The 57,501-nt window shown below is 62.4% G+C and carries 50 protein-coding genes (2 of these 50 cut by a window edge); 17 read left to right on the top strand and 33 right to left on the bottom strand.

The features are described from left to right. Positions 1–424, top strand: partial view of an apolipoprotein A-IV repeat region-like domain-containing protein gene (locus NKJ72_RS19730; RefSeq protein ID WP_352478995.1) — the 3' portion only. The gene continues 5,963 nt to the left of window position 1, outside the view; 424 of the gene's 6,387 nt are visible here — the last part of the coding sequence; its start codon lies beyond the left edge, outside the window; it ends in the stop codon at positions 422–424. Positions 425–529: 105 nt separating this feature from the next. Here the strand turns inward: NKJ72_RS19730 and NKJ72_RS19735 are convergent, their stop codons facing one another. From NKJ72_RS19735 to NKJ72_RS19750, 4 genes are all read right to left on the bottom strand, one after another. Beyond that, complete coding sequence (locus NKJ72_RS19735) at positions 530–1,096, bottom strand: ABC-type transport auxiliary lipoprotein family protein (RefSeq protein ID WP_352479047.1); 567 nt, start codon at positions 1,094–1,096, stop codon at positions 530–532. 127 nt (positions 1,097–1,223) lie between these two features. Further along, positions 1,224–2,597, bottom strand: a complete 1,374-nt coding sequence (locus NKJ72_RS19740; protein ID WP_254820180.1) for an MlaD family protein — start codon at positions 2,595–2,597, stop codon at positions 1,224–1,226. 13 nt (positions 2,598–2,610) lie between these two features. Continuing rightward, positions 2,611–3,429, bottom strand: coding sequence for an ABC transporter ATP-binding protein (locus NKJ72_RS19745; protein ID WP_254820179.1), 819 nt, complete (start codon positions 3,427–3,429; stop codon positions 2,611–2,613). A 1-nt stretch (position 3,430) separates the two neighbouring features. Further along, positions 3,431–4,615, bottom strand: a complete 1,185-nt coding sequence (locus tag NKJ72_RS19750; RefSeq protein ID WP_352478996.1) for an ABC transporter permease — start codon at positions 4,613–4,615, stop codon at positions 3,431–3,433. A 77-nt stretch (positions 4,616–4,692) separates the two neighbouring features. Here NKJ72_RS19750 and dgcA point away from each other — a divergent pair, with 77 nt between their 5' ends. Then, a complete protein-coding gene (gene dgcA / locus NKJ72_RS19755) occupies positions 4,693–5,676 on the top strand; it encodes an N-acetyl-D-Glu racemase DgcA (protein ID WP_352478997.1) in 984 nt (327 codons plus the stop codon). Here dgcA and NKJ72_RS19760 read toward each other — a convergent pair. Both NKJ72_RS19760 and NKJ72_RS19765 read right to left on the bottom strand, forming a co-directional pair. Continuing rightward, the gene (locus tag NKJ72_RS19760) at positions 5,647–6,864 is read right to left on the bottom strand and encodes an MFS transporter (RefSeq protein ID WP_352478998.1); all 1,218 of its coding nucleotides are present in this window, start codon (positions 6,862–6,864) and stop codon (positions 5,647–5,649) included. The genes dgcA and NKJ72_RS19760 overlap by 30 nt on opposite strands. Before the next feature lie 127 nt (positions 6,865–6,991). After that, positions 6,992–7,813: a UDP-2,3-diacylglucosamine diphosphatase gene (locus NKJ72_RS19765; RefSeq protein ID WP_352478999.1), complete on the bottom strand. Its 822-nt coding sequence runs from the start codon at positions 7,811–7,813 to the stop codon at positions 6,992–6,994. 120 nt (positions 7,814–7,933) lie between these two features. Here NKJ72_RS19765 and NKJ72_RS19770 point away from each other — a divergent pair, with 120 nt between their 5' ends. Continuing rightward, positions 7,934–8,713, top strand: coding sequence for an SDR family oxidoreductase (locus NKJ72_RS19770; protein ID WP_352479000.1), 780 nt, complete (start codon positions 7,934–7,936; stop codon positions 8,711–8,713). Between the two features lie 141 nt (positions 8,714–8,854). Here the strand turns inward: NKJ72_RS19770 and NKJ72_RS19775 are convergent, their stop codons facing one another. Beyond that, positions 8,855–9,520, bottom strand: a complete 666-nt coding sequence (locus tag NKJ72_RS19775) for a hypothetical protein (RefSeq protein ID WP_352479001.1) — start codon at positions 9,518–9,520, stop codon at positions 8,855–8,857. Between the two features lie 24 nt (positions 9,521–9,544). Next, complete coding sequence (locus NKJ72_RS19780; protein WP_352479002.1) at positions 9,545–10,945, bottom strand: selenium-binding protein SBP56-related protein; 1,401 nt, start codon at positions 10,943–10,945, stop codon at positions 9,545–9,547. Between the two features lie 399 nt (positions 10,946–11,344). Between NKJ72_RS19780 and NKJ72_RS19785 the strand changes: the two genes are divergently transcribed. Further along, positions 11,345–13,669: an NADP-dependent malic enzyme gene (locus NKJ72_RS19785; protein WP_352479003.1), complete on the top strand. Its 2,325-nt coding sequence runs from the start codon at positions 11,345–11,347 to the stop codon at positions 13,667–13,669. Between the two features lie 12 nt (positions 13,670–13,681). Here the strand turns inward: NKJ72_RS19785 and NKJ72_RS19790 are convergent, their stop codons facing one another. Continuing rightward, the gene (locus NKJ72_RS19790; protein ID WP_254820170.1) at positions 13,682–14,302 is read right to left on the bottom strand and encodes a DUF1287 domain-containing protein; all 621 of its coding nucleotides are present in this window, start codon (positions 14,300–14,302) and stop codon (positions 13,682–13,684) included. A 259-nt stretch (positions 14,303–14,561) separates the two neighbouring features. Here NKJ72_RS19790 and NKJ72_RS19795 point away from each other — a divergent pair, with 259 nt between their 5' ends. Continuing rightward, complete coding sequence (locus tag NKJ72_RS19795; protein WP_352479004.1) at positions 14,562–15,764, top strand: DUF2865 domain-containing protein; 1,203 nt, start codon at positions 14,562–14,564, stop codon at positions 15,762–15,764. Here the strand turns inward: NKJ72_RS19795 and gltX are convergent. The 5 genes from gltX to NKJ72_RS19820 all read right to left on the bottom strand — a co-directional run bounded on the left by gltX (position 15,682) and on the right by NKJ72_RS19820 (position 22,268). Next, positions 15,682–17,055 (bottom strand): glutamate--tRNA ligase, encoded by a 1,374-nt coding sequence (gltX, locus tag NKJ72_RS19800; RefSeq protein WP_352479005.1) that lies wholly within the window; start codon positions 17,053–17,055, stop codon positions 15,682–15,684. The two genes, NKJ72_RS19795 and gltX, sit on opposite strands and share 83 nt — an antisense overlap. Before the next feature lie 133 nt (positions 17,056–17,188). After that, the gene (locus NKJ72_RS19805; RefSeq protein ID WP_352479006.1) at positions 17,189–18,994 is read right to left on the bottom strand and encodes an ABC transporter ATP-binding protein; all 1,806 of its coding nucleotides are present in this window, start codon (positions 18,992–18,994) and stop codon (positions 17,189–17,191) included. Between the two features lie 372 nt (positions 18,995–19,366). Next, positions 19,367–19,780, bottom strand: a complete 414-nt coding sequence (locus NKJ72_RS19810) for a GNAT family N-acetyltransferase (RefSeq protein ID WP_352479007.1) — start codon at positions 19,778–19,780, stop codon at positions 19,367–19,369. 26 nt (positions 19,781–19,806) lie between these two features. Then, positions 19,807–21,489, bottom strand: coding sequence for an NAD+ synthase (locus tag NKJ72_RS19815; RefSeq protein WP_352479008.1), 1,683 nt, complete (start codon positions 21,487–21,489; stop codon positions 19,807–19,809). 65 nt (positions 21,490–21,554) lie between these two features. Further along, positions 21,555–22,268 carry a DNA-3-methyladenine glycosylase I gene (locus NKJ72_RS19820; protein ID WP_352479009.1) on the bottom strand — a complete coding sequence of 238 codons (714 nt, stop codon included), beginning with the start codon at positions 22,266–22,268 and terminating at the stop codon, positions 21,555–21,557. An 83-nt stretch (positions 22,269–22,351) separates the two neighbouring features. Here NKJ72_RS19820 and NKJ72_RS19825 point away from each other — a divergent pair, with 83 nt between their 5' ends. After that, entirely contained in the window at positions 22,352–22,915 is a 564-nt protein-coding gene (locus NKJ72_RS19825; protein ID WP_352479010.1) for a DUF1003 domain-containing protein, read from the top strand. After that, a complete protein-coding gene (locus NKJ72_RS19830; RefSeq protein ID WP_352479011.1) occupies positions 22,912–23,499 on the top strand; it encodes a DedA family protein in 588 nt (195 codons plus the stop codon). Before NKJ72_RS19825 ends, NKJ72_RS19830 begins: the two co-directional genes overlap by 4 nt. Here the strand turns inward: NKJ72_RS19830 and NKJ72_RS19835 are convergent. From NKJ72_RS19835 to NKJ72_RS19860, 6 genes are all read right to left on the bottom strand, one after another. Further along, on the bottom strand, positions 23,394–24,089 hold the full coding sequence (locus NKJ72_RS19835) for a hemerythrin domain-containing protein (RefSeq protein ID WP_352479012.1): 696 nt from the start codon (positions 24,087–24,089) through the stop codon (positions 23,394–23,396). The genes NKJ72_RS19830 and NKJ72_RS19835 overlap by 106 nt on opposite strands. 101 nt (positions 24,090–24,190) lie before the next feature. Beyond that, on the bottom strand, positions 24,191–24,550 hold the full coding sequence (locus NKJ72_RS19840; RefSeq protein ID WP_254820160.1) for a diacylglycerol kinase: 360 nt from the start codon (positions 24,548–24,550) through the stop codon (positions 24,191–24,193). Positions 24,551–24,627: 77 nt separating this feature from the next. Beyond that, positions 24,628–25,047 (bottom strand): GFA family protein, encoded by a 420-nt coding sequence (locus tag NKJ72_RS19845; RefSeq protein WP_352479013.1) that lies wholly within the window; start codon positions 25,045–25,047, stop codon positions 24,628–24,630. Positions 25,048–25,172: 125 nt separating this feature from the next. Beyond that, positions 25,173–26,546 (bottom strand): class II 3-deoxy-7-phosphoheptulonate synthase, encoded by a 1,374-nt coding sequence (locus NKJ72_RS19850; RefSeq protein ID WP_254820158.1) that lies wholly within the window; start codon positions 26,544–26,546, stop codon positions 25,173–25,175. A gap of 179 nt (positions 26,547–26,725) precedes the next feature. Beyond that, complete coding sequence (mfd, locus tag NKJ72_RS19855) at positions 26,726–30,223, bottom strand: transcription-repair coupling factor (protein WP_352479014.1); 3,498 nt, start codon at positions 30,221–30,223, stop codon at positions 26,726–26,728. Positions 30,224–30,236: 13 nt separating this feature from the next. Beyond that, positions 30,237–30,524: an FAD assembly factor SdhE gene (locus NKJ72_RS19860; protein ID WP_352479015.1), complete on the bottom strand. Its 288-nt coding sequence runs from the start codon at positions 30,522–30,524 to the stop codon at positions 30,237–30,239. 91 nt (positions 30,525–30,615) lie between these two features. Here NKJ72_RS19860 and recG point away from each other — a divergent pair, with 91 nt between their 5' ends. Continuing rightward, on the top strand, positions 30,616–32,724 hold the full coding sequence (gene recG, locus NKJ72_RS19865; RefSeq protein ID WP_352479016.1) for an ATP-dependent DNA helicase RecG: 2,109 nt from the start codon (positions 30,616–30,618) through the stop codon (positions 32,722–32,724). On the opposite strand, the gene NKJ72_RS19870 is transcribed toward recG, so the two are convergent. The 4 genes from NKJ72_RS19870 to NKJ72_RS19885 form a co-directional block, all read right to left on the bottom strand. Then, positions 32,676–33,428, bottom strand: coding sequence for a DUF502 domain-containing protein (locus tag NKJ72_RS19870; protein ID WP_352479017.1), 753 nt, complete (start codon positions 33,426–33,428; stop codon positions 32,676–32,678). The two genes, recG and NKJ72_RS19870, sit on opposite strands and share 49 nt — an antisense overlap. 80 nt (positions 33,429–33,508) lie before the next feature. Continuing rightward, positions 33,509–35,332, bottom strand: coding sequence for a glutamine--fructose-6-phosphate transaminase (isomerizing) (gene glmS, locus NKJ72_RS19875; protein WP_352479018.1), 1,824 nt, complete (start codon positions 35,330–35,332; stop codon positions 33,509–33,511). Between the two features lie 235 nt (positions 35,333–35,567). Continuing rightward, entirely contained in the window at positions 35,568–36,929 is a 1,362-nt protein-coding gene (gene glmU, locus NKJ72_RS19880; RefSeq protein ID WP_352479019.1) for a bifunctional UDP-N-acetylglucosamine diphosphorylase/glucosamine-1-phosphate N-acetyltransferase GlmU, read from the bottom strand. Positions 36,930–37,059: 130 nt separating this feature from the next. Beyond that, complete coding sequence (locus tag NKJ72_RS19885) at positions 37,060–38,007, bottom strand: AraC family transcriptional regulator (RefSeq protein WP_352479020.1); 948 nt, start codon at positions 38,005–38,007, stop codon at positions 37,060–37,062. Positions 38,008–38,136: 129 nt separating this feature from the next. Here NKJ72_RS19885 and NKJ72_RS19890 point away from each other — a divergent pair, with 129 nt between their 5' ends. After that, positions 38,137–39,030 (top strand): SDR family oxidoreductase, encoded by an 894-nt coding sequence (locus NKJ72_RS19890; protein ID WP_352479021.1) that lies wholly within the window; start codon positions 38,137–38,139, stop codon positions 39,028–39,030. Positions 39,031–39,053: 23 nt separating this feature from the next. Here NKJ72_RS19890 and NKJ72_RS19895 read toward each other — a convergent pair whose 3' ends face one another. After that, positions 39,054–39,800, bottom strand: a complete 747-nt coding sequence (locus tag NKJ72_RS19895; RefSeq protein WP_352479022.1) for a cytochrome c biogenesis CcdA family protein — start codon at positions 39,798–39,800, stop codon at positions 39,054–39,056. A gap of 207 nt (positions 39,801–40,007) precedes the next feature. On the opposite strand from NKJ72_RS19895, the gene NKJ72_RS19900 reads away from it, so the two are divergent. From NKJ72_RS19900 to rpmG, 8 genes are all read left to right on the top strand, one after another. Continuing rightward, positions 40,008–40,385, top strand: coding sequence for a COG4315 family predicted lipoprotein (locus NKJ72_RS19900; protein ID WP_352479023.1), 378 nt, complete (start codon positions 40,008–40,010; stop codon positions 40,383–40,385). A gap of 446 nt (positions 40,386–40,831) precedes the next feature. Continuing rightward, positions 40,832–43,447, top strand: a complete 2,616-nt coding sequence (topA, locus tag NKJ72_RS19905) for a type I DNA topoisomerase (RefSeq protein WP_352479024.1) — start codon at positions 40,832–40,834, stop codon at positions 43,445–43,447. 6 nt (positions 43,448–43,453) lie between these two features. After that, positions 43,454–45,760, top strand: a complete 2,307-nt coding sequence (gene rnr / locus NKJ72_RS19910) for a ribonuclease R (RefSeq protein WP_502901875.1) — start codon at positions 43,454–43,456, stop codon at positions 45,758–45,760. Continuing rightward, entirely contained in the window at positions 45,760–46,212 is a 453-nt protein-coding gene (locus tag NKJ72_RS19915; RefSeq protein WP_352479025.1) for a DUF983 domain-containing protein, read from the top strand. Before rnr ends, NKJ72_RS19915 begins: the two co-directional genes overlap by 1 nt. Positions 46,213–46,284: 72 nt before the next feature. Further along, positions 46,285–47,019 carry an NUDIX hydrolase gene (locus tag NKJ72_RS19920; protein ID WP_352479026.1) on the top strand — a complete coding sequence of 245 codons (735 nt, stop codon included), beginning with the start codon at positions 46,285–46,287 and terminating at the stop codon, positions 47,017–47,019. A 16-nt stretch (positions 47,020–47,035) separates the two neighbouring features. Beyond that, positions 47,036–48,211: an MFS transporter gene (locus tag NKJ72_RS19925; RefSeq protein WP_352479027.1), complete on the top strand. Its 1,176-nt coding sequence runs from the start codon at positions 47,036–47,038 to the stop codon at positions 48,209–48,211. Positions 48,212–48,321: 110 nt separating this feature from the next. Continuing rightward, on the top strand, positions 48,322–48,777 hold the full coding sequence (locus tag NKJ72_RS19930) for a YqfO family protein (RefSeq protein ID WP_352479028.1): 456 nt from the start codon (positions 48,322–48,324) through the stop codon (positions 48,775–48,777). A 119-nt stretch (positions 48,778–48,896) separates the two neighbouring features. Further along, entirely contained in the window at positions 48,897–49,064 is a 168-nt protein-coding gene (gene rpmG / locus NKJ72_RS19935) for a 50S ribosomal protein L33 (protein WP_006201775.1), read from the top strand. Between the two features lie 169 nt (positions 49,065–49,233). On the opposite strand, the gene NKJ72_RS19940 is transcribed toward rpmG, so the two are convergent. From NKJ72_RS19940 to NKJ72_RS19975, 8 genes are all read right to left on the bottom strand, one after another. Beyond that, entirely contained in the window at positions 49,234–50,301 is a 1,068-nt protein-coding gene (locus NKJ72_RS19940) for an ABC transporter ATP-binding protein (RefSeq protein WP_352479029.1), read from the bottom strand. A gap of 4 nt (positions 50,302–50,305) precedes the next feature. Continuing rightward, positions 50,306–51,154: a carbohydrate ABC transporter permease gene (locus NKJ72_RS19945; protein WP_352479030.1), complete on the bottom strand. Its 849-nt coding sequence runs from the start codon at positions 51,152–51,154 to the stop codon at positions 50,306–50,308. Further along, a complete protein-coding gene (locus NKJ72_RS19950; protein WP_352479031.1) occupies positions 51,154–52,077 on the bottom strand; it encodes a carbohydrate ABC transporter permease in 924 nt (307 codons plus the stop codon). Before NKJ72_RS19950 ends, NKJ72_RS19945 begins: the two co-directional genes overlap by 1 nt. Before the next feature lie 214 nt (positions 52,078–52,291). After that, a complete protein-coding gene (locus tag NKJ72_RS19955) occupies positions 52,292–53,569 on the bottom strand; it encodes an ABC transporter substrate-binding protein (RefSeq protein WP_254820140.1) in 1,278 nt (425 codons plus the stop codon). Positions 53,570–53,599: 30 nt separating this feature from the next. Further along, positions 53,600–54,787, bottom strand: coding sequence for a PLP-dependent transferase (locus NKJ72_RS19960; RefSeq protein ID WP_254820139.1), 1,188 nt, complete (start codon positions 54,785–54,787; stop codon positions 53,600–53,602). Beyond that, positions 54,784–55,518 (bottom strand): FadR/GntR family transcriptional regulator, encoded by a 735-nt coding sequence (locus NKJ72_RS19965; RefSeq protein WP_352479032.1) that lies wholly within the window; start codon positions 55,516–55,518, stop codon positions 54,784–54,786. Before NKJ72_RS19965 ends, NKJ72_RS19960 begins: the two co-directional genes overlap by 4 nt. Before the next feature lie 463 nt (positions 55,519–55,981). Then, positions 55,982–57,355 carry a PleD family two-component system response regulator gene (locus NKJ72_RS19970; protein WP_352479033.1) on the bottom strand — a complete coding sequence of 458 codons (1,374 nt, stop codon included), beginning with the start codon at positions 57,353–57,355 and terminating at the stop codon, positions 55,982–55,984. A 33-nt stretch (positions 57,356–57,388) separates the two neighbouring features. Then, on the bottom strand, positions 57,389–57,501 hold the final stretch of the coding sequence (locus NKJ72_RS19975) for a response regulator (RefSeq protein WP_352876500.1). 304 nt of this gene lie beyond the right edge of the window; 113 of the gene's 417 nt are visible here — the last part of the coding sequence; its start codon lies off the right edge, out of view — the gene reads right to left on this strand; the stop codon is at positions 57,389–57,391.

Raw genomic sequence — 57,501 nt, forward strand, 5'->3', positions numbered from 1 at the left:
TGCATCGCGCGAAGACGACGCCAAGCCGGCGGTGCCCGCCGAAGCGCCGCGCCCTGCTCCCGCTGCGCGTTCGCCGCTTCATGTCGTGGAATCGCTGAACTCGCTTTCGGTCGATATCGCGCGCGCCATCGATCACGATGCCTCGATCGAGCTCTGGAACCGCTACCGGCGCGGCGAGCGCGACGTCTTCACGCGCCGACTTTACACGCTGAAGGGCCAGCAGACGTTCGACGAGATCCGCCGCAAATATCAGTCGGAGGCGGAGTTCCGAGCTGCTGTCGATCGTTACTGCGACGATTTCGAAAAGCTGCTCAAGGACGTGTCGCGCAACGACCGCGACAACATCATGGCACAGACCTACCTGACCTCGGATACCGGCAAGGTCTACACGATGCTGGCACACGCCAGCGGCCGCCTTCACTAGAGCGGGCGATAGAGAATAAACGAAAAGGCGGGATTTCCCGCCTTTTTCATGCCGTACTGAATTCCATTGGCGCTGTAGAGTGCCGTGCCAGCAGTTCCGGCCGCGTCAGATCACAGTGTCGGTCCAGCGGACGATTTGCCCGGCCGCATCGCCGAACGCGGCATCGAGCGCGCCGACATAGGCCTGGTTGCCATTGCCCGAAACGGGCGCGATGGCGCTAAACGTCTTCGAAGCGCGCACTTCACCGTTGCGGTCGTTCAACAGGCGCACGAACAGCTCGACCTCGGCATGTTCGCCGCCATCGACACGCACCTCGAACGAGCGGATCTCGACGATCACCTGATAGTCGATCGCCAGCCCCTCGCCTGGCTTGCCAACGCCGGTGAAGCTGCCCGAGCGCTGGAACGTCTCTGCCAGCCGCGCCTGTACGATCATCGGCAGCCGGTCGGCCCATTGCGCGCCCTTGAGATACTGGATCGATCGCGGTGATGGCTTGATGACGATGTTCTGGCTATCCAGCGCCTTGAGCGCCGAAGGCTGGGCGATGAGTATCTGGCGCCGGCTGCGGGCACGCGCTTCCAGCGACGGCGCCGAAAGCTCGAACGTATCCAGCGGCGCCGGTCTGCCGCCCGGCAAGGCCGCGCAGCTTGCAAGCGAAAGCGCCAGCAACATCGCCCCGACCTTAGACCCACCCGATGTGATGCTGCCTGAACTGATCGACTTCAAACGCGATCCCCCCCGGATCGTGGAAACAATGCGCATCTGCCAGCTATGTTCTTGCGGTGGTCGGGGATCGAAGTCAACGGCGCACCCTGCCGTCGAACTGCCGGACCTCGCCCTCGCCGCCGGACAAGATCCTTTGTGGGTTGCGGCTGAGATCGGTTACCGCCTCTTCGATGCGATTGATCGAACGGCGGCTGTCCTGGACCAGCGCTTCGACGTTTTGCAGCCCTTGTCCCGAGAACCGCGCCAGATTGTCGGTAATGGTACCGAGACGGGCGTTCAGCGTGTCGGCGACCTGCTTGAACGATTTCAGCGTCGCTCTGGCGTCGGCCATGACGCCGTCGGCCTGGCCGGAGCCGAGCAGTTTGTCGACCTTGGCAAGGATACCGTCGACTCGCACCGAGGCATCGTTGAGGCGTCCTGCGAGTTGGTGCGCGTCTTTGATGGTTTCATCGATGTCGTCGGCTCGGTTGGCGAACTTGTTGGTCACCTTGGCGATGTCGGCGGCAGCCTCGTTGGCGTTTTCGCTGGCCTTCTGGATATTGGCCAGCGCGGTGCGCACCTCAGCCGGATCGATGCCGTCGAGAACGCCGTCGACCTTGGCCAGCGTGCCTTGCGTCTTCTGGGCGAAGTCGTTGATCGAGCCGACCGCCGTGTCGACGTTCTTGATAACCGTGTCGAACTGCTTGCTGGTTTCCTTGAGATTGGCGGTGACCGTGTCGACGTTGGCGACGATGCTCTTGATCTGGTCCTTATCGACGGCATTGAGTAGCCCTTCCGCCGCCTTCAGGGTGCCGTCGAGCTTGCCCGAAACACCTTTTAATTCGTCCGCCAGCGAGCTGACGCTGGCCAGGAACTTGTCGACGCCGTCCGCATTCCTGGCCAGTGCATCGGAGAAGGTCTGGACATTGTTGACGGTCTGCGTCAGCGGCCCGCGAACATCCTTGGTGAAGCCTTCGAGCTCCGAAAGGACCTTGTCGGCCCGGGTGAAGATGTTCTGCGCCGTCTGCAGCAGGTTGGTGACGGCCGACGGGTTGGCAACGATCTCGGCGACGCGGCCTTCCTTTTCCGCCTCGTCGAGGAGTTTTGGCTCCTTGGGGTCGGCGCCCTTGAGCTCGATGTTGGCCTGGCCGGTGAGGCCGGCAAGCCCGATATCGGCCTGCGTCGACTTGGTGATAGGCGTATTCCGGTCTATTTCGGTGTCGGCGATAGCAGCAGTCGGATTGTCGACGTCGATATAGACACGGCGCACGTCGCCGACTTTGACGCCATTGAACAGCACGAAACTGCCACGGCCGAGCCCCGAAGCGGAGCCTGGAATGCGCACGCGCAGCACCGCCGTCTCGCCCCTTTCGCCGATAGCCGCCGTCCAATAGACGAAAGCGAAAGCCGCGAGGATCGCGGCCAGCGTGAAAATGCCGACAATGACGTAGTTGGCCCTGGTTTCCATTGCTCACTTATGGCTATGCGCGCGCCGCAAGATCAAGTTGCCGGGCGCGTTTTCCGCGGAAATAGGATTTTACCCAGGGTTCCTCGCTCCTGAGCATGTCGTCGATCGTGCCCTCGACCAGCACTTTCTTGTTGCCAAGTACCGCCACGCGATCGCACGCGGTAAACAGCGTGTCGAGATCATGCGTGACCATATACACGGTCAAATCCATCGTATCGCGCAGCTTGACGACCAATTCGTCGAATTCAGCCGCACTAATTGGATCGAGGCCGGACGTCGGTTCGTCGAGGAAAACGATGTCCGGATCGAGCGCCAGGGCGCGCGCCAAGGCGGCGCGCTTGATCATGCCGCCGGAGAGCTCGGAGGGGAATTTCTGCGCCGCCTCCGGCGGCAGTCCGACCAACTCCACCTTAAGCATGGCAAGTTCGTCCATCAGCTTCTTCGGCAAATCGAGATATTCACGCATCGGCACCTGAACGTTTTCGAGGACCGTCAGCGCCGAAAAAAGGGCGCCATGCTGGAACAGCACGCCAAGCCGCATGTCGATGCGAAGGCGCTCCCTTTCGGTTGCCTTCTCGACGTCGACGCCGAACAGTTTGATTGTTCCCGATTGCTTGCGCGTCAAGCCAAGGATGGTGCGCAAGAGAACAGATTTGCCCGCACCGGAGGCACCAACAAAGCCGAGAATCTCCCCGCGCCAGATATCGAGTGACAATTTGTCGAGAACGACCTGGTCGGCGAACGATACCGTGATGTCGTGAGCCGACAGCACGATCTCGTCTTCTTTGACCTTCGTCGCCACCTTGGTCGTGTTTGTGCCCGGCAGCGCCATCTCAGAACTCGATCGCTGCATAGAACATGGCGAAAAGCCCGTCGAGGATAATGACCACGAAGATCGACTTCACCACTGAGGCGGTCACATGCTGGCCGAGCGATTCGGCGCTGCCGCCAACCTTCATGCCCTCGACCGAGGCGATTATGCCGATGATCATGGCCATGAACGGCGCCTTGATCAGGCCCGCAAAGATGGTGCTGAGGTCGATTGCGACACGCAGCCGGTCGATGAACGCTGCCGGTGCAATGTCAGAGTAGAGCCACGCAGCCAAAATGCCGCCGCCCAGTGCTGCAAAGTTGGCGATGATCGTCAGGCAAGGCAGCGCGACGACCAGCGCGACCAGCCGCGGAAACACCAGCACGCCGATTGGATTAAGACCGATCACCTTCAGCGCATCGACCTCCTCGCGCATCTTCATCGAGCCGATCTCGGCGGTAATCGCGCTACCGGAGCGGCCGGCGATCATGATCGCCGTCATCAAAACGCCGAGCTCGCGCAGGATCAGCACGCCGACCAGGTCGACGACGAAGATGTCGGCGCCGAAATAACTGAGCTGATAGGCGCCTTGCTGGGCAACGATCGCACCGACGATGGCCGACATCAGCACCACCACCGGTATGGCGCCGACGCCCATGCGATCGATCTGGTTGAAGATCGCCGCCATATTGACGGCATGGCCACGGCCAAGCTTCATCTGAGAGCCGCGTATCGTGGCGCCGAGGATGTTCATTGCGGCCAGGAAATCGTCGCGCATCTCATAGACGCGACGGCCTACCGCCTCGAGCCCCCGAATGATGAAGTTGGGCGGCTTTGCCGGACCGGATCCGGGCTCGCGTCGAACCGCATCGCCGACGGCGCCAAGCAGGATCGAGGCAATCTCGCTTTGCCCCTGCATCTTGATCTCGACGCCCTTCTTTTCGAAGCTGCTGACCAGGCGGTCGATCAGCCAAGCGCCGGCAGTGTCCATCTTCTCGATCTGCGACAGATCGAGCGCCAGCGTCTTGAAGCCGCTGCGCTTCTCGATCTTGCGCATCTCGGCATCGACCAACGCTACGGTGCGTGTCGTCCAGCTTCCCGAGAAAGCGCAGCCGAGAACGCCGCCCTCCTCGCCGATCGCGATGCGCGGCTGGTGGTCGGGCTCCTTGGCAGGGCCGCTTGCGTCGCGTTTGCGGATGGTCAACATGGCGTCCTGTTTAGCCTGACGGGGCCGAGCTGTCGATTTGCCGACATCCTCCTTGTGCACAGCCGGAGCAGAAAAATATGGCGCGTGTCATTTCGGTCGAGGCCGAGCGCTTTCCGATAGCCGGGACCTTTACCATTTCGCGCGGCTCGAAGACCGAAGCGGAGGTGATTTCCTGCGCCATCACCGAAAACGGCCGTACAGGGCGCGGCGAATGCGTTCCTTACAAGCGCTATGGCGAGACCGTTGAGGGTGTGCGTGGCGCGATAGAGGCGATGCGCAGTGAGATCGCGCACGGCATCAGCCGCATCGCCCTGCTCGGTGCCATGCCTGCCGGCGCGGCACGCAACGCCATCGACTGCGCGCTCTGGGACCTGGAAGCGAAGATCAGCGGAACACCGGTGGCGCATACGATACGAACCGTTCCGTTACGACCGCTTGAGACGGCGTACACATTGTCGCTCGCCGAGCCGGAAGCGATGGCGGCGCAGGCCCGCGCCAACGCCCAGCGCCCGCTGCTCAAGGTCAAGATCGGCGGCGACAACGACATCGCCCGCATCCGCGCAGTGACGGCGGCGGCACCCGACAGCCGAATCATTCTTGATGCCAACGAAGGCTGGACGAACGACAACATCGTAGAAAACCTCGCCTTTGCCGCTGCGCAAGGTATCGCCTTGATCGAACAGCCGCTGCCGGCGGGACATGACGGTATTCTTCGCCACATCGCGCATCCGGTGCCGATCTGCGCCGACGAAAGCGTGCACGAGGCGAAGGATATTGGAGCGCTTGTCGGCCTCTACGACGCCATCAACATCAAGCTCGACAAATCCGGCGGCCTGACCGCAGCGCTCGTGCTTCGCGACCGCGCCCGCGAACTGGGTCTTGGCGTTATGGTCGGCTGCATGGTCGGCACATCGCTTGCGATGGCGCCGGCCGTTCTGTTGGCGCAGGATGCCGATTTCGTCGATCTCGACGGTCCGTTGCTGCTAGCCCGCGACCGCGTTCCCGGTCTCGTCTATCGAGGGTCGCTGGTGTCACCGCCCGAGCCGGCGCTGTGGGGCTGAACGCGCCGCAAGCCCGATCAGCGCCAGGCCCGTCAGGGCGATCGGGATCATGGCAAAGAAGCCGCTCGCGCCGAAGCGGTCGTAAAGAGGACCGGAAATCAGCGTCGCCACCGCCATGAAGAAGCCGTTGGAAAAGTAGGCGATGCCTTGCGCCGCCCCGGTGCGTTCTTCCACGACGGTCTCACCGATCATCTTTTGCAGGCCAATCAGCACCAGCGCCACCGAAACCGCGTGCAGCGTCTGGATCGCGAAAAACCCGCCAACGCCAAGCCCAAGCGGCCAGATCAAAGGGAAGGCGATCCAGCGCACGATAGCGCCTGTCCCGGCAATCAGCATGATCGACACGACCGAGAAGGAGGCGAAAGCCCGGGTGAAGACGACGAACATGCATATCTCGGCGACGACGCCCCACCCCCACAGCAGCCCAACAACCGAATCGCTGATGCCGATCGACTTCCAGTAGATCGACACGAAGCCGTAGAGAAACGCGTGGCTGGCGGTGATGACGCCGACCCCGGTCGAAAAATAAAGAAAATACGGGTTGAGGAGTTTTGACGCCGATTGCTGAATGTCGGCAGCCGAAAGCGGCGAGGCGCGGCGCGGGCGGCCGAGGCGCGGCGCAATCAGCCCGGCGGCTAGCGCAGCGCATAACGACACGAAGATGATCACCGGGACAGCCTGAGCACCGCTCGCCGACAAGATGAAACCGCCGGCGAGATTAGCACAGAGATAGGAGATCGAGCCCCATTTGCGCATGCCGGCGTAGTTCGAGCCGAAGCGGCGAACGCCTGAAAGGGCGAGCGAATCGGCAATCGGCGAATGCGGCGTCCAAACGACCGTCAGCGCCAGGGATACGGCAAGTACCATTGCGTAGGTCGGCGGCAGGAGGTAGCCGGCGGACAGGATCAGCGATGCGGCGACCAGCGCAACATAGACATTGGCGCGGTCGCTCGCTTTGTCTGCCAGCGCGGTAAGAAAAGGCGTCGTTGCCACACGCAGGAACATCGGCGCGGCGAGGATCACGGCTATCTGCTCGGCGTGGAACCCCTTGGCCTGCAGCCACAGGGGAAAATACGGCACATGCGTTCCGAGCGGCACGAAGAGCGTGAAGAAGATCAAGCTCATGCGCAGTTCGAAATGGCGTGGCTTGACGAGCTGTTCGGGCGAAAGCGGCGGCAGCGAGGACATTGACAGGCGATCCGTCGGCACGGCATTCAGCCGGGTCGGCCCACCACACCTGCCGCTGCATAACACGGCGAAAAAGTCGATGAAACCGCTGGACTAACCGATTGAAGCGAGGGCGGCCGGGTTTTGGTCAAGCCGCCTGGACTGCCTTGCCCTTGATGTCGATCGGCACGAGCACCTCGCCGCCGACCGGAGTCTCCGGCAGGACATGCGCCCAGTGCAGGATCTCCATCCGGCCGTCAAAATGCTCGACCACCGCCGTGCAGCTCTCCACCCAGTCGCCGGTGTTGATGTACTGCACGTCCTCGTAGCTTTCGATCGCGGCATGGTGGATGTGCCCGCAGATGACGCCGTCGACGTGCGAGCGGCGCGCCTCCTCGGTCAGCACGGTCTGGAACGAGCCGATGAAATTCACCGCCTTCTTGACCTTGACCTTGGCCCAGGACGAGAACGACCAGTAAGGCAGGCCGAGCACCTGGCGCAGGCGCGTGATGACGCGGTTGACCAGCATCGCCGCGTCATAGGCGTAATCGCCGAGATAGGCGAGCCAGCGCGCATTGTGGACGACGGTGTCGAACTGGTCGCCATGAATGACAAGAAGGCGTTTGCCATCGGCGGTCTCGTGGATGGCGCGGTCGGCGACGACAATGCCGCCGAAATGCACGCCCTGGAACTGGCGCGCGAACTCGTCGTGATTGCCGGCGATGTAGGTGATGCTGGCGCCCTTGCGCGCCTTGCGCAGCAATTTCTGGACGACGTCATTGTGGCTCTGCGGCCAATGCCAGCTTCGTCTCAAGCGCCAGCCGTCGACGATGTCGCCGACGAGATAGATGATATCGGCATCGTGATGGCGCAGGAAATCGATCAGGAACTCGGCCTTCGCCGCTTTCGATCCGAGATGGACGTCGGAGATGAACATGCTGCGGAAAGTGCGGGGCTCTGCGCCGGACATCATTTGTCACCGTTGCTTTCGCGTGAGGCTATGCCCCGATTCATGCAACAACCGTATGACGGTTGCGATTGGTCCAGCCATCCGGATAGGTTGCCGCGGCAATCAGAGGAGAAAATCACCATGGATCTCGGCATTCGCGGCAAGAAGGCCATCGTCTGCGCTTCGAGCAAAGGCTTGGGACGCGGCTGCGCCATGGCACTGGCGGAGGCAGGCTGCGATCTGGTAGTCAATGGCCGCAGCGCCGACGTGCTGGCCAAAACCGCCGCTGAACTGCGGGAGAAATTCGGCGTCAAGGTGACCGAGATCGTCGGCGACATATCCAAGCCCGATGTCCAGAAGGCGCTGCTTGCCGCCTGCCCCGATCCCGACATCCTCGTCAACAACAATGGCGGTCCGCCGTTTCGCGATTTCCGCGCGCTCGACCGCGAAAAGATCCTCGAGGGCGTCACCCAGAACATGGTAACCCCTGTCGAACTGGTTCAGGCCGTGATCGACGGCATGGCGGCGCGCGGCTTCGGCCGCATCGTCAACATCACCTCGCTGTCCGTCTATGTGCCTATCCCCGGCCTCGACCTGTCGTCCGGCGCCCGCGCCGGCCTCACCTCGTTCCTCGCCGGCGTCGCGCGGACGGTGATCGACCGCAATGTGACGATCAACAACATGCTGCCGGGAAAACTCGACACCGACCGGCTGCGCGGCCCGCATGAACCCGGCAGTGTCGAGGATCCGGCGGCCGCTGCCGCGCGCAAGGCGCAAGCAGCAGCCAATGTTCCGGCCAAACGGCTCGGCACGCCGGAGGAGTTCGGCCAGATCTGCGCCTTCCTGTGCTCGGTCCATGCCGGCTACCTGACCGGGCAGAACATACCGGTCGACGGCGGCCTCTACGTCAGCGCGTTCTAGTGGTAGTATCCAACGCTTGGTTACCGTCTGGACGGCGGAAGAACGACCCTTTGCGGTTGTTGGGTTGCGAGCGCCGCATGATGCGATCTGACCTTTCCTGACATTCGCAGAAGGGAGAATTCCTTTGCCAATACATGCAACCTAGAGAGCGAATCCGATACCCGCGATCCCAATTCCCCCCACCAGGATCAGGCTCACGGCCCACACATTGTCGAGATTGAACCAGCTTTGTGAGATGAACTTGGGTGCGAGCCATCGATAGACGGCAATGGCGATAACACCGCCGCTTACAATCATCGCGGCCGTATGGACCACGGAGACGGCGGTGGCGGTGATCAGATTACCGGCCATGAGCGTGATAGCCGCCTGGTGTCCAACATCGAGATCGCCTGCCTGGCACAGGCCGAGATAAATCGGCACCAGCATTAGCCCGGCGCCATGCGCGGTGGCGGCCGCGAAAGACCACAAGGCCAATTGCGCCGGCGGGATACGGGCAAGAACACGCGGGTGGCGCCGGTTGATCAGGAGATAGATCCCGGCTGCGATCACAATCAACCCCGCCGCGATGCGAATCTGTCGTTCCCAGACGATGAGCGTCAGCATCGCGCCGAAGGGGAGCAGGATACCGATCATCGCCACGAAGTGGCCTATTGCCAAAAGCCCGAGCGCCCGAAACAATTCGCCGGCACGTCTGTCCAAAAGGCCGGCCGAAACGGCCAACGGCCAGCCCATGCCAGGATTGATGCCGTGATAAATGCCGCTGGCGACGACGGCCAGCCAGAGACCGGCCGTCGTCCACTCGCTCATCGCTTCATTGACCCGGGCAGTCGGTTACACCGACGGATAGCAGAACGAATCCGTCGAGCAATCGCCGCCTTCCAGACGAATCTGGTGCGAGCGATACCCCTCGGGGAACTCGACATAAAAGTCCTTGTCCAGGGTGATCCCACCGTTCTCGCCGACATTGGCCTTGACCATGGCTGCCGGAATACCATCGCGATAGAACTGATCGTCCCAAGTCGAATACAGGGAGTTGGTCCAGTAAACGCGTTTGCCGTCGCGGCTGATCTCGACCATTTGCGGTCCGCCCCTGTAGTCGCCGCCGCCGGGATGCTTGGTCTTGCGCGTGATGCCGCCAATATGGATGGACCCTGCAAGCTTAGGCTTCATCGGATCGGTCACATCGTATTGGCGCATCTCGCCGGTGCCCCAGCAGGATACGTAGAGGAATCGGTCATCGAGCGACAGGTCGATGTCGGTTACTAGCGGCGGCACCGCCTCGAAGCCCTGAAGCAACGGCGGCAGGTCATCCTTGGCGGCTGCCTCGGGCGGGATGGTCGCCGTCTTTTCGCAATGGAATTTGCCGCCCTCGCGCCACCAGGTCCAGATCGATCCCTCGAGGTTTGTCGTGTCGACGACCACTCCAAGGAAACCGTATTCCTTGACCGGGTCATGGGCGGGGCGGACTTCCAGCGCCATCTGGTGGTTGGCGCCCAGATCGATGGTCTGCACGTTCCTACGTTCGCGCAAATTCCAGAAATGCACCCGGTGTCCATATTTGTTCGACAGGAGGTCTTCAGGCACGATGCCCTGCTCGAACTGGGGCGGAAGGGCCCACTCGCTCGACACCATGTAGTCGCGTGGCAGGTTCCACCAGAAATCATACTGCTTGTCCTGCGGCCCGCGATCGATCTCGTAGCGCCCGATGACGTCGAACGTCTGGCAATCCATGACAAAGATGCCGGGAGGTCCGTCGGTGCCGTCAGGGCCCCCGCCCCCAAGCGTCGAGACATAAATACCTTCCGGACCGCAGTGAATCGTATGAGGCCTGGAATAGCCCGTCTTGGCAAACACTTCTTCTGGCTCGATGACCTTGTGGATCTTGGCCTTGGTCGGCCCGCCCTTGGTGTCGATGACGTAAATGCGCGAAGATCGAATACCGGGAATGATCAGAAAGCGGCGCTCGAGAAACGGGTGACCATTCAGCGGCGAAAGGGCCGAAGAGCACGCGTTCCAGCCGAAATGGTGAAACTCGTCGCCCTTGTTCGGCATTATCACGCTATGGACGACCTTGCCGTAGTCCTTCGACTTCGGGTTTACGTCAACTATGGCTAGTCCATCTGGCTGAGAGAAGTCGGGACTCAACATCAAAGTGTAGGCAAAATTTTCGGCTGGCGCCTGCATTGCGAGCTTGGCAGTCGCGTGGAAAGTCGGGTCTGGCCGTACAGTCATTGTCGTCCTCCCTTGGCAGGTTAAGCAGTCCGACCGACAATCAGGGGCACGATCTGTGATGCGTTTGGATGTCCGCCGAAAACGTCGGGGCGCTTTGTTGTTCGCACGCTGTTTCGTGCGACTTTTCGAAGAATCTCACGGATTTTGGAGAACTGCAATCTCGACTTGTTTCGCCGCGAGGCCTCTGTGAGCGACGAGCGCCACAAGACATTCGAACTGGGCGGCGTACCTCGCCGCAGCACCCCGCCTATCGCCCCAACATCTCAATGGCAGACCGCACAGGAGGGCGGGGGTGCAAGCCGCAAGCTCGCCCTTGCGACATATCATCTCTCGAAAAGCCTCGGCTGCATGCTAAGAGACTCAAAACACCAAACGGACTAAACTGAGGAGGCGGCCGTCATGACAGGCGAAAGCAAGAAGGCGGCCCGATCCGACCTCGACGAAGCGGCGCTCTATTTCCATAAGCACCCCCGTCCCGGAAAGCTTGAAATCCAGGCGACGAAGCCGCTGGGCAATCAGCGCGACCTGGCGCTTGCCTATTCGCCGGGCGTCGCCGCCCCCTGCCTTGAAATCCGCGACGACCCGGCAACCGCCGCCGACTATACAGCCCGCGCCAATCTGGTCGGAGTTGTCACCAACGGTTCGGCGGTGCTGGGCCTCGGGAATATCGGTCCGCTCGCCTCCAAGCCGGTGATGGAAGGCAAGGCGGTGCTGTTCAAGAAGTTCGCCGGCATCGATGTCTTCGACATCGAGATCGACGCACCGGGCATCGAGCGCATGGTCGAAACGATCTCGGCGCTGGAACCAACCTTCGGCGGCATCAACCTGGAAGACATCAAAGCGCCCGAATGCTTCGAAGTCGAGGAGCAGTTGAAAGCCCGCATGGGCATACCAGTCTTCCATGACGACCAGCACGGCACCGCCATCATCGTCGCCGCCGCCGTGCTCAACGGGCTGGAATTCGCCGGCAAGTCCATCTCGGACATCAAGATCGTCACGTCGGGCGCTGGTGCTGCGGCGCTTGCCTGCCTCAACCTGCTGGTCTCGCTCGGCGCGCGGGTCGACAACATCTGGGTCACCGACCGGTTCGGCGTCGCCCATAAGGGCCGCGTCGAGGAGATGGACCGCTGGAAAGACCCTTATGTGAAGGACACCGAGGCGCGTACGCTGGCCGACGTTCTGCCCGGCGCCGACGTGTTTCTCGGCCTGTCTGCCGCCGGCGTGCTGAGGCCGGAATTGCTCCACCACATGGCGCCAAAGCCGCTGATCCTGGCGCTGGCCAATCCCAATCCCGAAATCATGCCGGAAGCAGCACGGGCGGCGCGGCCCGACGCGATGATCTGCACCGGCCGCTCCGATTTCCCCAATCAAGTCAATAACGTACTCTGTTTTCCTTACATCTTCCGTGGCGCGCTGGATTGCGGCGCAAGCGCCATCAACGAAGAGATGAAGATGGCTGCTGTGCGAGCGATTGCAGCGCTCGCCCGCGAAGAGCCGTCCGACGTTGCCGCGCGTGCCTATTCCGGCGAGACGCCGATCTTTGGTCCGGAGTTCCTGATCCCCTCGCCTTTCGATCCGCGGCTGATCCTGCGCATTGCCCCTGCTGTCGCCAAGGCAGCTTGCGAGACCGGCGTCGCGACCCGGCCGATCACCGATTTCGCCGCTTATATCGACAAGCTGAACCGCTTCGTCTTCCGCTCCGGCCTGGTCATGAAGCCGGTGTTCTCGATGGCCAAGACGTCGAGCGCCAAACGCGTCATCTATGCCGACGGCGAGGACGAGCGCGTGCTTCGCGCCGCCCAGGTCGTGCTCGAGGAAGGCATTGCCGAACCGATCCTGATCGGCCGCCCGCATGTCATCGAGGTGCGGCTGAAGCGCTACGGGCTGCGCATCAAGCCGGGCGTCGATTTCGGCTTGATCAACCCGGAAGACGATCCGCGTTACCGCCACTATGTCGACCTTTTGATCGAGCTTGCCGGCCGGCGTGGGGTGACGACGGAAGCCGCGCGCACCATGGTGCGCACCGACAATACGGTGATCGCGGCCCTTGCCCTGAAGCGCGGCGACGCCGACGCCATGGTCTGCGGGCTCGAAGGCCGTTTCGAGCGCCATTTGCGCAACGTGACGCTTATCATCGGGCCGCGCCCCGGCATTCGGGATCGCGACCTGTCGACGCTGTCCATGCTGATCTCGCAGCGCGGGATCATTTTCCTCACCGACACCCATGTCTCCGTCGATCCGACCGCCGAAGAAATTGCGGAAATGACCGTTTTGGCGGCCGAGGAAATTCAGCGTTTCGGCATTGAGCCCAAGGCAGCGCTGCTGTCGCATTCTGATTTCGGCTCCCGCGATTCGCCAAGCGCCATGAAGATGCGGCAGGCGGCGGCGATCCTGGCGCGCATCGCGCCAGACCTGCAATGCGACGGCGAGATGCATGCCGACTCGGCACTATCGGAGCAGCTGCGCCAACGCGTCTATCCGCATTCGCGGCTGAAGGGCGAAGCCAATCTGCTGGTGTTTCCCAATCTCGATTCGGCGAACATCACGCTGACCGCGCTGCGCACGATGATGGACGCGCTGCATGTCGGCCCGATCCTGCTCGGCACCGACAGCCCGGCGCACATATTGACACCGTCGGTCACCTCGCGCGGCGTCGTCAACATGACGGCACTGGCAGTGGTCGAAGCCGCGCATAAGGCGCAAGCCATCGTCGATCTGGGCTAGCGATGGGCCTTCTCAGACTGGCTTGAACCGGAAATGCCCTGTCTGCCTGAAGGCAAACAAAGTGTCCTCTTCTCTAGCGCCGCCGCCGATGTTGTGAATAACCAGCCTTCTTGTCGGCACCACAGTGGAGTGATTGGACGACACGATGGCAATATGCGACAGATTGCCGGGCAGCATCTGAGCGACGAGATCCCCAGGCCGATAATCGGCGGGGTCTTGGGTGACGGGCAAGACAGCACCGCGCCGCTCGAAATAGACCGCAAGATTGGGCACACGGCGGTGGTCGATGTTGCGGTCGGGCGCCTTCAAGCCCCAAGCCTTCGGATAGGCGGCAAAATTGGCCCGCATATCCTCATGCACCAATTCTTGCAGGTCGAGATCGAAGGCGCGGCGATAGGCACGGATCACGACATCCGTGCACACACCCCGCTCTGGCTCAACGTCCCCGCCCGGATAGGCCAGGCGTGTATAGGTCGGATCGTAGAGCGTGGTGACGCCGATCTGCTCACGAGCGGCTTCGACCAATCTGGTGCCCCAATCCGGCGTGACAAGCTTTTCCTGCGCCATGGCGACCGGCATCGCCAGGCATAAAAGACCAAATTGCACCGCGGCTCGGCGGGTAATCGAGGTCATCCCAAGCCTCCGGGCATTACTGAATCCAGGCATTCTTCTCGGCGAATACGCCTTTTTCGTGCAACGCCAGGATGTCGCGGTTCTGGCTCTGTCCGAAAAAGGCCGTGGGGGGTGGTCGGCATGACAGCCCTCGTCGTGATCGCGCACAGGCGCAAGCCATCGCCGATTTGAGCCGAAGCCGGAATCGGCGGTATGCTAAACGAACGGTTAACCGCGAGCGCGGTAGTTCTGAATGACAGGCAGGTGGAGGTCCGGAGGGATGACGGGCGCACATTGCAAGCTGACGCGGGCAGCCGCGCTGCTCGGCGTCCTGCTACTGTGCGGCATTGCCGTCACTCAGTCGCAGGCCGCTTCGCGCCTCTGCCGCCAGCTTGAAGCCGATCTTGGCGCCGCTTCTCGTGGTGGCGGCGGCAAGCCGGGCCTGCTCAGGAAATACGACGACGCGATCGCCCGGCAGCGCCAGCAGATTTCAAAAGCCGTCAGCCAGTCCAGCAGCGCCGGCTGCGGCTTCTCACTGTCTCGCCGCAACGCCAACGCATGCGCGGCACTCGACGCCACCATCGATCGCATGGCTGCCAATCTCGACGCCTTGCAGGCCAAGCGCAGTGAGCTTGCCGGCGGTGGTTCGCGACGCGATCGCGCGCGCATATTGGCCTCGCTTGACGCCAATGGCTGCCGCGATGATGCGGCGTCGACGCCCACACCTGTCCGCGAAGCCAGCCGTGAAAACGGCAACCGAAGCCTGCTCGACCAGCTTTTGGGCAGTGAACCTGGTGCGCCCGACCAGCCCGAAGAGCTCGACCAGGCTGAAGAGCTAAGTCAGCCGCGCAACATCCGCAGCATCCTCAACAACGCCGACGAGTTGGGCCAGCCGCGAGGCGAATTCCGCACCATGTGCGTGCGGACCTGCGACGGCTATTTCTTCCCGATGTCGAATGCTGCCTCGCTGGGCGATTTCGAGCGCGACCAGAAGAATTGCGAATCTAGCTGCCCCGGCACCGAGATGCAGGTTTTCTACACGCGCAGCATGAACGACGATTCGGCGTCGATGACGTCTTCAGTGACCGGCAGGCCTTATATCGAGTTGTCGACGGCCTACCTCTACAAGCAATCCGACACGCCCCGGCCGCCGACCTGCGGCTGCAATGCCGTGCAGAATTTCCAGATCATCGCCGGCAACCCGCCAACCCCGGCACAATCCGAGGCGAGCATGGAGACCACCCCGTTCGTTCCGCTGCCGGTTGCCAAGCCTGATCCGGGCGCCGACCCGGAGACCTTGGCCAATTCGCAAGGCGGCCTCGACCGTGAGGCGGCCAGACGGCTTGCCGCCAAACCTCTGCCCTCGCCGACATCGCTGCCGCCGCCGGAGCAGCGCAAGGTCAGGGTCGTCGGGCCAACGTTCCTTCCCGACCCAGCAGCGGCAACAGATCTGCAAGCTCCGGACCGGAAGACTGTCCCGTAAGCGCCAGCCTGAGCGGCATGAACAGGGCCTTGCCCTTGCGGCCGCTCGCCGCTCGGATCTTGCCCGTCCAGTCCTTCCAGACAGTGCCGTTCCAAGGCTCTTCCGGCAGCAGCTCGAATGCCTGGCGAAGAAAGTCGCGGTCCTCGTCGGAAAACTCCGCCGGCTCCTCTGGGCCGTCTCGAAGCGTACGCCACCAGATCGCCGCATCGGCCAGTCTGTCGAGATTGCCGCGCACCGCCAGCCAGAAAGGCTCGGCCTGTTCGCCGGAGATGCCGAGCACGATCAGCCGGTCGCGCGCCTCTGAAAACGGCATGTGGTGCAGCAGCGTGCGGTTGAGCACGAAGAGCTCGTCCGGGTCGAATTTGGCGGCGGATTTCGATGTTGCAGCCGGATCGAAGCGCTCGGCTAGCTCGGCCATCGCTGGCACCGCTACGACGTTTTCCGAGGTACCGACGAGCACCGCCAGCGAAGCCACCGCCATCGGCTCGATGCCGTTCTCACGCAGGCTCTGGATGGACAGCGCGCCGGTGCGCTTCGAAAGTCCCTCGCCTGATGCCGTTGTCAGGAGATTGTGGTGGCCGAACACCGGCGGCTCCGCGCCAAGTGCTCGGAACAGGGCTATCTGAACGCCGGTATTGGTGACGTGGTCGTCGCCGCGAATGACATGGCTGACGCCCATGTCGATGTCGTCGACAACCGAAGGTAATGTATAGAGGTAGGTGCCGTCCTCACGCCGCAGAACCGGGTCTGAAAGCGAGGCGAGGTCGACGGTTTCTTCGCCGCGCACCAGGTCGTTCCAATGGATTTCGGTGCGCTCCGGCTGCAACGGATCGCCGGTGAAGTTGGGCAGCAGAAAGCGCCAGTGCGGCCGCCGCCCATCGGCCTCATATTCCGCCACCTGCTCAGCTGTCAGCGTCAACGCCTCGCGGCCATAGACTGGCGGCAGGCCACGTGTGCGGCGCACCTTGCGCCTCAGGTCGAGCTCTTCGGGCGTCTCATAGCAAGCATAGACGAGGCGCGCCTCCTTCAGCCTCTCCAGTGCGGAATCGTAGATTTCCACGCGCCGCGACTGGTACTCCGTGGCGTCGGGGAAGATGCCCAGCCAATGCAGGTCATACAGGATAGCGTCGGAAAACTCCTGCGTCGAACGGGCAACGTCGGTGTCGTCGAAGCGCTGGATGAAGCGGCCTTTGTTCTTGATGGCGAACAGCCAATTGAACAAAGCGGTGCGCGCATTGCCGATATGGATGCGGCCGGTCGGTGACGGGGCGAAACGGACGGTAACTGTCATGAGCGGGGCGTACCGGATGGTTTTGCTGTTGACAAGACGCGCCCCCGCGCTCGGCGGCAGACATAGAACATGACAAAGGCGAAGAAAAGACTGCAGCGCGGCACGTCTATCAAGACGTGCGGCGCCGTAACCGTCAGATCACCAGGCCTTTGGTCAGTTCAAGCGCCTGGCGTTCGAACAGCCGGCGGTAGATGCCGCCTTGCAGCCGGATCAGCTGGTCATGCGAGCCCTCTTCGACGATGCGGCCGCGATCGAACACCAAAAGCCTGTCCAGCGCCCGCACCGTCGACAACCGGTGGGCAATTACCAGCGTCGTGCGGCCGACCATCAAGCGCTCCATCGCCTGCTGGATCAGCACCTCCGATTCCGAATCGAGGCTCGACGTTGCCTCATCCAGGATGAGAATGCGCGCATCGGCAAGGAAGGCGCGTGCGATTGCAACACGCTGACGCTCGCCGCCCGACAGCTTTACGCCGCGCTCGCCGACCAGCGTGCCATAGCCTTGCGGCAAATTGGCGATGAAGTCATGCGCGCTGGCCAACCGCGCCGCGTGCTCGATCTCGGCCTGCGTGGCGGCCGGCCGGGCATAGGCGATGTTTTCGGCCAGCGATCGGTGAAACAGGATCGGCTCCTGCTGGACGATTGCGATCTGTGCGCGCAGCGACGCCTGCGCCACATTGGCAATATCCTGGCCGTCGATCAGGATATTGCCCGCAGTCACGTCGTAGAGGCGCTGGATCAGCTTGACGAATGTCGTCTTGCCGGAGCCCGAATGGCCAACCAACCCAACCCGTTCGCCCGGCGCGATATCCACCGAAAAGTCGCGATAGAGCGGCAGGCGGTGGCTGCCATAATGGAATGTTACATTGTCGAAGGTGATACGGCCATCGGTGATCCGGATCGGTTTGGCTCCGGACCGATCCTCGATGCCGAGTGGTACGGACTGGAAGTCGACCAGTTCCTCCATGTCGTTGATCGAGCGCTGCAGATTGCGGATATGCGTGCCGATGTCGCGCAGATAGCCTTGCAGCACGAAGAATGAGGTCAGCACGAAGGCGACATCGCCGGCGCTCGCCTGCCCCCACGACCACAAAAGCAGGGAGAAGCCGATGACCGCTCCCCTCAAAAGCAGCAGCATCGTCCCTTGCGTGGTGCCGTTGACGGTGCCGCGCATCCAGGTGCGGCGCGTGCGACCGCGCCATTTGGCGACGACCTCGGCAAGCCGCGTCTCCTCGCGTTCCTCGGCGCCAAAACCCTTGACCACGGCGTTGCAGCTCACCGCATCGGCCAGCGAGCCGCCAAGCCGTGTATCCCACGCATTTGCAAGCCTTGCCGCGGGCGCGACATAGCCAAGCGACAGCATCGTCGTCACCGCGATGAACAGAACCGAACCGATGGCGACGATCGCGCCCATCAGCGGCCAGAACCAGCCAAGCAGCAGCGTCGAGCCGACGAGCATGACGACCGACGGCAGCAGCGCGATCAGGATCGTGTCGTTGAGCAGGTCGAGCGCCCACATGCCGCGCGTTATCTTGCGCACCGTCGATCCGGCGAAGCTGTTGGCGTGCCAGTCGGTGGAGAAGCGCTGTACGCGGTGGAAGGCGTCGGCGGCGATATCCGCCATCATCTTCAAGGTCAGCTCGACAATGGCCATGAAGGCGAGATTGCGCAGCACGACACCGGTGAGCGCCAGGGCAACCAGCATCGAAAAGGCCGCCATCGCCGCGTTCCACGCAACATCATCGGCCGCAGCACTGCTGGCGACGGCATCCACCAGCCGGCCGGAATAGAGCGGCGTCAGCACGTCGGCCAAGGTCGACAGCAGGAACGTGCCCATAATGCCGGCAAGCCGCCACGGCTGACGCCGCCAATGGCTGAACGTGAAGCCAAGAACGCTGCGAAAGGCGCCCGCGCGCAAATCTATTCGAAAACGAGCCATGATGTCATTCGGGCGCAAACGAGCCCGATCCCGGAAAAGGTCGAAAATTGAAAAAACCGCGTCGGGCGAATTAACACCCAAGGAATTGGCGGCTCGCCCGAATACGGGCGGCGACCGGCATCGACGAACGCCTGTTCCCAGCTCGGCTTCGCCGCAAAGGTAAGAACCTTCTGCTTGCCGATTGAGACCTAGGCTTCGCGGCCTCGCATAACGATGTCAAATCCTGGCATTTCGGTCCTCCCCAAGGGGATCGCGGAAAAGCGTTTATAGAGACGCCTCAACGCCGCGCCAAGTCAGTAGATAACCCAAAGCGCATCTGGTCCAAGCAGTGAGACGATTTTGCAACAATCGCGGGTTGTGCGCTGCCTCTGTTCAGGTTGCCGTGATACGGTCGAGGCGCATATAGCGGCCGTCGGTGGAAGGTCTGAAGCCGAGCTTCTCGTAAACCGCATGGGCGTCGTTGGTCGACAGGCTCCAATGCGTGACAGTCTTGCAATCCGGATGATCGATAAGCGCCTGGACAAGCCGGGTTCCGATGCCTTGCCCGCGATACCCGGGCCAGACGATGATGTCGGCGAGATAGGCAAATACCGTACGGTCGGTGATCGCCCGACCAAAGCCGACCTGATTGCCGCCGACATAGGCGCCGACGCACAGTGAGTTGGCAAAGGCGCGGCGGTGCAGTTCATCGCTGCGGCCGCGGCCCCAATAGCTCTCCTTCAAAATGTCGGACGTCGCCCGGAAGTCGATCTGCGACATGTCAAAGCTGATCTCAAAGTTGGCCATGGCTAAACCGTTATGCAGCCAATCGCCTACCCGCCATCCCTGAACCGGTTGGTAATGGGATAGCGGCGGTCGCGGCCAAAATTCTTCCTAGTGATCTTCACGCCGGGCGCCGCCTGCCGGCGCTTGTATTCGGCGACGTAAAGCAGGTGCTCGACGCGCGTCACCGTCGCCCGGTCATGGCCGCGCGCAACGATCTCGTCGACGCCCATCTCGTTCTCGACCAGGCACTCCAATATGTCATCGAGCACCGGATAGGGCGGCAGCGAATCCTGGTCGGTCTGGTTCTCTCGCAGTTCCGCCGAGGGCGCCTTGTCGATGATATTATTCGGGATCACCTCGCCGGACGGACCGAGCGCACCCGGCGGCACATGCGCGTTGCGCCAGCGCGCCAGCGCATAGACCTGCATCTTGTAGAGATCCTTGATCGGATTGAAGCCGCCATTCATGTCGCCATAAAGCGTGGCATAGCCTACCGACATCTCGCTCTTGTTGCCGGTAGTGACCACCATCGAGCCGAACTTGTTGGAAATCGCCATCAGGATGGTGCCGCGGGCACGGCTCTGCAGGTTTTCCTCGGTGATGCCTTCCTTGGTGCCCTCGAAAAGCTGCGTCAGTGTGTGCAGGAAGCCCTCGACCGGCTCGAAGATCGGCACGATATCGTAGCGGCAGCCGAGCGCGCGGGCGCAGTCCTCGGCGTCCTTGAGCGAGTCCTTCGAAGTGTAGCGGTAAGGCATCATCACGGCGCGCAGCCGCTCCTCGCCCAGCGCATCGACGGCAAGTGCCGCGCAGATCGCCGAATCGATGCCGCCGGAAAGGCCAAGCACGACATTCTTGAAGCCGTTCTTGTTGACGTAGTCGCGCAAGCCCAACATGCAGGCGCGATAGTCGGCCTCCTCCTTTTCAGGGATTTTCGACATCGGTCCGTCAGAGCAGACCCAGATGTCATTCTTTCGCTTCCAGGTGGTGACGTTGACCGTCTCCTCGAACTGGCTCATCTGGAAGGCCAGCGTCTTGTCAGAACCGATGGCAAACGATGCGCCGTCGAAGACCAGTTCGTCCTGGCCGCCAAGCTGGTTGGCATAGATGATCGGCAGTCCGCATTCGATGACCTGGCGGATGACGATCTGGTGGCGGACATCGACCTTGCCGCGATAGTAGGGCGAGCCGTTCGGCACCAGCAGGATTTCGGCGCCGCTTTCGGCCAGCGTCTCGCAGACGGCAACTTCGCCCCAGATGTCTTCGCAGATAGGCACTCCCACGCGCACGCCGCGGAAATTGACCGGCCCCTGGATCTCGGGGCCGGCCTGGAAGACGCGCTTCTCGTCGAACTCACCGTAATTCGGCAGATCGAGCTTGTAGCGTTCGGCAAGGATTTTGCCGCCATCAGCAAAGATGATCGAATTGTGCGTGCCGGTCTTGCGCTTCAACGGCGTGCCGATGATGAAGCCTGGGCCGCCGTCGGCGGTATCGCCGGCGAAATCCTCCGCCGCCCGCTCGCACGCCTTCAGGAATGCCGGCTTCAGCACCAGATCCTCAGGCGGATAGCCGGAAAGGAAAAGCTCGGTAAACAGCACGAGGTCGGCGCCTTGGCGGGCGGCATCCGCCCTCGCCTCGCGTGCCTTGGCAAGATTGCCGGCGACGTCGCCGACCGTCGGATTGAGCTGGGCGACGGCGATGCGCAATATGTCTGGAGCGGTCTTGTCTGTCATGCCCGTGGGTTTAGCGCGGCAAAATTCGTCGGGCAATGGCGTTCGTTTGGACCAAACAGTCGATCCTATTCGCCCATATATTCGCGCAAGGCTTCCGGCGGATGGTTCTCGCCGATCGACATTGCCAGAATGCGCGAAATGTGTCGGCGCGGCAGCCCGGTTTCCGCCGCCCAGGCGTTGATCTGCGCCTGGATCCTGCCCAAATCTGTCTTCGACGTCGGGCTCTCCGCAATGTCGAGCCCGGCATCGCGCAGTGCGGCCGCCATATCGGCCGAGACAACAAAAGCGTCCCACTCCAGCCAGCGCAGAAAATACTGGCCGGTATTGCCGCCGAGCCGGCTGCCGTGCTTGCCGAGATAGGCCATCAACCCGACCTGGTCATCCGCCGGCCAATCGGCCAGGAACTTGCCGAAGCTGCCGTGCTCCTTCGACACACGCTCGACGAAGGCCGCGTTGTCGCGTACGGATTTGATCTTCTGCGGATTGCGCACGATGCGCTTGTCGGCGGTGAGATCGTGCCAGAAATCGTCAGGCTGGAACAGCAGCCGCTTCGGCTCGAAGCCAAGAAATGCTTCCTCGAAACCCGGCCATTTCTGCTCGATGACGCGCCAGACAAAGCCGGCGGCAAAGACCCGCTCGGCCATGGTCGATAGGATCCGGTCATCCGCAATCTTTGCCACCGCGGCATTGTCAGGCATTGGACCCAGTAGCGACGTGAGGGCTGCCTCACCGCCTTTGCGTTTCGCTGCACGGGCGCGAATTTTCTGAAAATCCACCATTGTTTCCTGACCCCATCGCGTCAATCTACCACTTCTCGTATGAACCGGCAGCTTCTACCTCATCGCTGACGACGGAGGCGACGATGAACAAAACGATCGAGGACCTGGCAAGCCGCTGGCTGAAGCGAAAGCCGGACGGCCTCAGCGCGCTCGAAAGCCGGGTACTGCAATCTACGCTCGAGCGCACCACGATCTCCAAGGACACCAACAAGGCCGTCGCCTTTCACCAGACGTTTGGAGATCGCCTGGCCGACACCATCGCCCGGATCGGCGGCTCGTGGTCCTTCATCCTGGCATTCATTGGCTTCCTGATCCTGTGGACGGCAGGCAATGTCTGGCTCTTGTCGAGCGCCGCCTTCGATCCCTATCCATTCATCTTCCTCAATCTCGTGCTTTCCATGGTTGCCGCCCTGCAGGCGCCAGTGATCATGATGGCGCAGAACCGCCAGACCGAGCGCGATCGAATCGACGCCGCCCACGACTATGAGGTTAACCTCAAGGCCGAGATCGAGATCATGGCGTTACACGAAAAGCTCGACGAACTGCGCCACAGCCAGATCATCGGCATGCGAGACGAGATCGCCCGGCTGGCCGAGCAGGTGAAGCGCATCGACGGCATTCTGTCGAAGCAGCGAACGTCTTCATGACGGAAGCCATCCATCGTCTCATTGAGCAATATGGGTTGGTCGCGGTTTTCCTGGGCTGCGTGGCCGAGGGCGAAAGCGCCGCCATCCTTGGCGGTTTCTTCGCGCATCAGCATGTTTTCGTCCTGTGGCAGGCTTTCCTCGCGGCAGCGCTCGGCGCTTTCGGTGGCGACACGTTCTTCTTCATCTTGGGGCGGAGCTTCGCCGACCATAAATTCGTGATCAGGCTCCGTGCCCGGCCGGGCTTCAGCCACGCCTATCGTCTCGTCACCTCTCATCCCAACATCTTCGTGCTGTCGAACCGCTACATCTATGGCCTGCGCCTGGTCGGTGGTATCGCGGCGGGGCTGTCCGGCATTGCCGCGTCGCGTTTCGCCATCCTCAACGCCATCTCATCGGTGGTCTGGGCGGCGCTGTTCTGCACGGTCGGTTATGTGTTCGGGCTGGGTGCCGAGCGCATCGTCGGCCAGGCGCTGGCCCGTCACGAGCGGCTGCTGATCGCTCTGGCAATCGGCCTGGTTGTGGCTATCCTCGGCTGGCTGGCGTCGCACTTCCTCGCCAAGAAGGAGCTTCGCAGGGGAAGCTGATCGTCAATCTGTGCCGAGCGCACGGTCGCCCTTTCCAGGATCAGCGGGATGATCAGGTCTTCCTCGTCGGCAAGATGCCTGGTCAGCATGGCGATCAGCCGGCTGTTCTCGTCGGCATAGGTGTCGGCGGCGAAGCGCTGCTTGACCTCGCTCTCCTGAAGCGTGCGGATGAAGGCATTTGCCGCCTCGGCATTGCGCTCCAGTCCCTCATGGATTGTGTGGTGATCGGCATCGAGAATCTCGAAGCCGCGCTTCAGACGGGTCTCGGCCCTGGCGAAGACCGGGAAATAATGATGGTCCTCGACATTGTGATGGCCGTCGAGATTGCCGAGGAAATGGTTGAGGCGCGGCGCGAACCAGCGCGCGAATTCCGGCGCGTTCAGCCTACCTTCTCGATAATCGCCGATACCACTGGTGAGCATGTCGCCAAGCTCGCGGAACATATCGTGCCGCTGCAGCCACATATTGGCCACGCCGTGAATGTTGGCATGCGCCTGCCAGATCTCGCGCGGATATTTTTCGGCCAGCCAGCGCAGATCGTCCGGCAGGCCCTCACGTTCAAGCAGCAGAAATCCGGCGGTATCGGTCATGTCGGTTCCCTCAGACCATGATCCCGAAAAGTGGTACCGGTTTTTCGGAAAAGATCATGGTCAAACGAGAAATGCAGTGACGGCATGTAGTGTCTGAAACGTCAGATCGGTACCCCGAGGATCCGCTCGACGATCGCGACGCCCCAGACGCCTGCAGCGATTACCACCGAAATAAGCACCGCCAGCGAACCGCAATCCTTGGCCAGTTGGATATCGATGTTGAATTCACGGCTGAACGCGTCGCATGCCGCCTCGATGCCGGTGTTCAGCACCTCGATCATGATCATGAGCAGCACCGCGCCGATCAGCAGCGCATAGCCGCGCCACGATTCCGAAAGGAACCAGCCGAGCGGCAAGGCAAGCACAAGCAGCGTCAGCTCGAGCTGGAAGGCCTCCTCGCTGGCGGCCAGTTTGCGAAACGCCCGCACCGAGTTGTAAAAAGCGTCGATCAGCCGCTGCATGCCAAAACCCTTCGGAATCACCGGCAGGGGATTAGCGCAATGGCTGCACCAAGGGAATAAGGCGACCTCTTCAAAAATCAGTCGCCTGCCACCTTGATCGACGGCGTTGACTTCTCGAACTGCGGCAGCCCGTCGTCGACCGCGTAATAGTCGCCCTTGTCGCCGACGAAGATGTGACATTCCCCTTGAAGTCCGGTTGGCGCGTCGAACAGCCCGGCCAGGACTGAAACATAGCCATCATCGGTCGGCTTCCAGAACAGCAGCGAGCCGCATGTCTTGCAGAAGCCACGTCTGGCAAACGAAGATGCCTCGTACCAGGTGATGCTGTCCGCGCCCGTGATTGTGATGTCGGGGTCGGCAACATTGGTTGCAGCATAAAAATGCCCGCTCTGCTTCCGGCACTGCGAGCAATGGCAGTAGATAACACCGCGCAGCGGTCCTCGTGTCTGGAACCGCACTGCCCCGCACAAGCATGATCCGGTGTGACTGTCAGCCATATCGGCCTCCCGATGCAATTGCCGTCGCTTCGCAGGATTCCAGTTTTGCGTGCGTCAGGCACGAGCAAATGCGACACCGGCCGGACGCGTTTCGCTGACCACCTCGATGATCGAATACGTTCTAATCAGCCGTTGACGGCCTGCTTGTGCTGGACCGGATGGCTCTTCTTGAGCAGATCGGACACCAGGAACGCCAACTCGATCGCCTGATCGGCGTTGAGGCGCGGATCGCAATGGGTGTGGTAGCGATCCTGCAATTCTTCGGCGGTGATGGCGCGGGCACCACCGGTGCATTCGGTAACGTTCTTGCCTGTCATCTCGATGTGAATGCCGCCGGGATGCGTGCCTTCGGCGCGGTGCACCTCGAAGAACGTCTGCACCTCCTTCAGGATGCGGTCGAACGGCCGTGTCTTGTAGCCGGCGGCCTCGATCGTATTGCCATGCATCGGGTCGGAAGACCACACCACACTGCGGCCTTCCTTCTGTACCGCTCGCACCAGCTTCGGCAGATGGTCGGCGACCTTATCGGAGCCGAAACGAGCGATCAGCGTCAGCCGGCCGGGCTCGTTCTCCGGATTGAGCAGATCGATGAGCTGCAACAGGCCGTCGGGCGTCAGCGACGGCCCGCATTTCAGCCCCAGCGGGTTCTTGATGCCACGGCAATATTCCACATGCGCATGGTCGGGTTGGCGCGTGCGATCGCCGATCCAGATCATGTGGCCAGAGGTGGCGTACCAGTCGCCCGAGGTCGAATCGACGCGAGTCAGCGCCTCTTCATAACCGAGCAGCAGCGCCTCATGGCTGGTATAGAAATCGGTCTCGCGCAGCGCATAATTGGTCTCCGAGGTGATGCCGACGGCCTTCATGAAGTCCATCGTCTCGGTGATGCGGTTGGCGAGCGATTCGTATTTCTCGCCCTGCGGGCTGTCGGAGACGAACCCGAGCATCCATTGATGCACGTTCTCCAGGCTGGCGTAGCCGCCCTGGGCGAACGCACGCAAAAGGTTGAGCGTCGCCGCCGACTGGCGGTACGCCATCTCCTGTCTTGCAGGATCGGGAATACGCGACTTGGCATCGAACTCGATGCCGTTGATGATGTCGCCGCGATAGCTGGGCAGCGTCACACCGCCCTTGGTCTCATTGTCGGACGAGCGCGGCTTGGCGAACTGGCCGGCGACACGGCCGACCTTCACCACCGGTTGAGCGCCGGCGAAGGTCAGTACCACCGACATCTGCAGGAAGACGCGGAAGAAGTCGCGGATGTTGTCCGCGCCATGTTCGGCGAAGCTCTCGGCGCAATCGCCGCCCTGCAGAAGGAATGCGTCACCGGCAGCGACGGCTGCAAGCTGCTTCTTCAGCTTGCGTGCCTCACCTGCAAAAACCAGCGGCGGAAAGGTGGCGAGCTGGGCTTCCGTGTTCCTCAGCGCGGCAAGGTCCGGATAGGCAGGAACCTGCTGGATCGGCTTAGCTCTCCACGAATTCGGCGACCATTTCGTCATCGAAGCACCTAACGCTCTTTCACGCGGACGCCATCGCCCGCCAATCCGCCCCATATGGGGTCGCGGCTGCATACACGAAGCCGAATTCCTATTCTAGACCGGAATCTCAGCGCTGGCGAATGGCACGGCGGGGCGAAAGTACCAGCGCCGTCATGGTCCAGAGCACCAGCGATACCTTGCTACGCAGCCTTCTCCACCAGCCGTGCCAGCTGCGTCATCACAACCGCTGAGCCTGCCAGCCGCTTTTCGGGCGTCGGCCAGTCGCGGCTGAAGACGACGCTCTGGTCCGGCCGGATCTTGGCCAGCGAACCCTGTTCGCCGATGAGTTTGACCAGCCCGACCGGATTGGGGAATTCGCGCTTGCGGAAATGGATGACGACGCCTTTCGGTCCGGCATCGAGTTTTTCGACATTGGCCTTGCGGCAAAGTGCCTTGATGAAGACGATCTTCAATAAATGCTTCACCTCTTCCGGCAGCGGCCCGAAACGGTCGATAAGCTCGGCGCCAAAAGCGTCGATCTCTTCAGTGTTTTCGAGATCGCCAAGGCGGCGATAGAGCGCCAGCCTGAGCTGCAGATCCGGGACATAGCTTTCCGGGATCATCACCGCCGTGCCGACGGCGATCTGCGGCGACCAGCCGCCGTCCTGCACCTCGCCGGAATCCTTCACTTCGGCAACTGCCTCCTCCAGCATCTGCTGGTAGAGCTCGAAGCCGACCTCCTTGATGTGGCCCGACTGCTCTTCGCCAAGCAGATTGCCGGCGCCGCGAATGTCGAGGTCGTGGCTGGCCAGCTGGAAACCGGCGCCTAGCGTATCGAGCGACTGCAGCACTTTCAGCCGGCGCTCGGCTGTATCGGTGAGCTTGCGGTTGGCGGGCAGCGTGAACAGCGCGTAGGCGCGCACCTTAGAGCGGCCGACGCGCCCGCGCAGCTGATAGAGCTGAGACAGGCCGAACATATCGGCGCGGTGTACGATCAGCGTATTGGCAGTCGGAATATCGAGGCCGGATTCGACGATTGTGGTCGACAAAAGCACATCGTACTGGCCGTCATAGAAGGCGTTCATGATGTCGTCGAGTTCGCCGGGCGGCATCTGACCATGGGCCACGGCAACTTTCAGCTCAGGCACGGATTCGCGCAGGAAATCATGGATTTCCGCGAGATCGCTGATGCGCGGTACGACATAGAAAGAATGGCCGCCACGGTAGCGCTCGCGCAGCAGCGTCTCGCGGATGACCAGCGGATCGAAGGGGGAGATGAAGGTACGCACGGCCATGCGATCGACCGGCGGCGTGGCGATCAGCGACAGCTCACGCACCCCGGTCAAGGCAAGCTGCAGCGTTCGCGGGATCGGCGTCGCAGACAGCGTCAGAACGTGGACGTCGGTCTTGAGATCCTTCAGCCGCTCCTTGTGCTTGACGCCGAAATGCTGCTCCTCGTCGATGATCAGCAGGCCGAGATTCTTGAACGAGATCGAGGAGCCGAGCAGTGCGTGCGTGCCGATGACAATGTCGACTTGGCCTTCGGCGACGCCCTTCTTGGCCTCGGCCAGTTCCTTGGCGCCGACCAGCCGCGAGGCCTGGGCGACGCGGATCGGCAGGCCGGAGAAGCGCTGCGAGAAGGTCTTGAAATGCTGGCGCGACAACAATGTCGTCGGCACCACCACCGCGACCTGAAAGCCTTCCATCGCCGCGATGAAGGCAGCACGAAGCGCGACTTCGGTCTTCCCGAAGCCGACATCGCCGCAGATCAGCCGGTCCATCGGCTTTCCTGCGCCCAGATCATCCCTGACCGAATCGATCGCCGTTTGCTGGTCGTCGGTTTCCTCATAGGGGAAACGCGCTGCAAACTCGCCATAGAGGCCTTCCGCCGGCAGCAGCGCCGGTGCGGCCCGCATTTGTCGCTCGGCGGCGATGCGGATCAGCTGCCCGGCCATGTCGAGCAGGCGTTTCTTCAGCCGTGCCTTGCGCGATTGCCAGGCGCCGCCGCCAAGCTTGTCGAGTGTCGCCTCGGCCGAATCCGAGCCATAGCGCGACAGCAACTCGATGTTTTCCACCGGCAAGAACAGCCGATCGTCGCCGGCATAGTGGATTTCGAGGCAATCGTGCGGCGCACCGAGCGCCTCGATGGTGCGCAGCCCGATGAAGCGGCCAATGCCATGGTCGGCATGGACGACGATATCGCCTGAGGACAATGCCGAAGCCTCTGCGATGAAGTCGGACGCGCGCTTCTTGCGCTTCGAGCGCCGGATCAGTCGGTCGCCGAGAATGTCCTGCTCGGCGACGACGATCAGTTTCTCCGTCTCGAAGCCGGATTCGAGCGGCAGCACGGCCAGTCCCGCTTGCCCTGGCTCAAGCTTTTCGGCTTCGGCAAGCGTCGCCACCGGCCTCAGATTGCCAAGATGATGCTCGGCCAGGATTTGGCCGAGCCGGTCGAGCGAACCTTCAGTCCAGCCGGCGACGATGACACGGCGGCCTACAGCGCGCTCGTCGGAAATGTGTTTTACGACGACGTCGAAGACGTTGGCGTTAGGGTCGGCGCGCTCCTCGACGAAGCTGCGACCATGGCGCGCGCCGGCATGGAGCACCTTTTTCGCACCGGCATCGGGCGCATCGAAGGACGTGAAGTCTATCGCTTCGCGCGGGCCAAGCGAAGCAATCAGGTTCTCGGGCGACAGATAAAGCAAATCCGGCGACACCGGCTTGTAGGGCACGGCATCCTTCAAGGCGCCGTCGGCCTGTTTTTTGCGCACCTCATAATGATCGAGGATCAGCGCATGGCGCTCGGCCAGTGCCTCATGCGCCAGATGATCAAACACCACGGGCGCATCCGGCAGGTAATCGAACACGGTTTCCAGCCGCTCATAGAAGAACGGCAGCCAGTGCTCCATGCCGGCAAACCGCCTGCCCTCGCTGACCGCCGCATAGAGCCCATCGTCGCGCGAGGGCGCGCCAAAGGCTTCGATGTAGGCGCGGCGGAAGCGGCTGATCGTCTCTGGCGTCAGCGCCACCTCGCTCATCGCCTGTAGCGCCATCGACTTGCGCTGGCCGGTGGTGCGCTGTGTTGCGGTATCGAAGACGCGGATCGATTCCAGCGTATCGCCGAAGAAATCGAGGCGCAGCGCCTCAGTCCAGCCGGGCGCGAAGAGATCGAGAATGCCGCCGCGCACCGCGAATTCGCCGATACCGCGCACCGTCGGCACTCGCTCGAAGCCGGAATTCTCCAGCCGCGACACCAGCACGTTCATGTCTATCTGGTTGCCCGGTTTGGCGTGGAAGGTCTGCGCCTCGACGAGTTCAGCCGGCGGAATGCGTTGCAACAGCGCATTCGCGGTGGTGAGGACGACGGCGCGGTGCGGCTTCTTCACCAGCGCAATCATTGCAGCCAGTGCATCGAGCCGCCTTGCGGCGGCATCGGCGCCGGGCGAGACACGGTCGTAAGGCAGGCAATCCCAAGCCGGCAGTTCCAGCACCGGCAGGCCCGGCGCGGCAAAGGCAAGCGCCTCGACGATCGCCGGCAGGCGCTGGCCGTCGCGGGCCACGAACAGCACCGGCTTGTCCGGTGCGATCTCGCGCGCAGCCTGCACCAGCGCAAAGGCTTCGTAGCCGTCGGCGACGCCATCGACAATGAACTGGCCGGCGCGGCCTTTCGGCAGACCGATCGTAGGAATAAGGCTCATGGCTACACGTTGTTCAGAAGGTCAGGGGCCGGCGCGAGGCCAGGATTTTTTGCAGGACGGCACAATCGATAGTCGCCGGGATCGGGCGCTCGCCGGTGACGATGGGCAGGAATTCGGTGTCGGGAATGTCGAGGAGCCTCTCATATTGGTCGATTTCGTCGCCGGTCAAGGCGCCGATCTCGGCATCGGCGAAGCTGCCGAGTATAAGGTCCATCTCACGCATGCCGCGGTGCCACGAACGAAACAGAAGCTTGCGGCGGCGGGCATCGAGGCCCTCGCTGGATAGTTTCGTTCCGGTCATCGTGCAACATCCTTGCCCAGGCGGCGCATATAGCGTGGATAGAAGTCGGTGTCAGCCTTGCGCTACGGCCGGCGCAACATAAGCTGACATCATGCGTCCCTCCCTCCTCGACCCTTTGTTTGTCCCGATCACATCGCTTGCCGGCGTCGGGCCGAAGGTTGGTGCGCTGATCGAGAAAGTCGTGACGGCCGACGTCGGCGACCGGACCGCGCGCGCCGGGGACCTCTTGTTCGTGCTGCCGCATACTGTCATCGACCGCCGCAACCGGCCGGGCATCGCTGGTTCGGCCGAGGGCGCCATTGTCACACTCGACGTACGCATCGACCGCCACCAGCCGCCCCCACGCGGCAACAGGTCGGTCCCGTACCGGGTCTACGCCCATGACGACACTGGCGAGATCGCGCTGACTTTCTTCCATGCCCATGCCGCCTATCTCGAAAAAGCAATGCCCGTAGGCGAGCATGTCGTCGTCTCAGGCCGCATGGAATGGTTCAACGGCCGCCCGACCATGGTTCACCCCGACCATATCGCACTTGCCGGCGACGCGGAAAACCTGCCGTTGGTCGAGCCGGTCTATCCGCTGACCGCCGGGCTCTCGGCCAAGGTGCTGCGTCGGGCCATCGGCCAGGCGCTGGGCCGCCTGCCGGTGCTGCCCGAGTGGCAGGACGGCGAGTTCTGGCGCCGCCACGCCTTTCCCGCTTTCGGCGATGCGCTCAACCGCATCCACCATCCTGCCGACCCGATCGACGTCTCTGTCGACGGCGCGGCATGGCGGCGCCTTGCCTATGACGAGTTCCTGGCCAGCCAGGTATCGCTGGCGCTGGTGCGGGCCAAGGTCCGCCGATTATCGGGCCGGCCACTCGTCGGCGACGGCCGCATAGTCGAACAACTGCGCGTGGCACTCCCCTATTCGCTGACCATGTCGCAGGAAATGGCGCTTGCCGAAATCAACGCCGATCTCGGTGACCCCGAACGCATGCTGCGCCTTTTGCAGGGCGATGTCGGCTCCGGCAAGACGGTGGTCGCGCTGCTTGCCATGGCGCGTGCCGTCGAGGCCGGCGGCCAGGCGGCATTGATGGCGCCGACCGAAATCTTGGCGCGCCAGCATCTGGCAACTATTGCGCCGTTGGCGGAACGGGCCGGCCTGCGCGTCGCCATCCTCACCGGCCGCGAAAAGGGCCGCGAGCGCGCCGACACGCTGACCGGGCTGGCCAATGGCGACATCGACATCGTCGTCGGCACCCATGCGCTGTTCCAGGAGACAGTGACGTTCCGTGACCTCGTGTTCGCCGTCGTCGACGAGCAGCACCGTTTCGGCGTCCACCAGCGCCTTGCCATTACCGCCAAGGGCGATGCGCCCGACATGCTCGTAATGACAGCAACGCCGATACCGCGAACGCTGGTGCTGACTGCATTCGGCGACATGGATGTGTCGAAGCTGACGGAAAAGCCGGCCGGCCGCCAGCCGATCCGCACCGTCACCTTGCCGCTTGAACGGCTCGACGAACTGATCGGACGCATGCTCGACGCTGTCGCCGATGACCAGAAAATCTACTGGATCTGTCCGTTGGTCGAGGAATCCGAGGAGATCAAGCTGATGTCGGCCGAGGACCGTTTTGCCTCGCTGAAGCCGCTGTTCGGCGACCGCATCGGCCTGGTGCACGGCCGCATGAAAGGCACCGACAAGGACGAGGCGATGCGCGCCTTTAAACAGGGCGACACCCGTATCCTGATCGCCACCACGGTCATCGAGGTAGGCGTCGATGTGCCTGATGCGACGATCATGGTCATCGAGCATGCCGAGCGCTTTGGCCTCGCCCAGTTGCACCAATTGCGCGGCCGGGTCGGGCGTGGCGACAAGCCTTCATCCTGCGTGCTGCTCTACAAGGACCCGCTTGGCGAGACGGCAAAACGCCGTTTGTCGGTGATGCGCGAGACCGAGGACGGTTTCCGTATCGCCGAAGAGGATCTGAAGCTGCGCGGCGAAGGCGAGTTGCTCGGCACCCGCCAGTCCGGCACGCCGGGCTTCCAGGTGGCGCGCATCGAGGTGCATGCCGACCTGCTCGAGGCCGCTCGCGACGATGCGCGGCTGATCCTGTCGCGCGATCCGGAACTGCAGTCCGAACGCGGCACGGCGCTGCGCCTGTTGCTCTATCTGTTCGGCCGCGACGAGGCCGTGCGGCTCCTGCGTGCCGGCTGAGGCATCGTGTCGAGCGGAGGATTGGCAAGCGCGCCGTGGATCTGCTCGCCGTTCACCGTCATCATTTTGACCGCTGGCGCCACCAGGCCGGCCGACACGATCAGCTTGGCTCCGTCCTCGATCGTCATGTCGAGCGATACGATGTCGGATTTCGGCACATACATCAGAAAGCCTGTCGTCGGGTTGGGCGTACACGGCATGAATACGGCAATCAGCGGATCGCCTTCCCGGTCGAGCTTCTGGTTGATCTCGGTTTCCTTCTCGCTGGCGACGAAGACAAGCGACCAGACCCCTTTGCGCGGATATTCGACCAACCCGACCTGGCGGAACATGTCGCCCTTGTTCGACAGCACGGTCTCGAAAATCTGCTTCAGCGAACGGTAGATGCCGCGCACCAGCGGCATGCGACCAAGCAGGCGCTCGCCGAAGTTGACGATGGCGCGGCCAACGATATTGGCGGTCATAAAGCCGATGAAAGTGATGAGGATCAGGGCAACGATCAGCCCAAAGCCCGGCACTGGAAACGGCAGGTAGGTGTCCGGATTGTAGCGTACCGGAATGTAGGGTTTGACCCAGGAATCGACCCAGCCGATAAGCGACCAGGCAATGTAGGCGGTAATCGCGAGCGGCGCGCAAACAACGAAGCCGGTCAGGAAATAGTTTCTCAGCCGGGTCATGCCTGAGGTCTTGAGAGCATCCGACATGGTTCACCGCAGCGTGTGTTTGCAGCGCGACACTACTGAACCCGAAGGCGCTTTGGAATGGCGAAGTTTTTAAACGAGACCTATTCCACCGTTACCGATTTCGCCAGGTTGCGAGGCTGGTCGACGTCCGTACCCATGAACACGGCGGTGAAGTAGGCGAGCATCTGGATCGGCAGCGCGTAGATGATCGGCGAGATGATTTCCGGCACGTCCGGCAAAACGATCGTCTCCATCGTCTTCACCGTAGCGTGCGCCGCGCCCTTGCCGTCAGTGATCAGGATGATCTTGCCGCCGCGCGCCGCCACCTCCTGCATGTTCGACACTGTCTTTTCGAAGATGCGGTCATGCGGGGCGATGACGATGACGGGCATGTTCTCGTCGATCAGCGCAATCGGCCCGTGCTTCAGCTCGCCGGCAGCATATCCTTCGGCATGGATATAGGAAATCTCCTTGAGCTTCAGCGCACCTTCCATGGCCAGCGGAAAATTGGTGTCGCGGCCGAGATAAAGCACGTTCTTGTAGTGCGAGAGGTCGCGCGCGATCTTTTCAATCTGCCCGTCGAGCTTTAGCACCTGGTTGGCATAACGCGGCGCTTCCGACAACTCGCGTATCAGCGTTTTCTCGTGCTCATGCGAAATCGTTCCGCGCGCCACGCCGGCCCGCACCGCCAGCGAGGCCAGCACGGAAAGTTGGCAGGTGAACGCCTTGGTCGAGGCGACGCCGATCTCCGGGCCGGCCAATGTCGGCAGGATGACGTCGGATTCGCGCGCCATGGTCGATTCGCGCACATTGACGACCGCGCCGATCTTCATGCCAGCCTTGCGGCAGTAGCGCAGCGATGCCAGCGTGTCGGCGGTCTCACCCGATTGCGAGATGAAGAAAGCGGCATCGTTCTTCGACAGCGGCATCTCGCGGTAGCGGAACTCCGAAGCGACATCGATGTCGACCGGCAGCCGCGCATAGCGCTCGAACCAGTATTTGCTGATGAGCCCGGCGAGATAGGCGGTGCCACAGGCCGAAATCGCCAGCCGGTCGATCTTGGCGAAATCGAACGGCAGAGCCAGCGGCTTCGAGGCGCAACCGACGAAATCGACATAATGCGCCAGCGTGTGCGAGATCACTTCCGGCTGCTCATGGATTTCCTTTTCCATGAAATGGCGGCGGTTGCCTTTGTCGACCATGAAGCTCGTGCTGAGCGACTGTTGGCGTTTGCGGTCGACCTTGTTGCCGCCCATGTCGAAAATATCGACCTCGTTGCGGCGCACTACCGCCCAGTCGCCGTCTTCCAGATAGGTGATCGAATTGGTGAACGGGGCAAGCGCGATGGCGTCGGAGCCAAGGAACATCTGGCCGTCGCCGTGACCGACGGCGAGCGGCGGGCCATTGCGCGCGCCGACGATCAAATCCTCGTCGCCCTTGAACATGATGGCGAGCGCAAAGGCGCCTTCCAGCCGCTTCAGCGCCTTATGCGCCGCCTCGACCGGCTTCAGCCCCCTGGCCAGTTCGCGCGCCACCAGATGCGCGACGACTTCGGTATCGGTCTGTGAGGCGAAGCTGTAGCCGTCGCGCATCAGCTCGTCGCGCAATTCGGCGAAATTCTCGATGATGCCGTTATGGACGATGGCGACGCCGTCGGAAAAATGCGGATGCGCATTGCTCTCGTTCGGAACGCCATGCGTGGCCCAGCGCGTGTGGCCGATGCCGATCATGCCGTCGAGCGGTTCGTCCTTCAGCCGGCGCTCGAGATTGACCAGCTTGCCCTCGGCGCGGCGGCGGTCAAGCCTGCCGTGCTCGATCGTGGCGACGCCGGCCGAGTCATAGCCGCGATATTCGAGCCTTTTCAACGCATCGACGATAAGCGGCGCGACCGGCGAGTTACCGACAATTCCAACGATACCGCACATCGCGCCTGCCCCCGATTCCGACCTCAAACCCGGCGCCATTTAGAGACTGCCGGGCCGTCGCGAAAAATCACATTCCATTTCGTCCGGTATCAGCCGGACTGTCCTGCACAGATGCACCATGACAGGGCGCACTTGCAATCCGGTTACTGCAATTGCTCAGTTTCTCCGCTTCTGTATCCTATTTCGGCCCAACGGCTCCAGAAATCAGTCAAAGACATGATCCCGCTCGTCGCGCCTACACTTTTTTACGGGCCGCCGCCGCCGAAGCAAACCGTTCGCGCAACTCCTTGCCCTTGCCGGGCAGAGTCCGCTGACGGGCGCGGCCGAAGGCCAGCGCATCGTCGGGTACGCTTTCGGTAATGACGCTGCCCGAGGCGATGTAGCCGCCCTTGCCGATCGACACCGGTGCCACCAGCGAAGAGTTCGAGCCGATGAAGGCACCCTCGCCGATATCGGTGAAGAATTTCGAATAACCGTCATAATTGCACGTGATGGTGCCGGCGCCAATATTGGCGCCTGCGCCGATGCGGGCATCGCCGACATAGGTCAGATGGTTGACCTTCGCGCCCTCCTCGACGATCGCCTGCTTCACCTCGCAGAAATTGCCGACCTTGGCCTTGTTTCTCAGATCGGCCCCGGGCCGCAGCCGCGCGAACGGCCCGACATCGCAATTCGACGCGATGGTGGCGCCTTCGATATGGCTGAAGGCATGGATCTTGGCGCCCGTCGCGATTTTCACGCCTGGGCCGAACCAAACATTGGGCTCGACAATCGTGTCGGCGCCGATCTCGGTGTCGTGCGAGAAGAACACGGTTTCGGGCGCAACCAGTGTCACCCCGGAAAGCATCGCTTCCTGCCGTCGACGCGCCTGCCAGATACCTTCCGCCTGGGCAAGCTCGGCACGGTTGTTGATGCCGAGCGCATTCTCGAAACTGGCTTCGGTGGCTACGACATCAAGTCCCTGCGCAGCGGCGATCTCGACGATGTCGGTGAGATAATACTCACCCTTGGCGTTCTTGCTGCCGACTTGATCGAGCAGCTTCAGCGCGTGCCTGCCGGCGACCGCCATCAGCCCGCCATTGCAGAAGGTGATTTTCTTCTCCTCGTCCGAGCAGTCCTTCTCCTCGCGGATGGCCACGAGCTTGCCGGCCTTTTCGATAAGCCGGCCGTAGCCCGAAGGATTTTCCGTACGGAAGCCGACCACGACGACGGCCGCACCTTCGGCCAGCTTCAGCCGCGCCGCCGCGAGCGCTTCCGGATCGATCAACGGCGTGTCGCCAAACATCACCAGGATGTCGTCATACCCCTTTGATATTGCTGCGCGCGCGGCAAGCACGGCGTGCGCGGTGCCGAGACGTTTCTCCTGGACGAAAGCTTCGGCCTTGGGCGCAAACTTGAGTGCGGCCTTGCGCATGTCATCGGCGCCATGGCCGATCACCAGCGCCAGATCGCCGCTGCCGGCGGCTTCGGCCGCCTTGACGACATGGGCAACCATTGGCAGGCCGGCGATTGTGTGCAGCACTTTCGGCACGGCACTCTTCATGCGCGTGCCTTCGCCGGCAGCGAGGATGATGGACAGGCAGGATCTCTGGCTCATGGGGACAGCAACCGTTGAAAGGGATCTGGAATCGGAGCGTTAGTAGCACCGGCGCCATGCTGCACCAATGCGGTTAAATTCCGGTGAGACGGTGGAACCTCCAGCCCGCGGCACGCTCAGGCCGATCGGCTCAGGCGGCTTCCGCCTCGTTGCGTGATGCGGAGCTGGGGGCTCGGCCACGGCCGTATTGCCGTGGCGAACAGTTCATGACCCGCTTGAAAGCAGTGCTGAAGGCGCTTTCGGATTCGTAGCCGAGCGACAGCGCGATGACTGCGACGGGATCGCTGGAATTCGTCAGCCGATCCCCGGCCAGCAGCATTCGCCAGCGCGTCAAATAGTCCATCGGCGACGCGCCGACCGTCTCCTTGAATCTGAGCGCAAAGGTCGATCGCGACATGCCGGCCCGTTCCGCCAGTTCCTGTAACGTCCAGCCATGCGCCGGATCGTCATGCATGGCGCTGATCGCCGCGCCGATCTGTTTGTCCGCGAGAGCAAAGAGCCAGCCGATGCCGCCTTTCAATCCTTCCGAAAGATGCAGCCGCAGCGCCTGAACCAGCATCATGTGGGCGAGGTGCTGGATCACCAGAAAGCCGCCCGGCTGCGGCTCGCGCAGCTCCTGCATCATCCGCTCCACCGACCAGCGCAGCGCCGACTGGTCCGACTCTTTGCGGATATGCACAATGGCTGGCAGCATCCGCAACAGGATGCCGGCATGATTGCCGCCAAGCGCGAAGCGGCTGCTGACCAGAAAGAAATCACCGCCGCCATTGTGGGTCACGACACCGCCGGCTCGCGCAGGCGGAAAAATCTTGATGGCTTCAACAGGCGACAAACTCATGTCGCTTGCAAGGCGGAAAGGCCGCCCACTCGGCAACAGGAAGCAGTCCCCCGTCTCAAGGCGCACTGCGTCGGCAACGCCCTCTACTGACAGCCAGCACCGGCCGGAGACCACCGCTCCGGTCTTGATGCTTTGCTGCTGGTCGGGGAACTGGATCGACCATTCACCACCTGCATCGAAGCCGGCCGACATATAGTTTCGCGGCTTCAGCAGCGAGAGCACATCTGAAAGAGGATCCACGTGTCATTCCGGACGATTGCGAAGATAATACGGACTTTACCGCATAGATCGTATTTCCTCAAGCGCCTATCACTACGTCACCGGGCCGCGAAAATGGTCGTGGTCAGAAACGAACAAGGACAAGTCGTGATGCGTGTTTTCGTTACCGGAGCGACCGGATTCGTCGGTTCTGCCGTCGTTCAAGAACTCATCGGCGCCGGCCATCAGGTGCTCGGCCTCGCCCGCTCGGAGGCATCGGCCAAGTCGCTCGCCGCCACTGGAGCCGAGATGCATCGAGGCGACCTCGAAGACGTGGAGAGCCTGCGCAGGGGCGCGGCAGCCGCCGATGCGGTTATCCACACCGGCTTCAACCATGACTTCTCGAAGTTCGCGCAAAACTGCGAGATGGACCGGCGTGCCATCGAGGTGATGGGCGGAGCACTCGAAGGCTCCGAGCGCCTCCTGCTCGTCACCTCGGGGACCGCGCTCCAGGCGCGGGGCCGTATCGCGACCGAGGAAGATGCGCCTGTCCCCTCTTCCGCTTCATATCCCCGCGCCTCCGAAGCGACAGCCGCCGCGCTGGCGGCACGCGGGGTGCGCGCATCGGTTGTCCGCCTTCCTCCGTCGGTCCATGGCCAGGGCGACCACGCCTTTGTTCCTATTCTCATCGACCTCGCTCGCAAGAAGGGCGTGTCGGCCTATATCGGCGAAGGGCTCAATCGCTGGCCTGCCGTGCATCGGTTCGATGCCGCCCGCGTCTACCGCCTTGCGCTCGAGCATGGAGCCGGTGGCGCGCGATATCACGCGATCGCCGAAGAAGGCGTGCCGTTCAAGGACATCGCCGGCGTGATCGGCCGGCGCCTGAACGTGCCGGTCCTCGCCAAGTCCGCCGAAGAAGCCGCCGATCATTTTGGCTGGTTCGCGATGTTCGCGGCGATGGATGTCCCGACCTCAAGCGAACGGACCCAGGCGCTGCTGGGGTGGCAGCCGAGCGGACCTGGGCTGATCGCTGATATCGACCAGCCGGGCTATTTCGAAGGCTGAACAGACCACGTCGGGCGGCAAACCTAGCCCAATTGCCCCAGCACCGGAAAATTCTCGAGCAGCCAATATGACATCGTCTGCACGCCGCCGGTCAGGAAAAACACGCCGGCGACCACCAACAGCGCGCCGATGGCTTTTTCGACGCGGCCGAGATGGACGCGGAATTTCGAGAGAAAGCGCATGAAGGCGCCGGAAAACAGCGCAGCGATCAGGAACGGGATACCGAGGCCGAGCGAGTAGGCGGCAAGCAGCAGCGCGCCCTCGCCCACCGTCTCGCGACCGCCGGCGAGCGTCAGGATCGGCCCCAGCACCGGGCCGATACAGGGCGTCCAGCCAAAGGCGAAGGCCAAGCCCATGACGTAAGCGGCGATCAGGCTGGCCGGCTTGCCTTGTGACTGGAAGCGCGCCTCGCGTGAAAGCAAAGGGATACGCAGTACGCCGAGGAAATTCAGCCCCATCAGGATGATCAGCACACCGGCCGCCATTGCCAGCGGCTCCTGCCAGACCCGTAACAAATGGCCGATGGTCGAGGCGCCAGCGCCGAGCGCGACGAAGACGGTCGAGAAGCCGAGCACGAAGGCGATGGAGGAATTAACCAGCGCGCCTCGCGCACCGGCCTTTGCCGTAATGCCGGCCTCGCCGCGGAAATCGTCGACGGACACGCCGGCCATATAGCACAGGTAAGGCGGCACCAGTGGCAGCACGCAGGGGGACAGGAACGAAATTGCTCCCGCCCCGATCGCACTGACATAGCCGACGTCCAACGCCATTTCCGTCTCCAGATGACTGCACAGCCATATAGCCGCGACAACGTCCGTCCGCCAATCACCATCGCGTGGCCCCCATCACATTGGGTAGCAAGTCGACGCCGTCGCCTGGATCAATGGAAAACAGTGCGGGAAGAAAGGGCAGCCGGGCAGCGTTGACCAGAAGAAGCCGCGGTTCCGCGCGCTTTTCGAACATTCAGGGAGAGGTCCATGAAAACAATCGCAATTGGCATGGCGGCGCTTTTGCTCGGCACTGCCGGATCCTTCGCCGCCGAGGCGTGGAAGGAAGCGGAGGTCGGCGGCACCAAGATCTACACCGACGCCAGCGGCATGACGCTCTACACCTACGACAAGGACGAGGCCGGCAAGTCGAACTGTTACGACAAATGCGCCGCCAATTGGCCGCCGCTGAAGGCTGACGCCAACGCCAAGGCCGAGGGCGAATGGACGATCGTCGACCGCACCGACGGCACCAGGATGTGGGCCTACGAAGGCAAGCCGCTCTACACGTTCATCAAGGACAAGAAGGCCGGCGACGTCACCGGCGAGGGTGTCGGCGGCGCCTGGCATATCGCCAAGGCCGACTAAGCCTTGAGCTTCTGATCCGCTGTAACAGGCGGTAACACGGCTGGTCGCTAGGAGCTTGACCCAACCGCCCCGGCGGCCAACTTTTCAGCACGCCAGTTCCTTGCAACTATCCGGGCAAATGCCGGGCTACCGATTGCGCGCTTCACAGCATCTGTTCAAGCGGGGCTGGCGCGTGCTCGATGTTTCTCTTATATCCGCGGGAGAGTTTGTCCCGTTCTCCAGGATCAATTGCCGGGTTTGTCCAGCGATAGGCTGCTCATTTCCCTTGTCCAGGATTGCGGAAATCGCATGGCGCGCCGCTGGGTTGCGCATTCGGTGCAGGGCCGCATTTTGACTGCTTGGCCTTGACCGGATGCAAAAGCGCGGCCATGTGAGCGACACATTGAACGAGATTTCGTCGCGCGCAGCGGAATTCTTCTGCCGCATCACAACTGATATGAGACCGTATGGACGTCGTCGTCGTCGAATCGCCGGCCAAGGCGAAGACAATCAACAAGTACCTCGGCAAGAACTACAAGGTTCTGGCTTCGTTCGGCCATGTCCGCGATCTGCCGGCCAAGGATGGCTCGGTGCGTCCGGATGAGGACTTTGCCATGTCCTGGGCCGTCGACACCGCGTCTGGAAAGCGTCTCGCCGATATCGCCAAGGCGGTCAAGGACGCCGACGGGCTGATCCTCGCCACCGATCCGGACCGCGAGGGCGAAGCGATCTCCTGGCATGTCCTGGAAGTGCTGAAGCAAAAGCGCGCGTTGAAGGACAAGCCGGTCAGCCGCGTCGTCTTCAACGCCATTACCAAGGCGTCGGTGCTGGAGGCGATGGCCAATCCGCGCCAGATCGATGCGCCGCTGGTCGATGCCTATCTCGCCCGCCGTGCGCTCGACTATCTGGTCGGCTTCACGCTGTCGCCCGTGCTGTGGCGCAAGCTGCCCGGCGCCCGGTCCGCCGGCCGTGTCCAGTCGGTGGCGCTGCGTCTGGTCTGCGACCGCGAATCCGAGATCGAGCGCTTCGTCCGCGAGGAATACTGGCAGGTCGCCGCCATTCTCGGCACGCCGCGCAAGGAAAATTTCGAGGCGCGGCTGACCACCTTCGAGCGCAAGAAGCTGCAAAAGCTCGACATTTCCAACAAGGTGCAGGCCGACGACATCAAGGCGATGCTCGAAGGCGCCAGCTTCAAGGCGGCGTCGGTCGAAGCCAAGCCGACCAAGCGCAATCCCGGGCCGCCCTTCACCACTTCGACGCTGCAGCAGGCAGCCTCGTCGGGTCTCGGCTTTTCGGCCAACCGCACCATGCAGGTGGCGCAGCGGCTCTATGAGGGCATGGAGATCGGCGGTGAGACCACCGGCCTGATCACCTATATGCGGACCGACGGCGTGCAGATGGCACCGGAGGCGATCTCTGCCGCACGCGATGCGATCACCAAGGAATTCGGTGCCAAATACCTGCCTGAAAAGGCGCGCTACTATTCCGCCAAGGCCAAGAATGCCCAGGAGGCGCACGAAGCGATCCGTCCGACCGATTTCATGCGCACGCCGGCTTCCGTCAGGCAGTATCTCGACGCCGACCAAGCGCGGCTTTACGAGATGATCTGGAAACGCGCCATCGCCAGCCAGATGCAGCCGGCCGAGATAGAGCGCACCACGGTCGAGATCGAGGCCATCAACGGTTCGCGTACCGCCGAGCTTCGTGCTGTCGGCTCCGTTGTTCGTTTCGACGGCTTCCTTGCTGCCTACATCGAGCAAAAGGAAGAAGATTCGGAAGACGAGGAAAGCCGCCGCCTGCCCGAGATCCGTGCCGGCGAGCAGCTCACACGCGAGGCGATCAACGCCACCCAGCACACCACCGAGCCGCCGCCGCGTTATTCGGAAGCTTCGCTGATCAAGAAGCTGGAAGAGCTGGGCATCGGCCGGCCGTCGACTTATACGGCGATCCTGAAGACGCTCGAGGATCGCGATTACGTCGCCATCGACAGGCGCAAGCTGGTGCCACAGGCCAAGGGCCGGCTATTGTCAGCCTTCCTCGAAAGCTTCTTCGAGCGTTATGTCGAGTACGATTTCACCGCATCGCTCGAGGAGAAACTCGATGAAATCTCCGACGGCAAGCTCGCCTGGAAGGACGTGCTGCGCGACTTCTGGAAGGATTTTTCCGGCGCCGTCGCCGACATCAAGGAGCTGCGGGTCACCGACGTCCTCGATGCGTTGAACGAGGAACTGGCGCCGCTGGTGTTTCCCGCGCGCGAAGACGGTTCGAACCCGCGCATCTGTCCGAAATGCGGCACCGGCAACCTGTCGTTGAAGCTCGGCAAGTTCGGCGCCTTCGTCGGCTGTTCGAACTATCCCGAATGCTCCTTTACCCGCCAGCTTGGCGACGCCGCCAATCCCAATGGCGAGAACGGCGGTGGCGAAGACGGCACCAAATTGCTCGGCAAGGACCCCTATACCGCCGAGGAGATCACGCTGCGCAATGGCCGGTTCGGCCCCTATGTCCAGCGCGGCGACGGTAAGGATGCCAAGCGCTCCAGCCTGCCCAAGGGCTGGACTGCCGATTCGATCGATCATGAAAAGGCGCTCGCCTTGTTGTCGCTGCCGCGCGACGTCGGCAAGCATCCGGAATCCGGCAAGATGATTTCGGCAGGGCTGGGGCGCTACGGGCCGTTCGTGCTGCATGACGGCACCTACGCCAATCTCGACAGCATCGAGGACGTGTTCTCGATCGGCCTCAACCGCGCCGTCTCGGTGATCGCCGAGAAGCAATTGAAGGGCAAAGGCGGCCGCAATGGCGGCACAGCCGCTGCGCTCAAGGAACTTGGCGAGCATCCTGCCGGAGGCGGCAAGATCGTCGTGCGCGACGGCAAATACGGGCCTTATGTGAATTTCGGCAAGGTCAATGCGACGCTGCCGAAGGGCAAGGATCCGCAATCGGTGACGATCGACGATGCCGTGGCGCTCATTGCGGAAAAGGAAGCCAAGGGCGGCAATGGCGCCAGGAAGCCCTTCCGCAAAGCGGCAGCGCCTGCCAAGAAACCGGCTGCAGCCAAAAAACCGGCGGCCAGGAAAAAGGGATAGGACGGGTTGGCGCGCAAAGTCTCCGGAAGAAGCCACGGCGATCTGCGCACCGCCGATACCCGCGCCAAGGTCAGGGACAATTACCGGCCGTCACGCGACGAGATACTGCGTTACATCGCCGAAAATCCGGACCGCGCCGGAAAACGCGACATCGCCAAGGCGTTTGCGCTACGCGGCGAAGACCGTATCTGGCTGAAGGACGTCTTGCGCGACCTGCAGGATGAAGGCCTGCTGACCAAGGAGCGCAATCGGCTCGCCCGTGTCGGCGCCCTGCCCCACGTCGCGGTGCTCGACATCTTCGGCCGTGACGACGATGGTGTGCTGCTGGCGCACCCGACCGAAGCGATCGGCAATGGCGAACCTCCGGTCATAGCGATCCGCGTGTCGCGCGGCGGCAATGGGCCGACGCCTGGTATCGGCGACCGCGTGCTGGCCAAGACCTTTCCGACCGACGATCCGGCAGGCCCCGCCTATACCGGCCGGGTTATGAAGATATTCGAGAAGCGCACCGATGCGGTTCTCGGCGTTTTTCGCGTACTGAAGGACGGCACGTTCCGCATCGAGCCGGTGGAAAGGCGCCAGCCCGAGCTGGTCGTCGACAAGGAATTCCAGAACGGCGCCAAGAACGGCGACCTGGTCGAGGTCGAGCCGGCGCGGGCCTCCCGCTACGGGCTGCCGAGAGCCAAGGTTCTGGCGGTGTTGGGCTCGCTGACCAGCGAAAAGGCGGTCTCGATGATCGCCATTCACGCACACGACATTCCGCATATTTTTCCCGCCGACGTCATCGCCGAGGCGGAGGCGGTCAAGCCTGCCACGCTTGCCGGCCGCGAGGATTGGCGCGAGCTGCCGCTGCTCACCATCGATCCGGCCGACGCCAAGGATCATGATGACGCGGTGTTCGCCATGCCCGACACCGACGAGAAGAACGCCGGCGGCGTGGTTGTCACCGTCGCCATTGCCGATGTCGCTGCATACGTGCGCTATGGCACGGCGCTCGATCGCGAAGCGCTGAAGCGCGGCAATTCTGTCTATTTCCCCGACCGCGTCGTGCCGATGCTGCCGGAGCGCATCTCGAACGACCTCTGTTCACTGCGCGAGGGCCAGGATCGTCCGGCGATAGCGGTGCGTATGACTTTTTCGGCCGACGGCCACAAACTCAGACACTCGTTCCACCGCGTCATGATGAAGTCGGCGGCGAAACTAGCCTATCAGCAGGCGCAAGCGGCAATCGACGGCGCACCGGACGACACGACTGGCCCGATCCTCGATGCGGTGCTGAAGCCGCTATGGGACGCCTACGGGATCCTGAAGCGCGGCCGCGACACGCGCCAGCCGCTTGAACTCGATCTGCCCGAGCGCAAGATCCTGCTCAAGCAGGACGGCACCGTCGACAAGGTCATCGTGCCGGAGCGGCTCGACGCGCACAAGCTGATCGAAGAGTTCATGATCCAGGCCAATGTCGCCGCCGCCGAGACACTCGAGGCGAAGCGGCAGGCGCTGGTCTACCGCATCCACGATGCGCCTTCGCTCGCCAAGCAGGAATCGCTGCGTGAATTCCTGCAGACGCTCGGCCTGTCGCTGGCGCGCGGCGCGCAGATGCGGCCGAACCAGTTCAACGGCATCCTCGCTCGCGTGCGCGGCGCCGACAATGAGGGACTTGTCAACGAAGTGGTGCTGCGCTCGCAGAGCCAGGCCGAATATTCGCCTGCCAATATCGGCCATTTCGGCCTCAACCTGAAGCGCTACGCGCATTTCACCTCGCCGATCCGCAGATATGCCGACCTGATCGTGCATCGTGGGCTGATCGCCGCACTCGGCCTTGGTCCGGGCGGCCTGACGCAGGACGAGGCGGAACGGCTCGAAGAGGTCTCGGCGCTGATCTCGGCGACCGAGCGGCGCGCGATGGCCGCCGAGCGCGACACGGTCGACCGGCTGATCGCCGCCTATCTCGCCGAGCGCATCGACGACCGTTTCGACGCCCGCATCTCGGGCGTCACCAAATCGGGCCTGTTTGTCCAATTGCCGCAGTATGGCGCGGATGGCTTCATTCCGGTTTCAACCCTGGGCGGCGACTACTATATATACGACGAAACTGCTCGATCGCTTTTCGGAGAACGCACCGGCAAGGGCTATCAGCTTGCTGATCGCGTCGAGGTTCGCCTGATCGAGGTGGCGCCGATGGCCGGCGCGATGCGTTTCGAGATGCTGACCGAGCCAAAGCCGCTGCCCGGCTCCAAACGGTCGTTCCACAAGGCCAAAGGCCGCGCCCGCGCGTCGCAATCGCGTCCAGGCTCGCGCGGCAGGAGACGGTAATGCCAACAGAACTGCAGATGGAAGAACGGGTTTTCGGCGGCGAACATCACTCGGGCCGGACCGCCCGGCCGCTATGGACGGCAATGAAGCGCGGGATGCTCGGCCGCTGCCCGCATTGCGGCGAGGGCAAGCTGTTTCGCGCCTTCGTCAAGACCGTCGACAAATGCGATCATTGCGGCGAGGAGCTCCACCACCATCGCGCCGACGACCTGCCGGCCTATCTTGTGGTGGTCATTGTCGGCCACATCGTGCTTGGCGCTTTCATGGGTGTCGAGGCGACTTCGACGCTGTCGACCTGGCAGCACATCGCCATCTGGGTGCCATTGACCATCATTCTCGCCGTCGTCCTGCTGCAGCCAGTCAAGGGCGCTGTCATCGGCTTGCAATGGGCGTTTTATATGCACGGCTTTGGCGGTGACGAAGATCTGATCGAGTCGCATCCCGAGGCTTGAAACCGAGGCTGGCGCAATCGGCATGGCTGGACGCCACTTTCGCATCGGAGAAGATTCCGCTAGGTCGAGCGCATGGACGTTGTGACCAAGGCGGAAGTCGACAAGGTCGAGCGGGTCCCGCTCGACGCCAAGCCTATACGCCCGCGCGACGCCGCGACGCTGATCCTGCTCGACCGCAAGGGCGACGAGTTCCTGGTGCTGATGGGCCGCCGCCACGCCCGTCATGCCTTCATGCCGGGAAAATTCGTATTTCCGGGCGGCCGCACCGATCCGGCCGACAGCCACGTCCCGACAGCCACCGCACTTCATCGCGACGAAGAAGCGAGATTGACCGCTGGTATCGGCCGCACCAGCCCGGCCCGCGCCCGCGCCATTGCCCTGTCGGCAATCCGCGAAACCTATGAGGAGGCCGGCCTGCTGATCGGCCAAAAAGGGGTCTTCGCAACCGCCAAGCGCGACTGGCAGGGTTTTGTCGAGCACGGCGTCATCCCATCACTGCGAGCGCTGCGCTTCGTCGCACGCGCCATCACCCCGCCCAACCGGGTGCGCCGGTTCGATACGCGCTTTCTCGCCGCATGGCGCGACGATGTCGCCGTGGAACTGCCGGATGGCGGTCCGACCAACGAATTGGAGGACGTCGTTTGGCTGCCGCTGGCCAAGGCCAGGGAAGCAGATATCCCAGACATCACGCGCACGGTCCTGGAGGGACTGGAAACCCGCCTCGCCCAGGATCCGCTGCTGAGCCCCGGCGGTCGCGTGCCGTTCTACCGGCTTGTCCGCAATCGCTTCGTCCGCGAAATTCTCTAGAGCAGCCAGGCATTCCATGACAGTCGACATCCAGCCGCAGGGCAAGGAACGCGTACACTGGCTGCCGATGGTCGCGGCGATCTCGTCGATCAGCGTCGTCGGCATTGCCATCGGCCTCGGCATGCCGCTGCTCAGCGTGATTCTTGAAACGCGCGGCCACTCCGCGTCGATGATCGGCCTCAACACCGCGGTCGCCGGCCTCGCCTCGATCGCCGGCGCACCGCTCGCCACTCCGCTTGCCATGCGGTTCGGGGTCGCCTGGACAATGCTTGCCATGATTGCGGCCGGAGCGCTGGCCTTTGTCGGTTTCCATTTCGCGCCAGCTTTCTGGATGTGGTTTCCGCTGCGGGTCCTGCTGCATATCGCGCTGACGGTGCTGTTCATCCTGTCGGAATTCTGGATCAGCACCTCGGCGCCACCACACCGGCGCGGACTGGTCCTCGGCATCTATGCCACCGTGCTGTCTCTCGGCTTTGCCGCCGGGCCTTGGCTGTTCGCCCACCTTGGCAGCAGCGGTTTCCTCCCTTTCGGCGTCACCATCGCGCTGGTTACGCTGGCTGCCGTACCGGTGCTGGCGGCACGCAACGAGAGCCCGACGATCGTCTCGGACGGCGAAACCAGCAATTTCCTGCGTTATATCTGGCTGGTGCCGACGGCGACCGCCGCCGTGCTGGTGTTCGGCGCGGTCGAGACCGGCGGCTTTGCGCTGTTCCCCGTCTATGGTAGCCGCATCGGCTACTCAGAGGCGGACGCAGCCCTTTTGCTCACCATGATCGGCCTCGGCAACGTGCTGTTGCAGATCCCGATCGGCATGATCAGCGACCGCGTCAGCGACCGCCGCTATTTGCTGATGGCTTGTGCCACCGTCGGGCTTGCCGGCACAATCTTCATGCCGTTCTTCGCGCAGAACTGGCATATGATGGCAGCGCTTCTGTTCGTCTGGGGCGGTGTGGTCGCTGCCATGTACACAATCGGCCTGGCGCATCTCGGCTCGCAGCTTTCCGGCCATGAATTGGCCTCCGCCAACGCCGCCTTCGTGCTCTGCTACGGCGTCGGCATGGTGCTTGGCCCGCAGGCAATCGGCATCGGCATGGACGCTTTCGGGCCGTCGGGCTTCGGTTGGGCGCTCGGCCTGTTCTTCGCCTGCTATATCGTGCTGGTCGGCACCAGGCTGCTCCGCAAAATCCTCTGAGTCGGTCCAGCTTCCGACAGCGCTCCCACTGCTGACCAACTACTGACATAACCATGTCAGGAGGGCTCGAGTATATGCTCCCCCAAAGTGCATAAGCAGGGAGACCTCGGATGATCGATAGTGGCTTTGAAACGAAATCGCTGCGGATGGAATTGCTGCTGCTGGTGACCTTTCAGGCACCGGCAGCTGATGTCGATCGCATCATGGAAGCGGTGGTCGCGATCGCGCCGCTCAAAATGGGCAAATATGACAGCAATGCCTTTCAGTCGGCGGACGGCATCGAACGCTACCGGCCGCTTGAAGGTGCCGCCGCCGGCGCCGAGACGGAATTGCGCAGGCGGCCTGGGACTGTCGAGGTGTCGTTCGAACTGCCTGACGACCAGAAACTCGCCGCTCGCGTCGTCGAAGCGATTTACCAAGTTCACAGCTATCAGGAGCCGGTGATCCGCATTCAGCCACTGCTTGCCAGCCGCTCCAAGGGCCTCGACGACCGCGCCAACCCGAACCGCTGGTGGAACACGACGGGCGATTGGAAGAAGGTGTTGCCAGTCACGGAAGACGCATGAGCCTGGACAAGGGTTGACTTTCCGGGCGCGTTCTTTATGTGTCGCGGCAAGTTTCCCGCGTCCGGGTGTTTCCCGTGCTCCAGCGGCCAAAACTCCACGAACATTAACGGACGAACATCATGGCCAAAGCCGCAAACATCAAGATCAAGCTTCTGTCGACCGCCGACACCGGTTTCTTCTACGTGACCAGCAAGAACAGCCGCACCAAGACGGACAAGCTGTCGTTCCGCAAATACGACCCGGTCGCCAAGAAGCACGTCGAATTCAAGGAAACCAAGATCAAGTAATCGGGTTTCTCTCGCAGTACTGAAACGCCGCCTTCCGGGCGGCGTTTTTCGTTTCGGGAATTCAGGACTAGAGCATTTTGCAGCCAAATGGAATCATTTGGCGTCCGCATAAATGCGGCAAAACAGATAGTTAGAGCGAGTTACCGGTTCCAAGAGAACCGGAACCGCTCTAGTCGATGCGATCGCCGCTTGCCGGATCGAACAGATGCAGCGACGCCGGATCAGCCGACAGGCGCACGCCTTCACCCGGTTTCACGCTGGCCCGGCCCATGGCAAACACGCAGACCTGCTGGCCGGCAAGCCTGGTATAGAACTGGGTCGACAAGCCGAGCGGCTCCACCACGCCCACCTCGCCTTTCAGCGCGCCATTGTCGGCGAGCCGGATATGCTCGGGCCGCAAGCCGACGGTGATCGCATCGCCATCCCTGAGCGGCAGGCCGTCGGGCAGCCTCAGCTTCTGGCCGTCGGCCAGGATGGCATCCGGCCCGGCGCCCTTTTCAACCACGGCAGGCAGAAAATTCATGCCGGGCGAGCCGATGAACCCGGCGACGAACATGTTGATCGGCCGGTCGTACAGATCGAGCGGCGCGCCGACCTGCTGGACGAGGCCGTCATGCATAACGACGATACGGTCGGCCATTGTCATCGCTTCGGTCTGGTCATGGGTGACATAGACCGAAGTGGTCTTCAATTGCTGGTGCAGCGCCTTTATCTCGGCACGCATGTGGACGCGCAGCTTGGCGTCGAGGTTCGAAAGCGGCTCGTCGAAGAGAAAGACCTTCGGGTCGCGCACAATGGCCCGTCCCATGGCGACGCGCTGGCGCTGGCCGCCGGACAATTGTCGCGGCAGGCGTTGCAGAAGGGCATCGAGCCCGAGCCGCTTGGCGGCGGCGTCCACCCTTGCTTCGATAGCTCGCTTGCCGGCCTTCCTCAGCATCAGGCTGAAGCCCATGTTCTTCGACACGTCCATATGCGGATAGAGCGCGTATGACTGAAACACCATAGCGATGTCGCGGTCCTTTGGCGCAATGTCGTTAACCAGGCGCTCGCCAATATGGATCTCGCCGCCGGAGACCTCCTCCAGCCCGGCGATCATGCGCAGCAGGGTCGATTTCCCGCAGCCGGACGGGCCGACCAGGACCACGAACTCGCCGTCGGCGATTTCGAGATCGACCGCATGCAGGACGCGCACGGCTCCATAGTCTTTGCGGACTTTGTCGAGTGTGACGGAGGCCATCGATCTATCCCTTGACGGCGCCGGCGGTAAGGCCGGTGACGAGGTAACGTTGCAGGAAGGCAAAGAAGACGCAGACGGGGATCAGCGCCAGGATGGAAGCCGCCATCATTTGTCCCCAGTCGACCGCGAATTTGCCGATATAGGTGAGCAAGCCGACCGCGAAAGTCTTCTGGTCGTCGCTGGAAATCAGCATCAGCGCAAACAGCAACTCGCTCCACGCGGCGGTAAAGACGAAACCAAGCGTCGCCCCCATGCCGGGCAGCGTCAGCGGCACGATCACCTTGCGCATCGCCTGCAGGCGCGTGCAGCCGTCGATCATCGCTGCCTCTTCCAGGTCTCGCGGGATGCCGTCGAAGAACGACTGCATCAGGAAGGTTGCAAAGGCTGTATTGAAGGCGGTGTAGATGATGACGAGGCCGGTCAGGCTGTTGATGAGACCGATCTGCCCCATGATGCGGTAGATCGGCGGAATGACCATCACCAGCGGGAAAGTCTGGGTGAGCAAAAGCAGGATGGCCAGGGTCGCCTTGCCGCGGAACGAAAAACGCGACATGGCGTAGCCGGCAAGCGTGGCAATGACCGTTACGAAGGCGGCCGTCGACACCGAAACGATAACGCTGTTCAGGAAATAGCGTGGAAAATCGGTGGCTTCGAGCACGGTGACGAAGTTCTGCAGCGTCGTGTGCGACGGCCAGAAAGTGATGCCTTCGGAATAGAGCAGCCGCTCCGGCGTGACCGAGATCTTCAACGTCCAGAAGATCGGGAACAGCGCGAAGGCCATGTAGGCGCCGATCGCGCCGTAAAGGCCGATGCCGCCGAGAACGCGCGAGGAGACGGAGCGTCCGGCAATCATCAGACGTGCCTTACCAGCGAACGGCGGATGCCGATCAGCGCAACCGCATAGATGATGAGCAGCACGAGCAGCAGCACCGCCACAGCGGAGGCATAGCCCTTGTCCAGCGACTTGAACGCGCTGACGTAGATATAGACCGGCACCGTGGCCGTCGAACCGGCAGGCCCGCCTTCGGTCATGACGAAGATCAGGTCGGCGAAGGTGGCGATCCATATCGTGCGCAGCATGACGGTAATGACGATGGTCGGCGCCAGGAACGGCAGCGTCACCTTGGTAAAGCGTTGCCACGGCGAGGCGCCGTCGATGGCCGCCGCCTCATGCAGTTCTGACGGGATCGACTTCAACGCCGCCAAAAGCGTGATGGCAAAAAAGGGAATGCCGAACCAGACATTGGCGACGATCGGTCCCCACATGGCTGTCGAGGGATCGGAGAGCACGTTGGTTGGCTCGGTCTTCAGCCCCGAGGCGTAGAGCCAATGCGGCAGCGGCCCGATGATCGGGTTGAACAGCCAGGCCCAGGTCAGGCCCGAGAGGAAGGACGGCACCGCCCAGGGCAGGAACACCACCGCCTGCACGATCTTTCTGCCCCGGAACGGCGTGTCTAGCAGCAGCGCCAGGCCAAGGCCGAGGAAGAACTGGAAGAACAGGCTGGCTGCCGTCCACCACAGCGTGTTGACGAGCGCCTGCCCGAGCACGGGATCCGACAGCATCGCCTGATACTGCCCAAGTCCGACATATTCGGATTTGAAAGCGGAGAATTTGCGGAACGAGTAACCGATACCGATAACCAGCGGCACCAGCAGCACGACGACCAGCAGCACGATCGCCGGGCTGAGATAGAGCCAGGGCTCGATTGCGGCATGGGATAGCCACTTTTTTCGCGGCCTGCCGATGGATCGTATTTCGGACACGGCGTAGGTCATGGGTGCTGGATTGTCTCCTGGGGCAAGCATGGCTGGCGACAGCGCCTTTCCCGTTTACGGGGAGATGCCGGTCCACCACCCGCAGCCGTAGCGCAGCTGCTGCGGAGGACGGGCAGGCAGATGAGAGGCAACACGAGCCACGACGGGTTGGCGCCGCCCCTCATCCGTCACGTTGTGACACCTTCTCCGCGTGAACGGGGAGAAGGGAGGAAAGCTATTTCTTGTTCTTGGCCATCCAGTCCTGCTGTTCCTTGGTCAGGAACTTGGCCCATTCGTCGGCCACGTCCTTTGCCGCCTTCTGACCAAGCAGCACTTCCTGAAAATTCTTGATCGCCACCTGGTCGACGAAATTGCCGAGATTTTCCAGATGCGTCGGAGGCGTCACCATCTCGTATTTGTCGCCGTTATTCAGTTCCTCGAACCAGCCTTTGAACTGCTCGGTCCTGAAGTGAGCGTCCTGGTCGGCGCCGTTGTGGATTGGAATGACGCCGACTTCCTTTGCCCATTCCAGATTGTCCTTGGGCGACAAAAGCGTTGCCATCAGCTTCCAGGCATCGTCCTTGTGCTGGGAATTGGCGAACATCGCCCAGCCGGCATAACCGAGCGTCGGATAGGATTTGCCGCTCGGCCCGACTGGCATCGGCGCCACGGCGAAGTCGTCGGCGCTCATCTTGTCGGCGATGCCGAGCAGCGCGTCGGGATCCTGGTTCAGCATGGCGCAGGTGCCGCTATAGAACCCGGTGACGGTCTCGTTGAAACCCCAGCTCACCGCGTCTTTCGGCGCCAGGCCGTTCTTGTACATGTCGGCGAGCATCTGCAGGCCCTTGACCGACCCTTCCTCGTTGATGGTCGAGGTGCCGTCCTCGTTGAAATAGCCGCCCTTGCCCGCGGCAATGTTCATGAACATGTGCATGCCGTTGAAGGCGCCAGGGCCGCCGCGCAGGCAGTAGCCGTATTTGCCCGGTATTGCCGAGATTTTTTTGGAGTCCTCGACGAATTCATCGAGCGTTGCCGGCGGACCGTCCAGACCGGCCTCCTTGAACAGCTTCTTGTTCCAGAACAGCGCATTCAGGTAATAGCCGTAAGGGATCATGTACTGCTTGTTGTCGACCGTCGAGCCGAACTGCTTGGCACGCTCGCCCAGCGTTTTGGCATCGTCCCATTTGGCCATATATGGCCCGAGATCCTCGAGCTGGCCGTTGGTCGCATAGAGGCCCATCCAGCGTTCCGGCATCTCGACGATGTCGGGCGTGTCGCCGGCCTGCACCATGGTAAGGAACTTCTCGAACGCCTGGCCCCAGGGCAGCGATACCAGCTCGACCTTGACACCCGGATTGGCCGCCTCGAACTCGGCGATCTGTTTCTTGAGGAATTCGGTACGCGGCGGGCTGGTGATGACCTCGACCATCTTGACCGTGGAATCGGCCAGCACGCTGCCGGCGGAAATCGCCAGACCTGCGACGGCACCAAGAAGGATGCTCAGTTTTTTCATGTTCAGCACTCCCATTTTGAACGGCTCCATTTATCTTTTCGCTTTGTCGAACGCCTGGGCAACGTCAGCCCACAGGCCTTCGACACTTTCCAATCCGACACTGAACCGGATGGTTCGCGGGCTGACGCCGAAGCGCGCCATCGAATTCAGGCCCGGCGTCTGCTCGAGCGAGGCCTTTGCTGGAACGACCAGGCTCTCATGGCCGCCCCAGCTGACGCCGATGCGAAAGAGTTTCAGCGCATCGACGAAAGCCGGGATGTCGACGTCTTCCGTCACCTCGAATGAGAACAGCCCGGCATAGCCGGCAAGCGTCGCCTTGCCCGGATGGTTGGAATAGGCCGGGTGGTTGACCCGCTCGACATGGCCATGCGCTTTCAGCCGTTCGGCGATGGTCAGCCCGCTCTTCATGTGATGCGGCAACCGCAGCGGCAATGTGCGCAGCCCGCGCAGCAACAGCCAGGCCTCGAAAGGCGAAAGTTTGCCGCCGAGGTAGGAATAGGTCTGCTCGTTGATATGTCGGATATGGGCAGCCGAACCGGCCACCACACCGGCGACGGTATCGCTGTGGCCGCCGAGGTATTTCGAGGCCGAATGCAGCACCAGGTCGACCCCGTGCGAAATCGGCTTCTGGAACACCGGCGTCGCCCAGGAATTGTCGATCGTGGTGACGATGCCCTGCTCTTTGGCCAGCCGCGCCAGGTGGGTTATGTCCTGGAGCTCGAACATCATCGACGTCGGGCTTTCCAGGTAGAGCAGCTTGGCGCCGGGGAGTGCCGCGGCGACCGCGTCCGGATCGGAACCGTCGACATAGTCGACCTTGATGTTGAGCCGTGGCAAAAGCCGTTCGAACAGCCGGTAGGCATCGCCGTAGCAATTGCGCACGACAACCATGCGCTCGCCGGCACCGACGAAAGCAAGCACCGTGGCGCTGATCGCCGCCATGCCGCTGGAAAAGCCGCGCGCGGCCTCCGCGCCTTCGAGAGCGGCGACACGCGCCTCGAACTCCATGACCGTCGGGTTGTCGCCGCGCGAATAGATCGGCTGGCGTCGCCTGCCGGCGAATGTATCGGCCATCTCCGAATAATTGGAGAAGGTGAAGAGCGAAGTCTGGTAGATCGGCGGCACCACGGCACCGCCGGGGAAAGGTTCGTCATGGGCGAGAAGCGTCGCCGCCTCGGCGAGATAGTCGTTTTCGAAACCGGCGGGATGATCGCTCATTTCTGGCCTGAAAGTTCGAGTTTGGCGGCGCCGCGCTTCAGATCGTCCTCGACGGTGGCGATCAGCTTGAGCGCCTCGGCCCGGGCCCCCTCCGGATCGTGCGCGGCAATGCGTTCGTAGATGGTGCGGTGGTAAGGAAAGCTGGCGTGGCCGAAATCACGCACGCCGAGCGGATGTTCCCAGAAACGGTGGAACAGTTCGTGCATGGCTGCGATGATCTGCTCGAACAGCGGATTGCCGGAACTGCGGTAGATCGACTGGTGGAATTCCCAGTCCTCCTCCGCCGACATCCCTGCGCGGGTGTGGAAGGCCTGCTCCATAATGTCGAGCTTGCGCGCGATCTCGGTGATCTCGGCCTGGTCCGCGCGAACGGCGCACAGGGCGGCGGCTTCCGCTTCCAGTGCCCGGCGGATTTCCAGCGTCTGCATCAGGCTGGTGAAATCATTGCCGCCGGCCAGCGTCAGCGGCATGTGCAGCATGTCCAGCGAGACCACTCCCTTGAGATAGGTGCCGCTGCCTTGCCGCCGTTCGACCAGGCCGAGCCCTTCCCAGCGCGTCAGCGCCTCGCGCACGGTGTTGCGGCTGACCTTGAGGCGCTCGGCCAGGATGCGTTCGGTCGGCAGTCTCTGGCCGGGCCCGAGAGCTTCCCGCATTACAAAGCCGGCCAGCGCCTTGAGCACCGCGTCGTCGCGAGCAGTTGCCTGTATGGGGGAAAGGCCGAATTCGGTCATGCCAACGGGTCACCAAATGGCTCAATGGTCCAACCAATTTCTGCATAGAAGACAGGCCCTGTCAACCGACTGCGGGCGCATACGCTCTGCCCAGCCGGCTATTTCAAAGGGCGCTGTCGCTGCCGCAACAAAACCAAAGCGTTTTCCGGGTTTTGGCGCAGAATCCTGATGTGTTTTGAAAATTGGGGGCCGGCCGGCGTTTGGCAGCGGTACGAGGAGGCCACTATGTGCCAGCGCCGGCCAGCCGACCCCACGGACCCAGGAGATGCGGCGGACCTGAGCATCATGGGGTATTCTTTGGGTCGAACCGGCGATCTAGACCTCGTGCCGGTTACGTCTAAGGGCTGCACATTTGCGCAACAACTTATGAAAATCAACAGTTTCTTAACCAAGCCTCGCAACTCGCTTGGATTAAGGTAAATTCGTAACCTTGTCGGGTTGACTGGCTAATTCGTCTATGGTGCTACGCCGCCTTGGCGACAACGCGATTGCGGCCGCCGCTCTTGGCCTCATAGAGCGCAAGGTCGGCGCGTTTCATCAGCGCCGCGACCGTGTCCACGCCTTTCAGCACCGACGACACGCCGACGCTGACGGTGACTTCGATCGCTTTGCCCTCGCTGCCAACGGCAAACGGCAGTTGGGCGATTTCGGCGCGAATGCGCTCAGCGACCTTTTCGGCTACCGCGCCGTCCGTGTCCGGCATCACCACCACGAACTCCTCGCCACCGAAGCGGCAGGCTAGATCGATGCCGCGCACATTCTTGCGCAGCCGCCGCGCGAATTCGCGCAGCACGTCGTCGCCGCCGTCATGGCCGTACGCGTCGTTGATGCTCTTGAAGCGATCCAGATCGGTGATCATCACCGACAGCGGCCGGCGCCGTGCTACGGCGCGGTCGAACAGCGTCTGCAGATGGCTGTCCAGATAGCGGCGGTTGTGCAGGCCGGTCAGGGCATCGGTCACCGCCATCTCGATGGTCTGGGTGACGCTGGCGCGAAGCTGGTCGTTGTAGCGCTTGCGGCGAACCTGCGTACGCAGCCGCGCCGTCAGCTCCTGCTGGTCGATCGGCCGCATCAGATAATCGTTGATGCCGAGTTCGAGGCCGCGGATGATACGCCCCTCCTCGCCCTCGTCCGCCAGAAGGATGATCGGCAGGAAACGGGTGCGATCAAGCGAGCGCAATTGCGAGCAGAGCCTCAGCGGGTCGAAATCGGCGAAGGCCGTCGAGATCATCACGCATTCGTAGGGCAGCTCGGCGGCCTGGAAGAAGCCGGCATGCGGATCGTTGGCGACGTCGAGAGCGGCACTGCCGCGCAGCATCTTCTGGATGCGCTCGAACGAGGATTTGCGCTCGTCGACCAGCAGCACCTTCGGCACCGCGTCATCGGTAGCGAAGTTGCGGCTCAAAAGCTCCTCGATGCCGATATTGCGTGTCGTCGAGGCGCGCAGCCGCAGCTCATCGGTCAGCGACTTCAGCCTGACCAGGCTCTTCACGCGCGTCATCAGCTGCAGATCGTTGACAGGCTTGGTCAAAAAATCGTCGGCGCCGGCCTCGAGGCCGCGCACCCGGTCCGAAACCTGGTCGAGCGCGGTGATCATCACGACCGGGATGTGCGATGTCGCCGGGTCGCCCTTCAGCCGCCGGCAGACCTCGAACCCGTCCATGTCGGGCATCATCACGTCGAGCAGCACGACATCGACCTTGCCGTTCTCGCAGATCTCGATCGCGTCCGGCCCGTTGGTGGCGGTCAGAACCTCGAAATATTCGGCGAGCAGCCGAACCTCCAGCAGCCTGACATTGGCTGGGATGTCGTCGACGACGAGGATCCGCGCGGTCATTTCACAAAGCTCCGGCTCGGCTGGAAAGATACATCAGGCATCGCCCAGGTAGGATTTGATGGTTTCGATGAAACGCGGCACCGAGATCGGCTTGGAGATATATGCCTCGCAGCCGCCCTGGCGAATGCGCTCCTCGTCCCCCTTCA

Origin of the sequence: Mesorhizobium sp. M0045, assembly GCF_040323385.1 — a bacterium.
In the GTDB taxonomy this organism is placed as follows: Bacteria; Pseudomonadota; Alphaproteobacteria; order Rhizobiales; family Rhizobiaceae; genus Mesorhizobium.

Excerpts from the sequence above, each read along its gene's own strand:
- NKJ72_RS19735 (WP_352479047.1), bottom strand. The coding sequence starts at position 1,096 with ATGTTGCTGGCGCTTTCGCTTGCAAGCTGCGCGGCCTTGCCGGGCGGC.
- NKJ72_RS19740 (WP_254820180.1), bottom strand. The coding sequence starts at position 2,597 with ATGGAAACCAGGGCCAACTACGTCATTGTCGGCATTTTCACGCTGGCC.
- NKJ72_RS19745 (WP_254820179.1), bottom strand. The coding sequence starts at position 3,429 with ATGGCGCTGCCGGGCACAAACACGACCAAGGTGGCGACGAAGGTCAAA.
- NKJ72_RS19750 (WP_352478996.1), bottom strand. The coding sequence starts at position 4,615 with ATGTTGACCATCCGCAAACGCGACGCAAGCGGCCCTGCCAAGGAGCCC.
- dgcA (WP_352478997.1), top strand. The coding sequence starts at position 4,693 with ATGGCGCGTGTCATTTCGGTCGAGGCCGAGCGCTTTCCGATAGCCGGG.
- NKJ72_RS19760 (WP_352478998.1), bottom strand. The coding sequence starts at position 6,864 with ATGTCCTCGCTGCCGCCGCTTTCGCCCGAACAGCTCGTCAAGCCACGC.
- NKJ72_RS19765 (WP_352478999.1), bottom strand. The coding sequence starts at position 7,813 with ATGTCCGGCGCAGAGCCCCGCACTTTCCGCAGCATGTTCATCTCCGAC.
- NKJ72_RS19770 (WP_352479000.1), top strand. The coding sequence starts at position 7,934 with ATGGATCTCGGCATTCGCGGCAAGAAGGCCATCGTCTGCGCTTCGAGC.
- NKJ72_RS19775 (WP_352479001.1), bottom strand. The coding sequence starts at position 9,520 with ATGAGCGAGTGGACGACGGCCGGTCTCTGGCTGGCCGTCGTCGCCAGC.
- NKJ72_RS19780 (WP_352479002.1), bottom strand. The coding sequence starts at position 10,945 with ATGACTGTACGGCCAGACCCGACTTTCCACGCGACTGCCAAGCTCGCA.
- NKJ72_RS19785 (WP_352479003.1), top strand. The coding sequence starts at position 11,345 with ATGACAGGCGAAAGCAAGAAGGCGGCCCGATCCGACCTCGACGAAGCG.
- NKJ72_RS19790 (WP_254820170.1), bottom strand. The coding sequence starts at position 14,302 with ATGACCTCGATTACCCGCCGAGCCGCGGTGCAATTTGGTCTTTTATGC.
- NKJ72_RS19795 (WP_352479004.1), top strand. The coding sequence starts at position 14,562 with ATGACGGGCGCACATTGCAAGCTGACGCGGGCAGCCGCGCTGCTCGGC.
- gltX (WP_352479005.1), bottom strand. The coding sequence starts at position 17,055 with ATGACAGTTACCGTCCGTTTCGCCCCGTCACCGACCGGCCGCATCCAT.
- NKJ72_RS19805 (WP_352479006.1), bottom strand. The coding sequence starts at position 18,994 with ATGGCTCGTTTTCGAATAGATTTGCGCGCGGGCGCCTTTCGCAGCGTT.
- NKJ72_RS19810 (WP_352479007.1), bottom strand. The coding sequence starts at position 19,780 with ATGGCCAACTTTGAGATCAGCTTTGACATGTCGCAGATCGACTTCCGG.
- NKJ72_RS19815 (WP_352479008.1), bottom strand. The coding sequence starts at position 21,489 with ATGACAGACAAGACCGCTCCAGACATATTGCGCATCGCCGTCGCCCAG.
- NKJ72_RS19820 (WP_352479009.1), bottom strand. The coding sequence starts at position 22,268 with ATGGTGGATTTTCAGAAAATTCGCGCCCGTGCAGCGAAACGCAAAGGC.
- NKJ72_RS19825 (WP_352479010.1), top strand. The coding sequence starts at position 22,352 with ATGAACAAAACGATCGAGGACCTGGCAAGCCGCTGGCTGAAGCGAAAG.
- NKJ72_RS19830 (WP_352479011.1), top strand. The coding sequence starts at position 22,912 with ATGACGGAAGCCATCCATCGTCTCATTGAGCAATATGGGTTGGTCGCG.
- NKJ72_RS19835 (WP_352479012.1), bottom strand. The coding sequence starts at position 24,089 with ATGACCGATACCGCCGGATTTCTGCTGCTTGAACGTGAGGGCCTGCCG.
- NKJ72_RS19840 (WP_254820160.1), bottom strand. The coding sequence starts at position 24,550 with ATGCAGCGGCTGATCGACGCTTTTTACAACTCGGTGCGGGCGTTTCGC.
- NKJ72_RS19845 (WP_352479013.1), bottom strand. The coding sequence starts at position 25,047 with ATGGCTGACAGTCACACCGGATCATGCTTGTGCGGGGCAGTGCGGTTC.
- NKJ72_RS19850 (WP_254820158.1), bottom strand. The coding sequence starts at position 26,546 with ATGACGAAATGGTCGCCGAATTCGTGGAGAGCTAAGCCGATCCAGCAG.
- mfd (WP_352479014.1), bottom strand. The coding sequence starts at position 30,223 with ATGAGCCTTATTCCTACGATCGGTCTGCCGAAAGGCCGCGCCGGCCAG.
- NKJ72_RS19860 (WP_352479015.1), bottom strand. The coding sequence starts at position 30,524 with ATGACCGGAACGAAACTATCCAGCGAGGGCCTCGATGCCCGCCGCCGC.
- recG (WP_352479016.1), top strand. The coding sequence starts at position 30,616 with ATGCGTCCCTCCCTCCTCGACCCTTTGTTTGTCCCGATCACATCGCTT.
- NKJ72_RS19870 (WP_352479017.1), bottom strand. The coding sequence starts at position 33,428 with ATGTCGGATGCTCTCAAGACCTCAGGCATGACCCGGCTGAGAAACTAT.
- glmS (WP_352479018.1), bottom strand. The coding sequence starts at position 35,332 with ATGTGCGGTATCGTTGGAATTGTCGGTAACTCGCCGGTCGCGCCGCTT.
- glmU (WP_352479019.1), bottom strand. The coding sequence starts at position 36,929 with ATGAGCCAGAGATCCTGCCTGTCCATCATCCTCGCTGCCGGCGAAGGC.
- NKJ72_RS19890 (WP_352479021.1), top strand. The coding sequence starts at position 38,137 with ATGCGTGTTTTCGTTACCGGAGCGACCGGATTCGTCGGTTCTGCCGTC.
- NKJ72_RS19895 (WP_352479022.1), bottom strand. The coding sequence starts at position 39,800 with ATGGCGTTGGACGTCGGCTATGTCAGTGCGATCGGGGCGGGAGCAATT.
- NKJ72_RS19900 (WP_352479023.1), top strand. The coding sequence starts at position 40,008 with ATGAAAACAATCGCAATTGGCATGGCGGCGCTTTTGCTCGGCACTGCC.
- topA (WP_352479024.1), top strand. The coding sequence starts at position 40,832 with ATGGACGTCGTCGTCGTCGAATCGCCGGCCAAGGCGAAGACAATCAAC.
- NKJ72_RS19915 (WP_352479025.1), top strand. The coding sequence starts at position 45,760 with ATGCCAACAGAACTGCAGATGGAAGAACGGGTTTTCGGCGGCGAACAT.
- NKJ72_RS19920 (WP_352479026.1), top strand. The coding sequence starts at position 46,285 with ATGGACGTTGTGACCAAGGCGGAAGTCGACAAGGTCGAGCGGGTCCCG.
- NKJ72_RS19925 (WP_352479027.1), top strand. The coding sequence starts at position 47,036 with ATGACAGTCGACATCCAGCCGCAGGGCAAGGAACGCGTACACTGGCTG.
- NKJ72_RS19930 (WP_352479028.1), top strand. The coding sequence starts at position 48,322 with ATGATCGATAGTGGCTTTGAAACGAAATCGCTGCGGATGGAATTGCTG.
- rpmG (WP_006201775.1), top strand. The coding sequence starts at position 48,897 with ATGGCCAAAGCCGCAAACATCAAGATCAAGCTTCTGTCGACCGCCGAC.
- NKJ72_RS19940 (WP_352479029.1), bottom strand. The coding sequence starts at position 50,301 with ATGGCCTCCGTCACACTCGACAAAGTCCGCAAAGACTATGGAGCCGTG.
- NKJ72_RS19945 (WP_352479030.1), bottom strand. The coding sequence starts at position 51,154 with ATGATTGCCGGACGCTCCGTCTCCTCGCGCGTTCTCGGCGGCATCGGC.
- NKJ72_RS19950 (WP_352479031.1), bottom strand. The coding sequence starts at position 52,077 with ATGACCTACGCCGTGTCCGAAATACGATCCATCGGCAGGCCGCGAAAA.
- NKJ72_RS19955 (WP_254820140.1), bottom strand. The coding sequence starts at position 53,569 with ATGAAAAAACTGAGCATCCTTCTTGGTGCCGTCGCAGGTCTGGCGATT.
- NKJ72_RS19960 (WP_254820139.1), bottom strand. The coding sequence starts at position 54,787 with ATGAGCGATCATCCCGCCGGTTTCGAAAACGACTATCTCGCCGAGGCG.
- NKJ72_RS19965 (WP_352479032.1), bottom strand. The coding sequence starts at position 55,518 with ATGACCGAATTCGGCCTTTCCCCCATACAGGCAACTGCTCGCGACGAC.
- NKJ72_RS19970 (WP_352479033.1), bottom strand. The coding sequence starts at position 57,355 with ATGACCGCGCGGATCCTCGTCGTCGACGACATCCCAGCCAATGTCAGG.